Source organism: Thalassospira alkalitolerans, from assembly GCF_002115745.1.
GTDB classification, from domain to species: Bacteria; Pseudomonadota; Alphaproteobacteria; order Rhodospirillales; family Thalassospiraceae; genus Thalassospira; species Thalassospira alkalitolerans.
On the sequence record NZ_JFKB01000011.1, the window covers coordinates 57672 to 114403 of the forward strand.

The 56732-nt window shown below is 54.1% G+C and carries 59 protein-coding genes and 1 tRNA gene (2 of these 60 cut by a window edge); 32 read left to right on the forward strand and 28 right to left on the reverse strand.

The features are described from left to right. A protein-coding gene (locus TALK_RS15710) for a phasin family protein (protein WP_085620098.1) crosses the window boundary here: on the forward strand, positions 1-351 show its 3' portion. The gene continues 102 nt to the left of window position 1, outside the view; 351 of the gene's 453 nt are visible here — the last part of the coding sequence; its start codon lies off the left edge, out of view; the stop codon is at positions 349-351. 167 nt (positions 352-518) lie between these two features. After that, a complete protein-coding gene (locus tag TALK_RS15715) occupies positions 519-863 on the forward strand; it encodes a tRNA-binding protein (protein ID WP_085620099.1) in 345 nt (114 codons plus the stop codon). Positions 864-940: 77 nt separating this feature from the next. On the opposite strand, the gene TALK_RS15720 is transcribed toward TALK_RS15715, so the two are convergent. Both TALK_RS15720 and TALK_RS15725 read right to left on the reverse strand, forming a co-directional pair. Then, positions 941-2434 carry a methyl-accepting chemotaxis protein gene (locus TALK_RS15720; protein ID WP_085620100.1) on the reverse strand — a complete coding sequence of 498 codons (1494 nt, stop codon included), beginning with the start codon at positions 2432-2434 and terminating at the stop codon, positions 941-943. Positions 2435-2627: 193 nt separating this feature from the next. Next, complete coding sequence (locus tag TALK_RS15725; RefSeq protein ID WP_085620101.1) at positions 2628-3404, reverse strand: ferredoxin--NADP reductase; 777 nt, start codon at positions 3402-3404, stop codon at positions 2628-2630. Positions 3405-3713: 309 nt separating this feature from the next. Between TALK_RS15725 and TALK_RS15730 the strand changes: the two genes are divergently transcribed. Then, positions 3714-4412, forward strand: coding sequence for a GntR family transcriptional regulator (locus tag TALK_RS15730; protein ID WP_085620102.1), 699 nt, complete (start codon positions 3714-3716; stop codon positions 4410-4412). Between the two features lie 54 nt (positions 4413-4466). On the opposite strand, the gene TALK_RS22355 is transcribed toward TALK_RS15730, so the two are convergent. Beyond that, positions 4467-4595, reverse strand: a complete 129-nt coding sequence (locus TALK_RS22355) for a hypothetical protein (protein ID WP_281251303.1) — start codon at positions 4593-4595, stop codon at positions 4467-4469. Positions 4596-4690: 95 nt separating this feature from the next. Here TALK_RS22355 and TALK_RS15735 point away from each other — a divergent pair, with 95 nt between their 5' ends. Beyond that, a complete protein-coding gene (locus TALK_RS15735) occupies positions 4691-5386 on the forward strand; it encodes a nitroreductase family protein (protein WP_085620103.1) in 696 nt (231 codons plus the stop codon). 128 nt (positions 5387-5514) lie between these two features. Here the strand turns inward: TALK_RS15735 and TALK_RS15740 are convergent, their stop codons facing one another. The 3 genes from TALK_RS15740 to TALK_RS15750 form a co-directional block, all read right to left on the reverse strand. Further along, a complete protein-coding gene (locus TALK_RS15740) occupies positions 5515-6813 on the reverse strand; it encodes an ATP-binding protein (RefSeq protein ID WP_085620186.1) in 1299 nt (432 codons plus the stop codon). An 87-nt stretch (positions 6814-6900) separates the two neighbouring features. Then, the gene (locus tag TALK_RS15745) at positions 6901-7629 is read right to left on the reverse strand and encodes a response regulator (RefSeq protein ID WP_085620104.1); all 729 of its coding nucleotides are present in this window, start codon (positions 7627-7629) and stop codon (positions 6901-6903) included. A 180-nt stretch (positions 7630-7809) separates the two neighbouring features. Next, a complete protein-coding gene (locus tag TALK_RS15750) occupies positions 7810-8325 on the reverse strand; it encodes a MarR family winged helix-turn-helix transcriptional regulator (RefSeq protein WP_085620105.1) in 516 nt (171 codons plus the stop codon). 113 nt (positions 8326-8438) lie between these two features. Here TALK_RS15750 and TALK_RS15755 point away from each other — a divergent pair, with 113 nt between their 5' ends. Both TALK_RS15755 and TALK_RS15760 read left to right on the forward strand, forming a co-directional pair. Further along, a complete protein-coding gene (locus tag TALK_RS15755; RefSeq protein ID WP_085620106.1) occupies positions 8439-9335 on the forward strand; it encodes a branched-chain amino acid aminotransferase in 897 nt (298 codons plus the stop codon). 141 nt (positions 9336-9476) lie between these two features. Continuing rightward, positions 9477-10139: a glutathione S-transferase family protein gene (locus TALK_RS15760; RefSeq protein WP_169715052.1), complete on the forward strand. Its 663-nt coding sequence runs from the start codon at positions 9477-9479 to the stop codon at positions 10137-10139. An 80-nt stretch (positions 10140-10219) separates the two neighbouring features. Here TALK_RS15760 and hemF read toward each other — a convergent pair whose 3' ends face one another. Both hemF and TALK_RS15770 read right to left on the reverse strand, forming a co-directional pair. Then, positions 10220-11083 carry an oxygen-dependent coproporphyrinogen oxidase gene (gene hemF, locus TALK_RS15765; protein ID WP_085620108.1) on the reverse strand — a complete coding sequence of 288 codons (864 nt, stop codon included), beginning with the start codon at positions 11081-11083 and terminating at the stop codon, positions 10220-10222. Next, positions 11083-11553: a tRNA (cytidine(34)-2'-O)-methyltransferase gene (locus TALK_RS15770; protein WP_085620109.1), complete on the reverse strand. Its 471-nt coding sequence runs from the start codon at positions 11551-11553 to the stop codon at positions 11083-11085. The genes hemF and TALK_RS15770 overlap by 1 nt, the downstream gene beginning before the upstream one ends. A gap of 392 nt (positions 11554-11945) precedes the next feature. Here TALK_RS15770 and petA point away from each other — a divergent pair, with 392 nt between their 5' ends. The 6 genes from petA (at position 11946) to TALK_RS15800 (ending at position 18686) form a co-directional block, all read left to right on the forward strand. Next, the gene (gene petA / locus TALK_RS15775) at positions 11946-12497 is read left to right on the forward strand and encodes a ubiquinol-cytochrome c reductase iron-sulfur subunit (RefSeq protein ID WP_085620110.1); all 552 of its coding nucleotides are present in this window, start codon (positions 11946-11948) and stop codon (positions 12495-12497) included. A gap of 8 nt (positions 12498-12505) precedes the next feature. Next, on the forward strand, positions 12506-13777 hold the full coding sequence (locus TALK_RS15780) for a cytochrome b (protein WP_211274832.1): 1272 nt from the start codon (positions 12506-12508) through the stop codon (positions 13775-13777). Continuing rightward, positions 13770-14543: a cytochrome c1 gene (locus tag TALK_RS15785; protein WP_085620112.1), complete on the forward strand. Its 774-nt coding sequence runs from the start codon at positions 13770-13772 to the stop codon at positions 14541-14543. The genes TALK_RS15780 and TALK_RS15785 overlap by 8 nt, the downstream gene beginning before the upstream one ends. Positions 14544-14778: 235 nt before the next feature. Further along, positions 14779-15411: a LysE family translocator gene (locus TALK_RS15790; protein ID WP_085620113.1), complete on the forward strand. Its 633-nt coding sequence runs from the start codon at positions 14779-14781 to the stop codon at positions 15409-15411. 194 nt (positions 15412-15605) lie between these two features. Continuing rightward, positions 15606-16679 (forward strand): hypothetical protein, encoded by a 1074-nt coding sequence (locus TALK_RS15795; protein ID WP_085620114.1) that lies wholly within the window; start codon positions 15606-15608, stop codon positions 16677-16679. A gap of 48 nt (positions 16680-16727) precedes the next feature. Further along, entirely contained in the window at positions 16728-18686 is a 1959-nt protein-coding gene (locus TALK_RS15800) for a hypothetical protein (protein ID WP_085620115.1), read from the forward strand. Between the two features lie 48 nt (positions 18687-18734). Here TALK_RS15800 and TALK_RS15805 read toward each other — a convergent pair whose 3' ends face one another. Beyond that, on the reverse strand, positions 18735-19562 hold the full coding sequence (locus TALK_RS15805; RefSeq protein ID WP_245829958.1) for a methyltransferase domain-containing protein: 828 nt from the start codon (positions 19560-19562) through the stop codon (positions 18735-18737). Between the two features lie 155 nt (positions 19563-19717). Here TALK_RS15805 and gloB point away from each other — a divergent pair, with 155 nt between their 5' ends. Continuing rightward, a complete protein-coding gene (gloB, locus tag TALK_RS15810) occupies positions 19718-20488 on the forward strand; it encodes a hydroxyacylglutathione hydrolase (protein ID WP_085620116.1) in 771 nt (256 codons plus the stop codon). Positions 20489-20498: 10 nt separating this feature from the next. Here the strand turns inward: gloB and TALK_RS15815 are convergent, their stop codons facing one another. Continuing rightward, positions 20499-21746 (reverse strand): ROK family transcriptional regulator, encoded by a 1248-nt coding sequence (locus tag TALK_RS15815; protein WP_085620117.1) that lies wholly within the window; start codon positions 21744-21746, stop codon positions 20499-20501. A 221-nt stretch (positions 21747-21967) separates the two neighbouring features. On the opposite strand from TALK_RS15815, the gene TALK_RS15820 reads away from it, so the two are divergent. The 4 genes from TALK_RS15820 to TALK_RS15835 all read left to right on the forward strand — a co-directional run bounded on the left by TALK_RS15820 (position 21968) and on the right by TALK_RS15835 (position 25685). Beyond that, positions 21968-22996 (forward strand): sugar ABC transporter substrate-binding protein, encoded by a 1029-nt coding sequence (locus TALK_RS15820; RefSeq protein ID WP_085620118.1) that lies wholly within the window; start codon positions 21968-21970, stop codon positions 22994-22996. A gap of 184 nt (positions 22997-23180) precedes the next feature. Continuing rightward, a complete protein-coding gene (locus TALK_RS15825) occupies positions 23181-24263 on the forward strand; it encodes an ABC transporter permease (protein ID WP_085620119.1) in 1083 nt (360 codons plus the stop codon). Next, positions 24260-25051, forward strand: coding sequence for an ATP-binding cassette domain-containing protein (locus TALK_RS15830; protein WP_085620120.1), 792 nt, complete (start codon positions 24260-24262; stop codon positions 25049-25051). The genes TALK_RS15825 and TALK_RS15830 overlap by 4 nt, the downstream gene beginning before the upstream one ends. A 4-nt stretch (positions 25052-25055) precedes the next feature. Then, positions 25056-25685: a nucleoside triphosphate hydrolase gene (locus tag TALK_RS15835; protein ID WP_085620121.1), complete on the forward strand. Its 630-nt coding sequence runs from the start codon at positions 25056-25058 to the stop codon at positions 25683-25685. A gap of 13 nt (positions 25686-25698) precedes the next feature. On the opposite strand, the gene TALK_RS15840 is transcribed toward TALK_RS15835, so the two are convergent. Both TALK_RS15840 and TALK_RS15845 read right to left on the reverse strand, forming a co-directional pair. Continuing rightward, positions 25699-26514, reverse strand: coding sequence for a class I SAM-dependent methyltransferase (locus TALK_RS15840; protein ID WP_245829960.1), 816 nt, complete (start codon positions 26512-26514; stop codon positions 25699-25701). A gap of 52 nt (positions 26515-26566) precedes the next feature. Beyond that, the gene (locus TALK_RS15845; RefSeq protein ID WP_085620123.1) at positions 26567-27463 is read right to left on the reverse strand and encodes a LysR family transcriptional regulator; all 897 of its coding nucleotides are present in this window, start codon (positions 27461-27463) and stop codon (positions 26567-26569) included. Between the two features lie 127 nt (positions 27464-27590). On the opposite strand from TALK_RS15845, the gene TALK_RS15850 reads away from it, so the two are divergent. Further along, on the forward strand, positions 27591-28184 hold the full coding sequence (locus TALK_RS15850) for a cysteine hydrolase family protein (protein ID WP_085620124.1): 594 nt from the start codon (positions 27591-27593) through the stop codon (positions 28182-28184). Positions 28185-28265: 81 nt separating this feature from the next. Here the strand turns inward: TALK_RS15850 and phbB are convergent, their stop codons facing one another. The 3 genes from phbB to TALK_RS15865 form a co-directional block, all read right to left on the reverse strand. Continuing rightward, positions 28266-28988 (reverse strand): acetoacetyl-CoA reductase, encoded by a 723-nt coding sequence (gene phbB / locus TALK_RS15855; RefSeq protein WP_085620125.1) that lies wholly within the window; start codon positions 28986-28988, stop codon positions 28266-28268. 255 nt (positions 28989-29243) lie between these two features. Then, complete coding sequence (locus TALK_RS15860; protein WP_085620126.1) at positions 29244-30416, reverse strand: acetyl-CoA C-acetyltransferase; 1173 nt, start codon at positions 30414-30416, stop codon at positions 29244-29246. A gap of 223 nt (positions 30417-30639) precedes the next feature. Next, the gene (locus TALK_RS15865) at positions 30640-31101 is read right to left on the reverse strand and encodes an Lrp/AsnC family transcriptional regulator (protein WP_085620127.1); all 462 of its coding nucleotides are present in this window, start codon (positions 31099-31101) and stop codon (positions 30640-30642) included. Positions 31102-31265: 164 nt separating this feature from the next. Between TALK_RS15865 and TALK_RS15870 the strand changes: the two genes are divergently transcribed. After that, a complete protein-coding gene (locus TALK_RS15870; protein WP_085620128.1) occupies positions 31266-32234 on the forward strand; it encodes a hypothetical protein in 969 nt (322 codons plus the stop codon). A gap of 25 nt (positions 32235-32259) precedes the next feature. Here TALK_RS15870 and TALK_RS15875 read toward each other — a convergent pair whose 3' ends face one another. Both TALK_RS15875 and TALK_RS15880 read right to left on the reverse strand, forming a co-directional pair. Continuing rightward, positions 32260-33330, reverse strand: coding sequence for an alpha/beta fold hydrolase (locus TALK_RS15875; RefSeq protein WP_085620129.1), 1071 nt, complete (start codon positions 33328-33330; stop codon positions 32260-32262). After that, complete coding sequence (locus TALK_RS15880) at positions 33311-34192, reverse strand: hypothetical protein (protein WP_139833857.1); 882 nt, start codon at positions 34190-34192, stop codon at positions 33311-33313. Before TALK_RS15880 ends, TALK_RS15875 begins: the two co-directional genes overlap by 20 nt. A gap of 322 nt (positions 34193-34514) precedes the next feature. Between TALK_RS15880 and phaR the strand changes: the two genes are divergently transcribed. The 3 genes from phaR (at position 34515) to TALK_RS15900 (ending at position 37094) form a co-directional block, all read left to right on the forward strand. After that, complete coding sequence (phaR, locus tag TALK_RS15885; protein ID WP_085620131.1) at positions 34515-35147, forward strand: polyhydroxyalkanoate synthesis repressor PhaR; 633 nt, start codon at positions 34515-34517, stop codon at positions 35145-35147. A 769-nt stretch (positions 35148-35916) separates the two neighbouring features. Further along, positions 35917-36315, forward strand: coding sequence for a helix-turn-helix domain-containing protein (locus TALK_RS15895; protein ID WP_085620133.1), 399 nt, complete (start codon positions 35917-35919; stop codon positions 36313-36315). Between the two features lie 140 nt (positions 36316-36455). Beyond that, a complete protein-coding gene (locus TALK_RS15900) occupies positions 36456-37094 on the forward strand; it encodes a polymer-forming cytoskeletal protein (RefSeq protein WP_085620134.1) in 639 nt (212 codons plus the stop codon). Between the two features lie 67 nt (positions 37095-37161). Here TALK_RS15900 and proB read toward each other — a convergent pair whose 3' ends face one another. The 4 genes from proB to rplU form a co-directional block, all read right to left on the reverse strand. Next, positions 37162-38277: a glutamate 5-kinase gene (proB, locus tag TALK_RS15905; RefSeq protein WP_085620135.1), complete on the reverse strand. Its 1116-nt coding sequence runs from the start codon at positions 38275-38277 to the stop codon at positions 37162-37164. Continuing rightward, on the reverse strand, positions 38274-39311 hold the full coding sequence (obgE, locus tag TALK_RS15910; protein WP_085620136.1) for a GTPase ObgE: 1038 nt from the start codon (positions 39309-39311) through the stop codon (positions 38274-38276). Before obgE ends, proB begins: the two co-directional genes overlap by 4 nt. Before the next feature lie 178 nt (positions 39312-39489). Beyond that, positions 39490-39750 carry a 50S ribosomal protein L27 gene (rpmA, locus tag TALK_RS15915; protein ID WP_085620137.1) on the reverse strand — a complete coding sequence of 87 codons (261 nt, stop codon included), beginning with the start codon at positions 39748-39750 and terminating at the stop codon, positions 39490-39492. 30 nt (positions 39751-39780) lie between these two features. After that, complete coding sequence (gene rplU / locus TALK_RS15920; protein WP_085620138.1) at positions 39781-40092, reverse strand: 50S ribosomal protein L21; 312 nt, start codon at positions 40090-40092, stop codon at positions 39781-39783. A gap of 367 nt (positions 40093-40459) precedes the next feature. Between rplU and TALK_RS15925 the strand changes: the two genes are divergently transcribed. After that, a tRNA-Ser gene (locus TALK_RS15925) sits at positions 40460-40549 on the forward strand. A gap of 95 nt (positions 40550-40644) precedes the next feature. On the opposite strand, the gene mntR is transcribed toward TALK_RS15925, so the two are convergent. Beyond that, entirely contained in the window at positions 40645-41082 is a 438-nt protein-coding gene (mntR, locus tag TALK_RS15930) for a manganese-binding transcriptional regulator MntR (protein ID WP_085620139.1), read from the reverse strand. Positions 41083-41224: 142 nt separating this feature from the next. Here mntR and TALK_RS15935 point away from each other — a divergent pair, with 142 nt between their 5' ends. The 5 genes from TALK_RS15935 to TALK_RS15955 all read left to right on the forward strand — a co-directional run bounded on the left by TALK_RS15935 (position 41225) and on the right by TALK_RS15955 (position 46360). Further along, a complete protein-coding gene (locus tag TALK_RS15935; RefSeq protein ID WP_085620140.1) occupies positions 41225-42208 on the forward strand; it encodes a metal ABC transporter solute-binding protein, Zn/Mn family in 984 nt (327 codons plus the stop codon). A 23-nt stretch (positions 42209-42231) separates the two neighbouring features. After that, the gene (locus TALK_RS15940) at positions 42232-43032 is read left to right on the forward strand and encodes a metal ABC transporter ATP-binding protein (protein WP_085620141.1); all 801 of its coding nucleotides are present in this window, start codon (positions 42232-42234) and stop codon (positions 43030-43032) included. 36 nt (positions 43033-43068) lie between these two features. Further along, entirely contained in the window at positions 43069-44289 is a 1221-nt protein-coding gene (locus TALK_RS15945; RefSeq protein ID WP_085620142.1) for a metal ABC transporter permease, read from the forward strand. After that, positions 44289-45236 (forward strand): metal ABC transporter permease, encoded by a 948-nt coding sequence (locus TALK_RS15950; RefSeq protein WP_085620143.1) that lies wholly within the window; start codon positions 44289-44291, stop codon positions 45234-45236. Before TALK_RS15945 ends, TALK_RS15950 begins: the two co-directional genes overlap by 1 nt. Positions 45237-45460: 224 nt before the next feature. Further along, positions 45461-46360, forward strand: coding sequence for a hypothetical protein (locus TALK_RS15955; RefSeq protein WP_085620144.1), 900 nt, complete (start codon positions 45461-45463; stop codon positions 46358-46360). Positions 46361-46366: 6 nt separating this feature from the next. Here TALK_RS15955 and TALK_RS15960 read toward each other — a convergent pair whose 3' ends face one another. Then, positions 46367-47497: a siderophore-interacting protein gene (locus TALK_RS15960; RefSeq protein ID WP_245829962.1), complete on the reverse strand. Its 1131-nt coding sequence runs from the start codon at positions 47495-47497 to the stop codon at positions 46367-46369. A 154-nt stretch (positions 47498-47651) separates the two neighbouring features. Here TALK_RS15960 and TALK_RS15965 point away from each other — a divergent pair, with 154 nt between their 5' ends. The 4 genes from TALK_RS15965 to TALK_RS15980 all read left to right on the forward strand — a co-directional run bounded on the left by TALK_RS15965 (position 47652) and on the right by TALK_RS15980 (position 52145). Further along, positions 47652-48503, forward strand: coding sequence for a GNAT family N-acetyltransferase (locus TALK_RS15965; protein ID WP_085620145.1), 852 nt, complete (start codon positions 47652-47654; stop codon positions 48501-48503). A gap of 377 nt (positions 48504-48880) precedes the next feature. Then, positions 48881-49654 carry a motility protein A gene (locus tag TALK_RS15970; protein WP_085620146.1) on the forward strand — a complete coding sequence of 258 codons (774 nt, stop codon included), beginning with the start codon at positions 48881-48883 and terminating at the stop codon, positions 49652-49654. Between the two features lie 45 nt (positions 49655-49699). After that, on the forward strand, positions 49700-50653 hold the full coding sequence (locus TALK_RS15975; RefSeq protein WP_085620147.1) for an OmpA family protein: 954 nt from the start codon (positions 49700-49702) through the stop codon (positions 50651-50653). 55 nt (positions 50654-50708) lie between these two features. Beyond that, on the forward strand, positions 50709-52145 hold the full coding sequence (locus TALK_RS15980) for a pentapeptide repeat-containing protein (protein ID WP_169715053.1): 1437 nt from the start codon (positions 50709-50711) through the stop codon (positions 52143-52145). Between the two features lie 3 nt (positions 52146-52148). Here the strand turns inward: TALK_RS15980 and mutL are convergent, their stop codons facing one another. The 5 genes from mutL to TALK_RS16005 form a co-directional block, all read right to left on the reverse strand. After that, a complete protein-coding gene (gene mutL / locus TALK_RS15985; protein ID WP_085620149.1) occupies positions 52149-54083 on the reverse strand; it encodes a DNA mismatch repair endonuclease MutL in 1935 nt (644 codons plus the stop codon). Between the two features lie 135 nt (positions 54084-54218). Then, positions 54219-55061: a transporter substrate-binding domain-containing protein gene (locus TALK_RS15990; protein WP_211274833.1), complete on the reverse strand. Its 843-nt coding sequence runs from the start codon at positions 55059-55061 to the stop codon at positions 54219-54221. A 54-nt stretch (positions 55062-55115) separates the two neighbouring features. Further along, entirely contained in the window at positions 55116-55919 is an 804-nt protein-coding gene (locus tag TALK_RS15995) for an ABC transporter ATP-binding protein (RefSeq protein ID WP_211274834.1), read from the reverse strand. Further along, on the reverse strand, positions 55919-56641 hold the full coding sequence (locus tag TALK_RS16000) for an ABC transporter permease (RefSeq protein WP_339859705.1): 723 nt from the start codon (positions 56639-56641) through the stop codon (positions 55919-55921). The genes TALK_RS15995 and TALK_RS16000 overlap by 1 nt, the downstream gene beginning before the upstream one ends. Then, positions 56638-56732, reverse strand: the 3' end of a protein-coding gene (locus TALK_RS16005) for an ABC transporter permease (protein WP_085620150.1). 628 nt of this gene lie beyond the right edge of the window; 95 of the gene's 723 nt are visible here — the last part of the coding sequence; its start codon lies off the right edge, out of view — the gene reads right to left on this strand; its stop codon occupies positions 56638-56640. The genes TALK_RS16000 and TALK_RS16005 overlap by 4 nt, the downstream gene beginning before the upstream one ends.

A 56732-nucleotide genomic window follows, 5' to 3' on the forward strand; every position in this document is an offset into this window, starting at 1 on the left:
GCATTTCAGCGTAAAAACGTTGAAGCCCTGACCAAAGCTAACAAGGTTGCCTTTGACGGTTTCCAGGCTGTTGCTCAGCGTCAGAGCGAAATTTTCAAAACGCTGCTGGATAAAGTACAAACCCAGGGCAAAGATTTCGCTGCTACTCCTGCTGACAACCCGATGGCTGCTGCTGCAAAGCAGACCGAAGTGGCTAAAGCCGCTTACGAAGAAGCCCTCGCTACCGCCAAGGAACTGTCGGGTCTGGTAAGCAAGTCTCAGGAAGAAGCGATTGCTCTTCTGCAGACCCGCTTTACCGAATCGCTTGACGAACTTAAAGGGGCGATCGAAAAGACCGCCGCTGCGAAATAATCTAGCTGATAACTTCCCGTTATCGACTTTACGGCAGGACCTTCTGGTCCTGCCGTTTTTATTTGGGTTTTGCCCAAACTCCTGAATTGATTTACCGCACCGATTGCCCCCTTACCTGCCTGTCCTGATGGCGCTAATCTGCACTTAACATTGCAGGAGGCACTTTCATGAGCGAGATCAGTTTTGATGATTTTCTAAAAGTCGACATCCGGGTCGGCACGGTCATCGATGCACAGGAATTCCCCGAAGCCCGGCGTCCGGCCCTGAAAATCTGGGTCGATTTTGGCCCCGAGATCGGGACAAAGAAAACATCTGCCCAGATCACCAAATATTACACCCCCGAAAGCCTGATCGGACGTCAGGTGGCAGGCGTGGTTAATTTCCCCAAAAAGCAGGTCGGCCCGTTTATGTCCGAATTCCTCTGCCTTGGCTTCCCGGATGGCGAAGACGACAAAGGCATCGTTCTGATACGCCCGGAACGTGACGTTCCCAATGGCGAACGCCTGTTTTAAATCCACAAACAAAAAAGCCGATAAGAGCACACCACCAACGCGGCATGCCCTTATCGGCCGTAAGTCAGACTTATAAACTAGCGTGCCAGAACCGATGCGGCTTCGCGTGTGCGCATCACACTTGATGACACCAGCGCGGTCGAATTCTTAATCTCGGACAATGTGGCAGAAAAACTTTCCACCGCCGTCGCCATATTTTGCATATTGCCCGACACCTCGTTGGTCACAGCACTCTGTTCTTCCACCGCTGACGAAATCGTCGTCACATTATCAAGAACCAGCTCGACATCACTTCGTATCCCGCTAAGCACACCGGAAACCTCGGTTGAGATCGCTTGAATGCCGGTGATCTGACCCGAAATTTCCTCGGTCGCACGTGCCGCCTGATTTGCCAGATTTTTGACCTCGTTGGCGACAACGGCAAATCCTTTGCCTGCCTCGCCGGCACGGGCCGATTCAATCGTCGCATTCAGCGCCAACAGGTTAATCTGGCTCGCAATATTCTGGATCACCTCGACAATCCCGCCGACTGAAGCCACGACATCGGACATTTTTCCGGTCGTTACCCCGGCTTCCACCGTTCGATCAAACATCTGGGTTGTGGTTTGGCGTGCCGTATCCATGCTTCTGGAAATTTCACCAATCGACGCTGCCAACTCTTCAGCGCCTGCGGCAACCGCCTGAACCGAGGCCGATGTCTGTTCAGATGCCGTAACGGCAACAATCGAACGCCCGTCAAGATCATTCAAACTTGAATCAATCTCGGCAAAATTGGTGTCGATCATCGATTTAAGCTCAACCAGCAAATTGACCTGCTCGGTGATATCGGTGGCGAATTTCACAACCTTATAAGGCTTGCCATTGGCATCCATGATCGGGTTATAGGATGCTTCGATCCAGACGACCTTGCCCCCCTTGCCCAACCGCCTGAATTGCTGGGCAACGAACTGCCCTTCGGCCAGTTTTTTCCAAAAATCGGCATATTCGGCACTGTTTGCATAATCCCGGTCGACAAAAATGCGATGCTGCTTGCCTTTGATTTCGTCAAACGAATAGCCCATCACCGACAGGAAATTTTCGTTTGCTTCCGTGATTTCACCCGTAAGGGTAAATTCGATCACCGCCTGACTGCGCCCGATGGCATCAACCTTGCCCTCAAGATCCGCCATCTTTTCCTGGCGGGCCGTTATATCAGATGCAAACTTGACGATTTTGATCACCTTACCGGATTTATCAACAACCGGGTTATAGGTCGCTTCGATCCAGATCTGTTTGCCGCTTTTGGTCATCCGCGGAAACGCCGCACTTTTAAAATTCCCGGACCGCAGGTCTTTCCAAAAGACATCATAATCAGGTTTCTCGCGGATTTCTCTGGGAACAAGCATGCGATGATGCTGACCAACAAGCTCTTCCAAAGAATATTCCAAAGCGCCCAGAAAGTTCTTATTCGCATTTAGAATTGTGCCATCGGGCTTGAATTCAATAACAGCCAGAGAGCGATCAAGGGCTTCAAGTACCGCTTGGGCATAGACCCCATCACGCGCATTGGAAAACATACTAAGCAACTTCATGGTGTTATCCTCTGAATTGACACCTGTAATTTAAACCATTGCCAGAATATAACCTACGCGTTGGTATAGCTCTACCCCCAAATGGGGAGTATATGCAGCACTATACTTTTTGATAGATCGCGTCTTAAGTTCACAAACAAAAACGGCGCGCTTTTCCAAGCGCGCCGTTCAGATACCCTGCAAACCGCAAAGCCTATTTTTCGACAAAAGCCTTTTCGATAACGAAATGCCCCGGCTCGTTCATATTGCCTTCCTTGCCACCCCAATCGAGCAGCATCTGGCGGGTATCGGCAATCATTTCCGGATTGCCGCACAACATGAAGCGGTCATTTTCAAGCGTCGGCTTGTCCAGACCAAGATCATCATAAAGCTTGCCTGATGCCATCAGTTCGGTAAGCCGCCCCTGATTGCGGAATTCTTCGCGGGTGACGGTCGGGTAATACAGAAGTTTCTTCTGAACATCCTCGCCAAAGAACTCGTTATTTGGCAATTCGTTATGGATGAATTCCTGATAGGCCAGCTCGCGCACTTCGCGGCAGCCGTGAACAAGAATGACCTTCTCGTAACGCTCATAGGTTTCGTAGTCACGGATAACGCTCATGAACGGGGCCAGACCGGTTCCGGTCGACAATAGCCACAGGTTTTTGCCCGGCAACAGGTTGTCATGAATCAAAGTACCGGTCGGCTTGCGCCCAACCAGAATTTTATCCCCAACCTTGATATGTTGCAGACGCGATGTCAGCGGACCATTCGGCACTTTGATCGAAAAGAACTCAAGTTCTTCGTCATAATTCGCACTGACCATCGAATAGGCGCGCAAAAGCGGCTTGCCCTCGACCTCAAGTCCGATCATCGCAAACTGACCGTTGATAAACCGGAAACCCGGGTCACGGGTGGTTTTGAAAGTGAAGAGAGTGTCTGTCCAATGATGGACATAAGTGACGGTTTCTTCATTTAAGTTTTTGGCCATAACGCTGCATCAATCCGTTTCGTCTAAAGCTTTCTACGGGACCGTGGCGGGAACGACGGACACACTTTCCCAGCACCATATCCATGCCAAGTTGGCGCGATTTAACATCAATCAAACGTATATCGCAAGAAAACATTCACTCATTGTGTATTTTTATGCTGACCCGCAATTAAACATACAATTAATGTGTAGAATATTGTCTGACAATGACGCACAATAATCACATCGCATATATACTGCAACAAAGCAGTGCCCCTTGATAAACCACGATGGTTCGGGTGGCCATGATCCATCGCAAATCGGTGATAAATGACAGAAGCTAAAGCTTTGACAGTCGACACTCTGACCGTTCAACACGTTTCAGACGCGATCACCAACGCCGTACGTGAAGGGCGCCTTGTGCCAGGGCAACGTTTGACCGAAATCGATTTTGCCAAACGTCTTGGCGTCAGCCGCCCGTCTGTGCGCGAAGCGTTTCGCCAACTGACCGCCGACGGACTTTTGCAGGCCCAACCCTATCGCGGGGTTAGTGTCCGGCATATGAACCGGCGCGAAGTCGATGATCTGTTTGTGGTACGCACCACCCTCGAAGGTCTTGCCGTGCGCCTTGCAACCCCAGCACTTCAAAATGACACCACCGCCCTGCTTGCGATCCAGACCGATCTTGATGCCGCAGAGGCGCGAAATGATCTTGCCGCCATGTCGCGCCACAACCTTGCCTTCCATATGCTGTTTTCCGATATCAGCGGAAATGCGCTGCTGCGCGAACAACTGCGCCGCATATCAAACAATGTTTACTGGCTACAATTCCGGGTCATGGTCGCCGATGACAAGGTGCTTCGAACCAACACACAGCATCGCGACATCGTGAATGCGGTCTGTCGCGGCGATGTAAAAACGGCTGAGGCGATCATGATCGCCCATATCGACCAATCCCGTCAATTGGTGCAATCCCTGCCCGACAATCATTTTTCTGACGATATCACCGACAGCCCCGGCGACACTTGATCCCGCAGCAGCTCAGTTACCCCCGCGCAGGCAAAGCCACAATAACCACAAGACCTAAAAATTGCGCGCCTGCCGATGCCCCACCACGGCCCGGTTAAATGCGGCCCCCATGCCGAAAACCCCCAACACGCCTTCAGCCTCTGGCTCAGCCTCAGCCTCAGCCTCAGGCAGGCTCTCTGTCACCCACAACTTGCTGCCTGGATCATGAAACTTGCATCATGAATTCCAGCCAATTACGATTGTCTGACAATTTAAACAAACAAATATCAGAGAGCACCATGACATCCCGCCCCAATCTAACCACCGAATTCCTGCCCATCCCGCTACCCGATTATCAGGAACGCTCGGTTGATGACATGCGCCGTGGCGCGCAGTCCTTTTATGATGAAATCCGCACCCGCCACACGGTGCGGGAATTTTCCGACCGCCCGGTGCCGCGCGACATTATTGAAACCTGCATCCGTGCTGCCGGAACCGCACCAAATGGGGCAAACCATCAGCCATGGCATTTTTCGGCGATTGGCGACCCCGCCATGAAAAAGAAAATCCGCGCCGCCGCCGAAGAAGAAGAACGCGCCTTTTACGCCGGACGCGCCAGCGACGAATGGATCGAAGCCCTGCGTCCGCTTGGCACCGATGACAGCAAACCGTTTTTGGAAACCGCCCCCTGGTTGATCTGTATTTTTGGCGAGCGCAAAAGCGCATCTGCCGATGGCAAATTTCGTAAAAACTATTACGTCCCGGAATCGGTATCGATTGCGACGGGTTTCCTGATCGCGGGCCTGCATCGGGCGGGTCTTGCAACGCTGACACATACGCCAAGCCCAATGAACTTCCTGACAGAAATCTGTGGTCGGCCGGATCACAACAAGCCCTATATCCTTTTGGTCACCGGATACCCGGCCCCGGATGCGACAATCCCGAAACACGCCACCGAGAAAAAGGATCTTTCGGAAATTGCGACATTCTTCTAGGGCTGCGGGCTGCAGGCTGCGGGTTAAGAGGCTCTAAAGCTGCCGCTCGCCCGCTCTCTCACCCCGTTGCCCCCAAACAAAAAGCCCCGCATTTTCGGCGGGGCTTTTCAAATGACGGCTTATCCTGATCAATGTCCGATCGGCAACACCAGACGCACCCGTAAACCACCGCCCGGCGCGTCTTCAAGGAACACATCGCCGCCATGGCCACGTGCAGAATCCCGTGCGATGGTCATGCCAAGCCCGACACCGCCGGTGGCCTGATTGCGCGATTCTTCCAGACGGAAAAACGGCTTGAAGACTTCTTCGCGTTTATCAGCCGGGATGCCCGGGCCATCATCATCAAAGACGATTTCATAATCCTGCCCGCGCCGACCGGCACGGATTGACAGGTTATTGGCATAACGCCCGGCATTGGACATGATATTGGATATACAGCGACGCACCGATTGCGGCCGCAAATCCATTTCAAGACTATCGACAATATGAAGATCAATATGTTGCCCGTCGCGCAATGCCTCGCCGACCTGGTCGGTAATCAGCTTGCCCATATCGGTCGGCACGGCCTTTTCGCCTTCTTCACCGCGCGCAAAGGCAAGATAGGCATCGACCATGCGCTCCATATCCAAAACATCCTGTTTCAGTGCCTCAACACCGGGTGACATCCCCTGCATCGCCAGTTCCAATTTCATCCGCGTCAGGGGCGTTCGCAAATCATGCGATACACCGGCAAGCAATGCCGTGCGCTGCGCCAGATGGCGGGCAATACGGTCGCGCATGGAAATGAACGATGTTGCGGCAAGGCGGACCTCGGCGGCCCCTTCGGGTTTGAATGTTTCAACATCAACCCCGCGGCCAAACTGATCGGCGGCCTTGGCAAGACGGCGGATCGGGCGCACCTGATTGCGCATGAACATCACCGCAACCCCGTACAGGATCAATGCCGACCCGGCGATCCACATAAAGAAGATATAGGTGGTTGAAGAATAAAGACGCTTGCGTGGTGCGACGACCGACAGAACGCCATCCTTTAACTGCACACGGATTTCAAGTTTGCGGTCATCGACATCAAGATCAAAATAAAACGGACGTTGCAGGCGTTCAGCCAGCGCATTAAACAATTCTTCGGATACAAGGCCAAGCGGCGGCTCGGTGATTTGCTGTTCAAGGATTTCGCCAGGCTCAAACACGATATCAAGTTGCAAACGCCCACGTGCCGAATGCTGCAGCCATTCCATATGTTCGGCATCGGGGTATTGCCCCAGATAATCGATGGCAAAAACCACATCACCGGCAAGACCTCGGCTTAGCTGGCGTGCGATCGAATCCCAGTGTCGTTCGAAAAAGATCAGCGCCGTGACGATTTGCAACAACAGCATCGGTGTCATCAAGATCAATAGCGACCGCCCCAAAAGACCGGTCGGCATCAGCGATTTGATCCACCCTGTTTTTCCGCTGCCCAATACCCTCATCCTTATCCGTGTTTCCCTAACCGGCGGTTCGGTCGTTTATTTTCAGTCCGCATACAGCACATAGCCCCGTCCGCGCACTGTCTGCAAGTATCTTGGTTGTTTCGGGTCTTCTTCGAATTTGCGCCGTAATCGGGTCACTTGCACATCGATGCTGCGCGATGCCCCGGGATCGACCGCATTGCCGCCCATCATGCCATGCAATTCCTCGCGCGTGGTGGTTTCCCCGCGACGTTTAACAAGGGCGGCCAAAAGCGCCTGTTCCGACGACGTCAAATAGATATGTTCATCGCCGCGTTGCAGGGTCATTTTGCTGGCATCAAACATAAACTCACCAAACCGTGCGGCACTTTCAACGACATCACGCCTTGTTTCTGCGACGGGCTTTGGTGCCTCGGTGTAACGGCGCAGAATGGCTTCGATCCGAAGAACCAGTTCGCGCGGCTCGAACGGTTTGGCAAGATAATCATCCGCCCCGGCCTCAAGCCCGGAAATGCGGTCTTCTGTCTCGGTCAGGGCGGTTAACAAAAGGATCGGCAGTTTTGATCCGCCTTCGCGCAGGCTGCGTGCCAGATCAACACCCTTTTCACCGGGCATCAGGACATCAAGCACCACAAGATCAAACTGCAAACCGGCCAAACTTGACCGCGCTTCGGCGGCATCGCGTGCGGCGGAAACCATAAAACCGTTTTCAGCCAGATAACGGGTCAGCAAATCACGCAGACGGTCATCATCATCGACCACAAGAATGTGCGGCTGATCCTGGCCTGTCATAATTCCCCGCTCCTGAAACCCGAATGTTTGAAACGCTTTATCTTATGTAAGTTAGGCAAAAAAGTGTTTCAAAACCGTATCTGCGCAAAATGTAACGGACTGGTATGAAAACCGGGCATCATCCCGATCCATCTTGACGGTTTTCATATAAGACCAACGCCCTAGCCCTAGGGTCAGAACCTAGCTGACGTGACGGCGCACACCGGGGGGACTGTCATCGGTAAAACGCGCCCGGTCAGGTTCTTCAAGCATGCCCAGCATGACTTTGCGGAATCCTTCGACCGCTTCGGCACCGGCTTCGCGATAGGCACCGGCAATCAGGCTGCGCTGGTTTTCGGTCAGTTCCCGTTCAAGCGCCTCGCCCTTGTCTGTCAGGGTCAAAAGCCGTTGGCGGCGATCCTGCACACCGGTTTTCTGATCGATGAAGCCTTCGCGCACCAATTGTCCCAGCACACGTGATAGCGATTGCTTGGTGATCTTGAGAATCGACAACAGATCACTGACCGTAATGCCGGGATTGCGGCTTACGAAATAAATCACCCGGTGATGAGCGCGCCCGAAATTATATTGCGCAAGAATCTGATCGGCCACAGCCGTGAAATCACGATAGGCATAAAACAGCAATTCAATACCTTGCCTAAGCTCTTCTTCCCGCAGAAAAAGCGGGTTTACCTTGCGTGTTGAGATATCAGCCATGCTTTTCCGTTACGTCAGTTTCGTTGACATATTAATCGATGAATGTTACCCCGGCCAGACAAATCAGGACATAAAGTTACGTCCAAATGCCCATTTAAATTGGAATCTGGCAAATGATAGCTCCGACCTTCGACAACCGTGATGGTTTTATCTGGTATAACGGCGAACTTAAGCCGTGGCGTGAAAGTACTCTACATGTGCTGAGCCATGCGGTCCATTATGGCAGTGCGGTCTTTGAAGGTGAACGGGCTTATAACGGCAAAGTGTTCAAACTTGCCGAACATGGCGAACGCCTGATCAATTCCGGCAAGATCCTTGATATGACAATTCCCTATAGTTCTGCTGAACTTAATGACGCGGTGATCGAAACCCTGGCGGCGAACAGCATTACAAATGGCTATATCCGTCGTATTGCATGGCGCGGCAGCGAAATGATGGGTGTTTCGGCCCAAACCACGCGCATCAATGTCGCCATCGCCACCTGGGAATGGCCCAGCTATTTCAAGCCGGAGGAACGCCTGAAAGGCATCCGTCTTGACCTGTCGAAATGGGCCCGTCCGGCGCCGAATACAGCACCGACGAATGCCAAGGCAGCCGGTCTTTATATGATCTGCACCCTGTCCAAACACGAAGCCGAGCGCAAGGGTTTTGCTGATGCGCTGATGCTTGATTATCGCGGTCAAATTGCCGAGGCGACCGGGGCGAATGTGTTCTTTGTCAAGGATGGCAAAATCCATACCCCAACACCCGATTGCTTCCTGGATGGCATTACGCGCCGCACCGTCATCGAATTGGCCAAAGCGCGCGGATTTGAAGTAATTGTGCGCCCGATCATGCCCGAAGAAATGGCCGAATTCGAAGAATGCTTCCTGACCGGCACCGCCGCCGAGGTCACCCCGGTAGCCTCGATTGCCGACTACAGCTTTACCCCGGGGCATATCTGCAAGACCCTGATGGAAGATTACATGGGGCTGGTGCGCGGTGAAAAAGAAGCGGTTGCCGCTCAATAGTAAAAATCAATAATCAGACTGATTATTCACTTTTGTTTCGTAATAGCCCGGTCCGCATGGATCGGGCTTTTTCGTTGCGCCATCGCCGATAACCATGTCTTGATCGCCAAATCGCACCGCCCGGCAAAAATGGTGATTTTCATGCCTCAAAAGTCTGATGATATAAAATCCGATCATATTCTGCTGTATCAAACCCATTCACCGTTCGCCCGCAAGGCATTGGTGTTTGCCCTTGAATGCGGGCTTTCGGACCGGATCGACGTCATCCATCAGGAAACCAGCCCGACGCACCGCAATGATCGCGTTTTTAGCGCCAATCCACTGGGCAAGGTGCCGGTTTTGATCCTGCCCGATGGCATGACATTATTTGATTCGATGGTGATCTGCGACTATCTGGATCGGCTGCATCGGGGCCGCAAACTGATCCCGACAAAGGGGCGAAAACGTTGGCATACCTTGCGTTTGCATGCCTTGGCACAGGGCATGTGCGATGCCGGCGTGCTGTATCGCTGGGAAACAAACCGCCGCCCCGTAGGGCTTCGCTACCCCGTATTGGCCGAGGGACAAAAAACCAAACTGATTGAAACATTCGATTATCTGGAAACCGAACTTGATCCCAAAACCCCGGTCACAATCGGCCATATCGCGCTTGCCACCGGGCTTGATTGGATCGCGTTTCGCGATTTGGTCGATTTCCGCACCGGCCGACCGGCCCTTGCCAAATGGTATGAGGATTTCTGCGCCCGCCCATCCATGGCGCAAACCCAATTCAGCGGCCAGACTCACGACCACCCGACCCCCTGACGCCCCACCCAAGATCGCCCCAAAACCACCAAAGGCCGCCCGGATATCAGGCGGCCTTTGTATTTGTCATACAAATAGATTTACGGCCAATTTGCCTCTGGCGGGAGGGACATCAGGATCGCCTCGGTATTTCCGCCGGTCATCAGGCCAAAACGGGTGCCGCGATCATGGAGCAGATTAAACTCGACATAGCGTCCGCGCTTGATCAATTGGGCGCGGCGTTCATCATCGGTCCAGGGTTTGTTGTAATGGCGCGCGACCAGTTGGGGATAGATATCGCGGAACGCGCGTCCGACATCCTGGGTAAAGGCAAAATCGGCATCCCAGTTGGCATCAAGATAATCATAGAAGATGCCGCCAACGCCGCGCGGTTCGTTGCGGTGCGGCAGGAAGAAATATTCGTCGCACCATTTTTTGAACCGGTCATAATAATCATCGCCATGCGCATCACAGGCGGTTTTCAACGCACCGTGGAAATCGGCGGTGTCGGCGTCTTGCGGGAAGACCGGGGTCAAATCAGCCCCACCACCAAACCATGCCTTGCTGGTCACGATATGGCGCGTATTCATATGCACCGCCGGGACATGGGGCGAACAGGGATGGGCGACCAGTGAAATGCCCGCCGCCCAGAAATTTGGATTTTTATCTGCACCGGGAATTTCAGCGCGGAATTTTTCGGAAAATTCGCCGTGCACCGTCGAGATATTAACCCCGACCTTTTCAAACACCCGCCCCTTCATGACCGACATTTCACCGCCGCCCTGACCCGCGCCACGTTCCCAAGCGGTCCGTTCAAACCGCCCGGCCGGGCGATCTGACAACGGCCCGGTATAACTGTCTTCAAGCGCTTCATAGCTGGCACAGATTTCGTCACGCAACTGACGGAACCAGTTTTGCGCCGTTTCCTTGTGCTGCGTGATCAGATCATCATCCATGCCCGTCATCAGGTATTCTCCGGAAAACTGTTGGTCTGTCTGAGCGCTTCGCCCAATGTCATGGCGGTTGCCATGGCAACGTTGAGCGAGCGCATCCCGGCTTTTAACGGAATAACCACGCGCGCATCAACATAGTCATGCACCTGATCGGGGACGCCGCTGCTTTCAGACCCCAGCATCAAAATATCATCATCGCGGAACTCAAAATCACAATAGGGCACAGCCCCCTTGGTCGTCAGCAAAACCAGACGCCCCGGAACCGTCCCATCGTTACGCGCCTGCACAAAACCGCGCCAATCAGCATGGCGGGTATAATCCGCCGCCCCCAGATAATCCATCCCGGCACGTTTGAGTGCCGCCGAGGTCAACAAAAAGCCGCAGGGTTCAATAATATCGACCGGCACGCCAAGACAGGCGGCCATGCGCAATATCGTGCCGGTATTTTGCGGAATGTCGGGTTCGAACAGACAGATTCTCATAAGATCCTACAGACTCGTGATATTTTGGGCCTGCAATTCAGGCGCAAAAGATTATAAAATTACGCTCCGACAATGCCATAGACTTATTTTGAATAAGACAAGACATCGATATAACCGGTTGGTTGTAAATGCGCCAGCCCGTTGAAAAACGCTACGTTTGACGCCATTGTGCAGTGCAAAACCAAATAGGCAAATCGAATGCGAACAATTTGCAACTCCAAGTTCCCCTTAACAAACCCCTTTTTTGTTAGTATACGGACCCCGTTTCAGGCTTGAAGGCTTTGGGGTAAAAGCATTGTTTGATTTTCGTCAATGGAAATTAAATGCGTTTGCCCTAAGGTAAATTCAGGCGTTCTGAATGCCTGTTTTGGGGGCAGAGAGAGGAATACATTATGTCGCAAACGGTGCAATCATCCGGGGATCATGCTCCGGACGAGAACCGCAGGGATTTCCTGATCCTGGCGACCACAGCGGTCGGTGTCGTTGGCACCGGTATGGCGCTGTGGCCGTTCGTGGACAGTATGAACGCATCGAAAGACGTTCTGGCGCTGGCCTCGGTTGAAGTGAGCCTGTCAAATATTCCAGTCGGTCAGGCCATCAAGGTCATGTGGCGCGGCAAACCCGTGTTTATCCGCCACCGTACCGAACGAGAAATCAAAGAAGCCGACGATGTTGCGCTTAACGAGTTGGTCGATCCACAGACCGACGATGCACGCGTTGAGAAGAAGGAATGGCTGATACTTGTGGGGGTTTGTACCCATCTTGGTTGTATCCCGATGGGCACCGCCACTGGCGAGACCCGCGGTGATTACGACGGATGGTACTGCCCGTGCCACGGGTCGCACTATGATACATCGGGTCGCATCCGCAAGGGTCCGGCACCGCTTAATCTTGAAGTGCCGACCTACAGCTTCCTCACCGACACATCGGTTAAAATCGGCTAAGGAGCAGGATGATGAGTGCACCCGTCTGGAACAATAAAGTGGTGAAATGGGTCGACGACCGCCTGCCGGTTTTCTCGATGCTGCATCACTCCGCCTATGAATATCCGACCCCGAAAAACCTGTCCTATATGTGGAACTTCGGTTCCCTGGCAGGCTTTGTTCTGGTGACGATGATCCTTACCGGGATTTTCCTGGTAATGAATTACACCCCGCATACCGACATGGCCTTTGATTCCGTCGAACGCATCATGCGCGACGTGAATTATGGCTGGTTGATCCGCTATATGCATGTGAACGGGGCGTCGATGTTCTTCATCTGCGTCTATATTCACATTTTCCGCGGTCTTTATTACGGGTCTTACAAGGCCCCGCGTGAAATGCTGTGGTGGATCGGTATCCTGATCCTGCTGGCGATGATGGCAACAGCCTTTATGGGCTATGTCCTGCCATGGGGTCAGATGTCCTTCTGGGGCGCGACCGTGATCACCAACCTGTTCTCGGCCTTCCCGATTGTGGGTGAACCGCTTGTTCACTGGCTTTGGGGCGGTTTCTCGATTGGTAATCCAACCCTGAACCGGTTCTTCTCGCTGCATTATCTGTTGCCGTTCGTCATTCTGGGCCTTGTTGTCCTGCATGTCTGGGCGCTGCATACCGTGCGCTCGAACAACCCGACAGGCGTTGAAGCAAAAACACCGCAAGACAGCATTCCGTTCCATCCTTACTATACGATCAAGGATTTGTTCGGGATGGGGATCTTCCTGATCTTCTTCCTGTTCTTCGTGTTCTTTGCCCCCGACTTCTTTGGCGAGCCGGATAACTATATCCCGGCAAACCCGCTGGTGACCCCGCCGCATATCGTTCCGGAATGGTACTTCTTGCCGTTCTACGCGATCCTGCGGTCGATTGACTTCTCGATCTTTGGTGTTCCGGCCAAACTGCTTGGCGTTCTGGCGATGTTTGCATCTATCGTCGTTCTGTTCGTCATTCCCTGGCTTGATACGTCCAAGGTTCGCAGCTCGAAATATCGCCCGGTTTACAAATGGTTCTTCCTGATCCTGTTCATTGACTGCTTTATCCTTGGATATTGCGGCAAGAAGGCCCCGGATGACTATTTCATGGGCATTGAAGGGCTGCATGTGATCGTTATGGGCCAGCTGGCAACGCTTTACTACTTCGCGCATTTCCTTGTGGTCATGCCGATTGTCGGCAAACTGGAACGGCCAAAACCGCTTCCGGCCAGTATCAGTGAATCCGTACTTAAGGGAGGCGCAAATGCGTAAATTTGCACTGACCGCCATTGCTGCGGCATTCGCACTGACCGCCTTTACCGGCACCTCGCAGGCATCGGGTGACGCCCCGGTTCCCAAGGCGCAGGATTGGAGTTGGCAGGGGCTTTTCGGCACCTATGATCGTGCCCAGCTTCAGCGTGGTTTCCAGGTCTACAAGGGCATCTGCGCTGGTTGTCACAGCCTTCGTTTCATTGCATTCCGTAATCTGGAAGGCATTGGATTTAACGAAGATCAGATCAAGGCAATTGCGGCGGAATACGATATTGAAGACGGTCCGAACGACGATGGTGACATGTTCACCCGTCCGGGCAAGCCGTCGGATTATTTCCCGTCGCCATTCCCCAATGACAAGGCCGCCGCGGCATCAAATGGTGGATCCATTCCGCCGGATCTGTCGTTGATGGCCAAGGCCCGCATGCATGGGCCAGATTATGTTGTTGCCTTGCTGACCGGATACGAGGAAGAGGCCCCCGAGGGCTTTGACCTTGCCGAAGGCAAGCATTACAACCACTACTTCCCGGGTCACCAGATTTCGATGGCACCGCCGCTTTATGATGAAGCAGTGGAGTACACCGATGGCACACCGATGACCTTGGAACAGCACGCACATGATGTTGTCGCGTTCCTGAACTGGACGGCACAGCCCGAACTTGAAGCCCGCAAGGCTTTGGGGTTGAAGGTTCTGTTGTTCCTGATCGTTCTGACCGCCATGCTTTACGCTGTTAAGCGCAAAATCTGGCGCGATATCGAACACTAGGATCTGCGATATCATTGATATCTGAAAGACCGCCGGTTTTCCGGCGGTCTTTTTCTATGGCCGGTTATATCGCGCCATGGACGGCGACAATCGGGACAATGCAGTGCTTGACGATGGCGCGCAGTTCACCAATGAATGGATGCACTCCATACGGTCCACTCTTATCCCACCCTGATCCACCCTGATCCACCCTGATCCACCTTGTCCCAGCCGCCCCAACACATGAGCCCCACCGATGATCAGTGAACAATTCGGCCTTTATTTTCTGGCAGTTATCATTGCCGTCTTTACCCCCGGCCCGGCTGTGATGCTGGGCATCACCAACAGCATCCGCCACGGCATGGCTGCGGCCATCATTGGTGCGTTGGGCTGTGTGACTGGCACCGGGTTGATGGGCGGTCTGTCGGCGATGGGGCTGGGGGCGTTGATCATGACATCGGGGCTTTTGTTCACCATCGTGCATTATGTCGGGGCGGGATATCTGATCTGGCTGGGCATCCGGATGTGGCGTAACAGCCGCAAGGCCGATCTTCCGACGGCGGAACCAAGCGGCACCGGCAAGGAAGCCTTTCGACCCCTGCGCCTTTATGTGCGCGGTTTTCTGGTCTCGGCCAGCAATCCAAAAGCAATTGCGTTTTTCACCGCCTTATTTCCGCTTTTCATCGATCAGAACGCCCCGCTTGCCGGGCAGTTTATTGTGCTGGACGGCACCTTTGTCGTGATGTCGTTTAGTTCCATCGTGATTTATGCACTGCTGGCGGCGCGGAGCCGTGCCTTCCTGATCGGGACGGGGCGCAAATGGTTTGACCGGATTTCGGGCGGAATTTTTGTCAGTTTCGGCATCGCATTGGGGGCCAGCGGCCGATAACGCATGCTACCTTAAAGCGACATTCACGGCTGGCTTGTTCAAATTCCTGAACGGCTCATGAATGCCATTTGGCATCAGATCAACTTATGATAGCAGTGCTCGCTTATTCAAGATTGATCTTAAGTGGATTTTTAGATTCGTTTAATTCAATCTAGAGTGTTAACCTGCCTCAGCACGCTTGAGGTGGGAATGTAATGTCGTTTTTTAATTCAGTCGGCAAATTCTTTCGGGATGCAGGCACCTCCATAGGTCGCATCGTCACAGATTCCGCCATAGACATTGCGAATGTCGCAACCGGTTTCCAATTCAGCAAGGATATGGAAACCGCGAAGAAGGCGATGACAGATGTCGGCTTTAAATCAGCAAGCGATGCCATCAAGGACAATCATTACGGGCACTTGAAAGAACTTGGAAAAACGGCAAAGAAAAAAAACGACGAGATCGAGAAAAGAACCAATGACTTTAAGGCCCTGGATACCAGGTTCACATCCAGGCTGGATACCTATGGTGTGCTGCTTTCCGATCTGAACCGGTTGATCAATCTTGGTGAAACGGTTCGGGCGGCCTTGAAAGCAGAAAGTCAGCTGTCATCAATTCCCTATGAAATGCCGCCGGAATTCCCATCCCCAAAACAATTCCAGATGACGAAAAGTGTCGCCATCGAAGCAATCGAGATTGCACAATTGAGCAGCGACGGATTATCCGCAGCAGCACTCGCGACATGGAGCGGTACAAAACTGGGCACCAAGCTGGCAAAATCCGCAGCATCGGTTGGCCGATCCGCCCGCATTGCCAGTACGGCCAGCAAGGCCAGTGCCGCCCTTTTGGTCGTCAGTGTCGGGCTGGATATCGGCATGAGCATCGCGATATTGGAACAGCAGTCAAAGGAACTGCCGAAATTCATCTCAGCACGCGATGAAGATTTGCGCCTTTTGGAAACGGAAAGAACGTCGCTTCAGACGAAGTTCGACGCCGTTGAAGCCGGTATCAAGAGCATGCTTGCCATTACGGATCCGGCGCTCAGCGAAGAAAGTTGGTCTGATTGGCTTGACGAGCGGAAACGCCAATTGCGCGATATCCTGTATCAATCTGTCTCGGAAAAAACCTTTTATGAAGGTGCAGAAAATATCGCCCGCCAAAACAGCGGCAAATCCGAACGTGTCCGGATTAAAGAAATTCATGCCACCTATCCCGCCCTCAATCGAAAAACCATCAAGGCCATCATTACCCTTATCGATGCCAAAGCAGAGAACACTGCCGCCGCCTGAGGGGAAAGACGCTTCAAAACAGGATCAAACATTCCAAGGAGACTTGATATGTCTGTCGCTTCCTTATTTAAAATCGGTATGGGCTTTAAATTTATTCTGTTGGCGGATACGGGTCTTACCATCACGGAGATTGCCTATGATATTGACCACAAAATCAATGGTGACAAAGACCCGGACATCACAAAACTAACCGAAGAATACACCAAAAGAGGCGGAGAACTGGATCATCTGAACCAGATTACGACCCAGGCTCAGGTTGATGTTGGAAATTTGAACAATGCCTCAAATGCCCTGATATCCTTGGGACAGAGTTTTACCGAGCGTGCCAGCTTGGTCTATGAACAGGTTCAGGCGCTTATGACGCTGCGGGAATTCCTGCGCGCGCAATTAATACAACCGGATTTTGCCTGGTACCACAGTTCTGCCCTACCGAATGTAAGCCAATATTCGCCTGAGAACCAAAAAGAACTTACGGAAAAGATATTCAAATCTCTGAGTAACCAACGCACGCCCGGGGCAGATATCACGGTTTATGCCTTACAAACACTCAGCATCGCTACCACGCCCTTTCTATTTACGCTGATAAGCCGGAAATTTCCGCGCCATGGTCCAGCCCCGCGCCCACGCGTTAGGCACGGCACCATCCGTTTGAATGCGGCGGATACTGCTGCGTTACGCAGTGCCATCCGCATCCAAAACCGGTGGTACAACCGAACCGGCCGCTACTTGAAAAAGGCGGCAACATCCAAGTGGATGGCCGGTGGCATTGTCGTGCTCAGCTTTGGTTTTAGCCTTTATAACTTCATCAATAATCGCATCACCGAGAGAAGCACAAAGAACGATATTATGAAGAATCTGAGGGAAGCGATTGACGACATCGAAAAGAACAAAACAGTGCTTTCCTATATGTATTACGGTGCAAACACATCCAATGGTGAAGGCGAGCAGATTGAGGCCGACCAAGCCAAACTGAATTTCCTGGTCAAAAATCTCGATGCCATCAAACAGGAAGACATTACCAAGGAAACCAAGCCGGACGACGAAAATGTGGCCCGTACGTCGCTGGTTAACGGTTTTAAATTTACGGTTCAACAAAACAATCAAGTGATCCGCGAAAGCACTAAAAAGCTTGAAGACGCTTATAAAGAGCTCATTGAACTGATCGATGTTTACCTGCCCGACACAGATGATCCTTGTGCTGTTGTCTGCCCGGACATGGATCACTGTGGAATAGCAACAGAGATCAATGATGCGGAGCAGGTGAGAAAAGCCTTCAAAAATTTCATCGAGGACAAAAAACATCTGGACGATCCCGAAAAGCCTTCGGCAGATCGTATGCGCCGTTGTGATAACGTCGCCGACACCTTCCGAGCGGCGGTATTATCCCGCCTTGCGCGGATTAACGACCGCCTTGAAATCAGTATCAATGACATTCAAATCATCAACCGATTGACCACACGGATCATCGCCGCGCTTGATCGGGGTGAGACATTGGAAAGTGACCGGGAAATCTCGCGGATGGCACGAGGCTTTATGCGCGACATCAAGGACATCAACTGTGCCAAACGCACCATATTCAAAACACAGGATGATGCCGAATCATTGATCCGCAAGATTGCGGTAAATACATTGGCCACCCGCGCCTTGCGCGCGGCTGTCGGTAAAGATTTCAATGCCGACAGTAATCCAAGTGACCAGGAACTTGCGGAAAAAGCCACGCACTATCTTGAAACAGTTCTTATCAACTATCCCACCAGAACCATTTTGCTCGATATCGACGCAGTGGTGGAAACAATTGATGTCATGCTGATTGACCTCAAAGCCTTTGACCGTTTGAAAAAACGAACCCTTCACGATTTCGAAGGCAAGCCCGATCCTACGGAAGACGAAATAGAAGAAAAGGCAATCCTGTATTTGGAAACCCTGTTTGAAGATCTTGAGGATCGTTCCATCCTGAAAGACGAAAATGACATCTTCAATGCCATAGAAGACATCCTGTTTGGCTAAAGCATATTCCGGTTGAGGCTTGCCAAATCACTGTGGCAGCCAAAATGGTTAATCAGCCGGAATATGGTCTTTTCCGGCGACTGCTGGCGGGGGCGCCTCGTTACCGTCATTACAAGACAACAGCCTGTCTTGGTGGCTGTGATTGCCCTCGGCCGAGTGCAAGGGCGGCACGGTTACCGGGATATGCACCAGTTTGCGTTTGCGTTCCGGGGTGCCGGTGCTGGCGTAAAGCTGTTTTCCGGCTTCGACGATAGAGACACCGGCAAAGGCCTTGAACAACCGCGATCCGACATTTTCGAAAACCTGTGACCAGCGCAGCAGGAACCGTCGCTGGGTGGGGGGTAGAAACAACGCACGACTGTGTTGGACCGGCAGGAACATGTTTTCGCGCATCAGGTTTTGCAACTGGCTGACACTATAGGGATGGCCAAAGCCAAACGGGGTGTTTTCTGACCAGCTCCAAAGCGAGCTGCGGTTTGGCGCCACGACGACAATCCGGCCATTTGGGGTTAAAACCCGCCAGCATTCGCGCATCAGACGGCGCATCGCATCTGAATGTTCGACCAGATGCACCAGCAGGATACGATCAACCGAACTATCGGGCAGCGGCAGCATGGTTTCTTCGGTCAGGGCAACGTGATTGGGTTCGCCAGCAGGCCAATGCACGCAGCCTTGCCGGCCGGGCATAAAGGCAAGGACACGTTCGGCCTCGCCCATAAAGGGGCGCAGATACGGCGTGGCATAGCCAAACCCCAAAACCCGCATCCCCCGGACATCGGACCACATAACGCGCAACCGCCGACGGATCAGACGGCGTGCGGCCTGACCGAGGCTTCCGGCATAAAAACGGTGAAGATCAACAACATCCTGACGCATGTCGATAGCCTAGCATCGTGTGGACCGGGCGGAAACTGAATTGCACCCGAACCGTTCCATAGAAGACCAAAAACTTTCTGCGATGCGTGATTGTTTCAAGACAACACGACCTGATAGTCTGACACCATATCACATCAACATGTTTGAGGTCCGCCATGCTTGCCGGCGATGTCTTTGTTATCCCGTGTCTTTCGGACAATTATACCTATCTGGTGCGCTGCCACGAAACCGGCACCACCGCGATTATTGATCCGGGCGAAGCCGCCCCGGTGATCAAAGCACTGGAAGATCGCGGTTGGTCGCTTGATCTGGTGATCAATACCCATCACCACCACGATCATATCGGCGGCAATGCTGAATTGATCGCCAAATACGGGGCAAAACTATATGGTCCGCGCGCAGAAAAGGCACGCATTTCAGGCATGGACCAGACCTTTGCCGAAGGCGATGACATCACCATCGGGGCGTTAAAGGGACAGGTATTCGATGTCCCGGGCCATACCAGCGGGCATGTGGCGTTTTACTTTCCGGCGATTCATGCCCTGTTTTCGGGCGACAGCCTGTTTGCGCTGGGTTGCGGGCGGCTGTTTGAAGGCACGCCCGCACAGATGTGGCAATCGCTGTGCAAGTTTCGTGATCTTCCGGGCGATACCATGGTGTATTGCGGCCATGAATATACCCAATCCAATGCCCGGTTTGCCGCCACGATTGAAACCAGCAATGCGGCCCTGAAAGCACGATGTGCGGAAATCGATGATTTGCGATCGCGCGATATTGCCACCGTCCCGTCGCGACTGGATGTGGAACTGGCGACCAATCCGTTTTTGCGCGCCGATGCACCGTCTGTTGCCGGTGATCTGGGCATGACCGGGGCAAACCCGACCGCCATATTCACCGAAATTCGCGGCCGCAAGGATCGGTTTTAAGGGTAACCGATCAATTCATCTGTTTAAACAGGATGTTTTGATCGAGCAAATATCGCGAGAATAATGGCAGGCTGGCCGCGCCAATGGCGCGTGCCGCACTGCCGACCGCGCCTTGTTCAATATGGGGCGGTTCGATGCCCTGAAGATCAAGTTTCAGAGTGGCCTTGCGGGTGGCGTCAACAATGCGCGCACAGACGTCGCGCGGAAAACCGCCATCGACAATCACGGCTTCGAAATCGATCACCGAACAGACCGATGTAATGGCAATTGCAAGGCTGCGCGCGGTGTGATCAATCCAGATGTCCAGCGTGCTGCCAAGCTGTTGCCAATAATCCGGATCACGCCATAACAGGGTCGGATCGCGGCCTTCGCGCACCAGCATTTCTTCGAGCACGAAAATCGATGCCTGATCGATCAACTGGCTGGAATGGCCGGACCGCGAGGAAACCGGCATGGACCCGAACGCCCCGGCATTGCCGGTTCGCCCGGTGTAAAGCGCCTGGTTTAAAACAATCCCGCCGCCAATGAAGGATCCGATAAAGAAATAGGCAAAATCGGAATAATTCGGCCCCAGTCCAAAAACAAGTTCGGCCCCGCAGGCCGCTGTTGCATCGTTTTGCTGAAACACCGGAAAGGGCACAATTTCGCCGATGGTGGCAATTAAATCCACGTCGCGCCAGGCGCTCATATCTTCGGCCGGGGCACCAACTTCATCGACCCAATTCCACAATTCAAACGGGGCGGCAATGCCAATACCGGCAATGCGTTGCTGGTGGGCCGGTGATAAACCGCCGGAAAGTTTTTCAACGGATTGACGCACAAACGTTCGGATACTGTCTGGTGTCGGATATTTATATGCTTCTTTCAGGCTGGCGCGGACCTTGCCGATGAAATCCATCAGGATCAGTTCCGCACTGCGGCGCCCGATTTTAAGGCCAAAGGAAAAAACCCCATTCGGATCAAGCGCCATCGGAATGGATGGTTTGCCAACCTTGCCGCGTACCGGATCACCGCGCATCAGCAGCCCGTCTTTTTCAAGGGCCCGCATAATTACCGAAACGGTTTGCGCCGATAGCCCCGAAAGACGGGCAATATCGGCCTTGGACAGGCCCTTGTTCCGGCGCACCAGCGACAGCACAAGCCGTTCATTATAAGCACGCACACGCAATTGATTTGCGCCCCCGCCCGGATGAAGTGGCCGTGCGCCCTGCCCGTCATCTGCGGTGCTTTCTGGATTTGTATACAGCAGCGCTGCCATTTGGTTCCTCCCGATCGGGTCTTTTATTGCCCGACTGCGGTTGAGAGTGACAGCATTAATTAATAAATCAATCGGATTTATTAATTGACAGCCAAGGCCGTTTGGTGTGTCGTAAGAAACAGACAGGTTGAAAATTGCGCATTCCGACGCAGTGAAACCTGTTCAAGAATGAACAAAACCGGCCCTAACGGCCGCAATCAGGTTTTCCTGGGAGGAAACAGATGAAAAAGACTCTTCTTGGCGCCACCCTTGGTGCGCTTGCGCTTAGCCTTGCCATCGCACCGCATGCGGCAAAAGCCGATGAAATCGGTGCCTGCCTTATTACCAAAACCGATATCAACCCGTTCTTTGTTAAAATGAAAGAAGGGGCAATTGCGGCCTCGGTTGCACAGGGCATTGACCTTTCGACATTTGCCGGCAAAGTCGATGGCGACCATGAAACGCAGGTGCAGGCGATTGAATCTTGCATCGCATCGGGCGCCAAAGGCATTCTGATCACCGCATCCGATACCAAAGCCATTGTGCAGGCTGTGAAAAAAGCCCGCGATGCCGGTTTGATCGTCATTGCCCTTGATACACCGCTTGAACCGATTGATGCCGCCGATGCGACCTTTGCCACCGATAATTTCAAGGCCGGTGAACTGATCGGCAAATGGGCGGCGGCAAAATTGGGTGACAAGGCCGCAGATGCCAAGATCGCCCTGCTTGACCTGACGCCAAGTGCCCCATCGGTTGATGTTCTGCGCGATCAGGGTTTCCTCAAAGGCTTTGGCATCGACATCAAGGACCCGAACAAAATCGGCGATGAAGAAGATGATCGTATCGTTGGTCATGACGTGACCAACGGCAACGAAGAAGGTGGCCGCAAGGCAATGGAAAACCTGTTGCAACAGGATTCCGGGATCAACGTTGTTTACACCATCAACGAACCCGCCGCCGCCGGTGCCTATGAAGCGCTTAAAGCTTTCGACATGCAGGAAGGCGTTTTGATCGTTTCGGTTGATGGCGGTTGCCCCGGCGTTTTGAACGTCCGTGATGGCGTGATTGGTGCGACCTCGCAGCAATATCCGCTGGATATGGCGTATAAAGGCATCGAAGCCATCAAGGCATGGGCCGAAAGTGGTGCAAAACCAACCAATACCGCAGGCCTGAACTTTTATGACACCGGTGTTAACCTTGTGACGGGTGCGCCGGTCGATGGGGTGCCGTCAATTGATGTCGAAGAAGGCATGAATCGCTGCTGGGGCTGATCCCGCTTCACTTCGAATTGATTTCGAGGAGGGCGGAGATTATCCGCCCTCTGATCCCACTTACAGATTACACTTGGTCAAACATCCACAACCGCGCCGGTCGCAAGAACCCGCCGGGATGTAGGTTGAACCATTCGATCTGCCTTGCATCGGATATTGTTCACGACCAAGCCGGGAGGATACGATGGGCGAAACCGCTCGTACGTCTGGCAAAAAACAGGAATTCGAACAGACGCTTGACGCCAGCGACAAAAGCGTCGCGCAGTTCGACCATAAAAACCGAAACTTTATTGATGCCACCCAGCATCTTCTTCATGGCAATCCAACCATGGTGCCCGTGATTGTGCTGCTGATTTCGATCACTGTTTTCGGGATACTGGCGGGTTCCAAGTTCTTTTCGCCGTTCAACCTGTCGCTTATTGTGCAGCAGGTTTCGATTATCGGCATCCTTGCCGCGGCACAAAGCCTTGTCATTTTGACCGCCGGGATTGACCTTTCGGTCGGTGCAATCATGGTTCTGATGTCGGTCATCATGGGCCAGCTTGCCGTGACACTGGGTGTCCCGGCGCCACTGGCCATTCTGGTGGGTTTTGTTGGTGGCATTGCCGCCGGGATGCTGAACGGGTTTTTGGTGACACGGATCAAACTGCCGCCATTTATCGTCACGCTTGGCACGTGGAATATCTTCTTTGCGCTGAACCTTTGGCTTTCGGGTGCGCAATCCATCCGCAGCCAGACGCTTGACGAAGTCGCGCCACTTTTGAAGTTTTTTGGCGAAAGCATTGCCATTGGCGGGGCCCGGATCACCTATGGTTCGGTCCTGATGGTCGCGATTTTTGGCGTGCTTTGGTACATCCTGAACCACACCAGTTGGGGGCGCCATGTTTATGCCATTGGCGATGACAAGGAAGCCGCTGAACTTTCGGGCATTCGCACCAATCGCACGCTGATTATGGTTTATGGCTTGGCCGGACTGGTTTGTGCCATCGGGGCATGGACATCTATCGGCCGGGTTGGATCGGTTTCACCGCAAAGTTTTCAGGAAGCCAACCTGCAATCGATCACCGCCGTTGTCATTGGTGGCATATCATTGTTTGGCGGGCGCGGATCGATTATTGGCCCGCTGATCGGGGCGTTGATCGTCGGGGTGTTTAACTCTGGCCTGCGCCTTGTCGGTGTTGATGTTCTTTGGCAGGTTTTTGCCATTGGCTGGCTGACCATTATCGCCGTTGCCATTGACCAGTGGATCAGAAAGGTGTCGGCATGAGCACAGATAAAAAACCAGTTCTGACCGCACGCGGTATCGTTAAACGTTATGGCCGCGTGACAGCCCTTGATCAGGCTGATTTCGATCTTTACCCCGGCGAGGTTTTGGCCGTCATTGGTGATAACGGGGCTGGGAAATCATCCCTGATCAAGGCGCTTTCCGGCGCAATCACCATTGATGACGGCGTGATCGAACTTGATGGCAAGCCGATCCGGTTTTCATCGCCGATGGAAGCCCGCGAGGCCGGTATTGAAACGGTGTATCAGAACCTTGCCCTTTCGCCCGCCCTTTCAATTGCCGACAATATGTTCATGGGGCGCGAATTGCGCAAACCCGGTTTTATGGGCAAATATTTCGGCGCCCTTGATCATCGCGAAATGCAACGACTGGCGCGCGAAAAGCTGACCGATCTTGGCCTGATGACCATTCAAAACATCAATCAGGCGATTGAAACCCTTTCAGGCGGGCAGCGCCAAGGGGTGGCGGTGGCACGTGCGGCCGCATTCGGATCACGCGTGGTGATCATGGATGAACCAACGGCCGCCCTTGGGGTCAAGGAAAGCCGCCGGGTTCTTGAACTGATCGAGGATGTTAAATCACGCGGCATGCCGATTGTGCTGATTTCGCACAATATGCCGCATGTGTTCGAGGTTGCCGACCGCATCCATGTGCATCGGCTTGGCAAACGGCTTTGCACGATTAATCCCAATGATTACAGCATGTCGGATGCGGTTGCCTTTATGACCGGGGCCATGGAACCGCCCGAAACTTCTGAGGCGGCGCAGTGACCCCATGACCCCCGATATCGATACCCTGACGCAGATGATCAGGGATAAACAGTTTGGCGATCGTCGCATCCTTGTCGCGATCGTCGGCGCACCGGCCTCGGGCAAATCAACCTTGTCCGAACGGCTTCATCACCATCTGGGGGGTGATGAAGCCGGGGCTGTTGTCGTGCCGATGGATGGTTTTCATTTCGATGATGCCATCCTTGCCAAACGAGACCTTTTGGCGCGCAAAGGGGCCCCGGAAACCTTTGACGTTGGCGGTTTCAAACGCATTCTTGATGCCATTCGTGCCGATAATGATGATGTTTATGTACCGGTGTTTGATCGCAATCTGGAACTGTCGCGCGGATCGGCACGCGGCGTCTTGCAAAATCATCGCATCGTGCTTGTCGAAGGCAATTATCTTTTGCTGGGCCAATCGCCGTGGGATCAGTTGGCCGGTCTGTTTGACCTGAGCTTTTTTGTCGATGTGCCTGTCGAGACATTGGAAAGGCGGCTGGTCGAACGGTGGTTAAGCCACGGATATGATCGGGATGCCGCCTGCAGAAAAGCAGGGGGGAATGATATTCCCAATGCCAAGTTTGTTATTGAAAACAGCCTGACAACCCAAGCCATTACGATCAATAACGGCTAGGGGCAGGCATCAATCACGAGGCTTTACACAGCACCAGCGTATAACACATCGGAATCCGGGCTTTGCGGTCTTCATAAATATCAAATTCAACTTCGCGATTTGAATGCGGATACTCGTCCAGACGTTGTACCTGCAGACCGGATTCTATAGCTGAAGATACGATTTCGCCCATCGTATGAGAAAACCACCAGGACGTAGGCCCCTTGCCCCTATCCGATCCATCATAGGTGATGGTTTGTTCGCTGGCATGAGGGCCGCGGTCGAAATAAGATTGTGACGGTAAGAACGGATTGTCGGAAGACGGATCAAACATTTCAAGAAACGGATGTGTTTCATAAATCACGAGAACGCCGTCTGATGCCAGTAGGCCTGCGACAATATCAAAGAACCGACGCAGATCCGGCATCCAGTTAAGAACACCAATGGTAATCAAACCAAGTTCAAAATTGCTCGGTATCTCTTCTGGCAACTCATAAATATCAGCGCACAGGAAATCGCATTTCCGCCCTGATACATCGGCCAGTTTCCGACCCTGTTCAAGAAATGCTTCGGATTGATCAATCCCCAGCACGCTTTTTGCGCCCATCGCCGACAATGACAAAACTTCGCGACCATTGTTGCAGCAAATCTGCACGGCGCGTTTTCCGGTGACACCGACGTGATCGAGTGTTTGACGCAGAGTTTGATCGAATGCAGAGAAGTCGTCTTTAACGACTTCGGTTAATAGTTTTTGCCAAGTCGCACCAGCTTCATGCAATGGAGCGGCGGCATCCCACGCAGCACGATTGTCAGATGTGTATTTCCTGTGTTCGCTCATGACCAGCCACAACTTAAAACTCGAGGTTGCATTTACACAACAATCACAGCCTCAAACAGGACTGTCAACTCGACGATGCACAGGTGATCGATGACGCAACCTTAATCACAGACCTGTCGACAAGAATGCCAGACAACCAATCGGCAACAACGCGCACGCGCGGTACATGGCGCATGTCCTGATGGGTTAGCAACCATAGCTCGCGATTGGTGGGGACGTAATCTGGGCAATGCACCAGTCCGGTGAAAGTATCCCCGACACAGCGTGGCAACAGTGCACAGGCCTTGGCCGATACCGCCATGGCGGCCATAATCGCCCCGCGATTGGCACGGCCGACAGCATTACGATTTGGAAAATTCGCACCAAGCCAAAGTTGTTCGGGTTTATCGGCAAAAACGTCGTCAAGGTCGATCCAGGGGGCCACCGCCGGATCGGCTATACCGTCGGCGCAATACACCCCGTATTCTAACATCCCGAGTTTGCGAATGTGAAAGGCACCGGTTTGGGGACGCGCCAGACGCAGCGCGATATCGCTTTCACGCTGAGGTAAACTAAGATTGCGATTGCCGCCGATCAATTCGATGCAAAGTGCCGGATGCTTGCCGGTTAAATCGCCCAAACGCGGCGCGATACAGTTTTCCAGTACGGCATCAACGCCCGTCACCCGGACAACGCCGGAAATGTCGGGCGCAGCACGGTTTGGTGCCATCGCATCATCATTGCCAATCAAATCACCGATCTGTAACGCCATCGCATCGGCGGTGCTGCGCAGTTTTTCCGCGCGCAACGTTGGCTGCAAAACGCCACCATCACGCCGCAAAACCGGAAAGCCGGTGGTTTGTTCGATCCGGGCGATACGACGCGCGATTGTGGTCTGATTAACGCCAAGCTCACGCGCGGCGGCACTCATGGTGCCGGAACGGCACACAATCGCAAATGTCTTTAAGCCTTCCCAATCCATGGCGTAGCACCTATGGGGTTTCCAATCTGCATATACGCAGATCATACCTGCAAATCATCGGATTTAAATTGCAAATTTGCAGATGCATGATCGAGCCATCAAATCCACACCGCAAAGGACCCCCACCATGACGGCCCAAACCATGTTCGAAATCGCCGGTGCCAGGCTGCCGACCGGATCGCCCGCCACTGCCACGTTGATTGTGATTGATGCGCAGGAAGAATATCTCAGCGGACGGCTGAAACTTTCTGGTTTGGCACCGGCACTTGATAATATCGTCCGCCTGATCGCCCATTGGCGCGATCAAAACGGGACCGTGATCCATGTGCAGCATCACGGAAAGGGTCTGTTTGATCCCAAAGGCCCCTATGCCGCCATCATGACAGAGGTCGCACCACAGGGGGACGAACCGGTCCTGACCAAAGCCGTACCAAACGCGTTTTCCGGAACCAATTTGCGCGAATTGATTGATACGGCGGGATTGGATCACATAGTCTTGGCCGGTTTCATGACCCATGTTTGCATATCAACCACCGCACGGGCGGCGCGCGAACAGGGATTGAACGTCAGCATTTCCGATGATGCCACCGCCACACGCGACTTACCGGCAACAGCAGACCGCGCAACAATCCCGGCAACCGAATTACATCGTGCCGAACTTGCCATGCTTGCCGATGCCTTTGCCAAGGTTGTCGCCACCAAGGACGTTATCGCGGCCTAAGCAAACCCCAAAAATGCGAAACGCCCCGCAGCAATGTTGCGGGGCGTTTTATTCACATCACACGAAGGATCGGTGAACAGATCAGAACATATGTTGTCCACCATTCATCGACAGGCAAGACCCGGTGATAAAGCCGGAATTCGGACCACACAGGAACAAGACAGCCTGGGCAATTTCCTCGGCCTCGCCAAGGCGGCCGACCGGAATTTTGGCGATAATGCCTTCAAGGACTTTTTCCGGAACGGCGGCAACCATATCGGTGTTGATATAGCCCGGCGCAATGGTATTGACCGTAACACCCTTGCGCGCCACTTCCTGGGCCAGCGCCTTGGTAAAGCCATGCACACCGGCCTTGGCCGCGGAATAGTTGGTCTGACCAAACTGCCCGGCCTGACCATTGATCGAGGAAATATTGACCACCCGGCCAAAGCCGCGTTCGCGCATGCCGTCAAGCACCGGCTTGGTCATGTAAAACAGCGAACTCAGATCGGTTTCGATCACGGCCTGCCATTGTTCAACGGCCATTTTATGCATGAAACCATCACGCGTAATGCCGGCATTATTGACCAGAATATCAATCGGCCCGACTTCGGATTCGACCTGCCGGATGCCATCGGCACAGGCATCGGCATCCGCGACACTCCATTTATAGGTCGCAATACCGGTTTCCCCGGTGAAGGCGTTCGCGGCTTCATCATTGCCGGCATAGTTTGCGACAACCGTATAACCCGCTTCCTTAAGTCCCAAGCTGATTGCCTTGCCAATTCCGCGCGTTCCGCCGGTTACCAAAGCTATTTTTGTCATGGTCGCCTCCCTAAACTTCAGTCATCCAATTCATGTATCGGTTTTCCGTCGCTTGCCCTTCTACGACATGCGAAATTTTAGTCCATAAAACAAACTATATACGTAACTTTATTTCTTTCCCATCATCTATGTCACCCAAATTACGTGTACTTTGGTCGAATTCTGTCTGACATGCTGATCATAAACAAACAGGGCAGCCCCCAAGGGGGGCCACCCTGCACGTTTCAACCCATCAAACGGTTAAGTTCGAAGCGATTAGCGTTCGACGCACAGCGCGACCCCCATGCCACCGCCGATACACAGCGTGGCAAGGCCTTTTTTCGCGTCGCGTTTCTGCATTTCGTGAAGCAGAGTCGTAATAACACGCGCGCCAGATGCGCCAATCGGATGGCCAAGCGCAATTGCGCCGCCATTCACGTTAACCTTGTCGGTATCCCAGCCCATATCGCGGTTAACCGCAATGGCCTGGGCGGCAAAAGCTTCGTTGGCTTCGATCAGGTCCAGATCACCAACCGACCAACCGGCCTTTTCAAGGGCCTTGCGCGATGCCGGGATCGGGCCGGAACCCATAACAGCCGGATCAACACCCGCCGTTGCCCAGCTTTTGATCGTGGCAAGCGGGGTCAGTCCGCGTTTGGCGGCTTCATCTGCTGACATCACAATCAGGGCAGCCGCCCCGTCATTGATGCCCGATGCATTCCCCGCGGTAACCGTGCCTTCCTTGTCAAAGGCCGGGCGCAGCTTTGCCATGCCTTCAAGGGTTGCACCGTGGCGCGGATATTCATCAGTATCGAAAACGATATCGCCCTTGCGCGAAGAAATCGTAACCGGTGCAATTTCATCTTTGAAGCGACCGGATTTCTGTGCGGCTTCGGCTTTGTTCTGTGATGCGGCGGCAAAGGCATCCTGTTCTTCGCGGCTGATCTGCCATTTATTGGCGACGTTTTCCGCCGTGTTGCCCATGTGATAGCCGTTAAAGGCACACCACAGACCATCCTTGATCATGCTGTCGATGAATTTGACATCGCCCATCTTGTGACCGGCACGCAGATTGGCAACATGCGGCGACATCGACATGTTTTCCTGACCACCGGCAATAACGATTTTGGCATCCCCGGTCATGATCTGTTGGGCGGCCAGCGCAACCGTGCGCAGGCCCGATCCGCAAACCTGATTGATGACAAAGGCGGTTGCACTATCGGGAATACCGGCACCGATGGCGGCCTGACGGGCCGGGTTTTGGCCGCTGCCGCCGGTCAAAACCTGACCAAAGATGACTTCGTCAATGGCGCCAGCCTCGACACCGGAACGTTCCAGAGCCGCCTTGATGGCAATAGTGCCAAGCTCGTTTGCAGGCGTATTTGCCAATGTGCCGCTAAAAGCACCGATTGGTGTACGTGCTGCAGCTACAATTACGACGTCGGTCATGAAACCCTCCGATTAAATCTTGAATACGTTTTCCCCGGACCCGTGGCGACCCTGTTAGATCTGCCTTGCAATCCGTCTACGATCTTATCGCGACGCAGCAAAAAGCCAAGCATTGATGCGCACCACTTTCGGACAGTTTTGTTTCCGCGATACCCCGAGCCAGACAACAACTATTGCGTGCAACTCGATGCGACCCCGGTTCTTTATAATTCGCCTGAAATCCCTATAACGCAACCCCGATTTCATCCTTGATGATTTCCGTCGCGATATAAGTCCGATACCAGACGATATTATCATCCGCATCAAACAGGGTTTCGCAAAGGGCGGTGTATTCCGCCATGTCGCGCATGGATAAAACCAGCACCCCGGTCACTTCACCGGTGACAATATAACCTTGCCGGACGGCAGCAAGTTCGCGGACCTTTTTAATAAAACCCTGCCGATAGCGATTGCCGTGGCGATGAAATTCCAGATTGATCACCGCGGTTAACGGCCGCCCGACAACCGCCGGATCGAGAACGGCAATTGTTTTACGAATGGCCCCAAGCGCGCGCAGCTTTGCCACCCGGCGCAAACAGGCCGACGGCGAAAGACCGACACGGTCGGCCAATGTCGCATTCGCAATATCGGCATTTTCCTGCAAGATGCGCAGGATATTGGTATCGATCCGGTCAAGTTCGCCCATCACACAAGCAACTCCACAGCGCAAGACAATCAAACAACGCCGTATTATTGCACAAACACAGTCATATTTGCCGCCAAATCACACTTGCGCCGTGCGAGGATGCGCGTCCTAAACCGAACCGCCCCACGCACCATCCCTGTTCACCGCCCCGGAACCTTGTGCCCATGCCCCGTTATTTTTTTGATTTGTTTAACCGCAGCCAGCGGCTTTTCATCACCCTGATCAAGGTCATGTTGCCAGTGATGATCGTTGTTCGGATTGCCGATGAATTTGGTGCGGTTGCGCTGGCATCTGATCTTTTATCCCCGGTTATGGGGTTGATTGGCCTGCCGCCCGAAGCAGGCTTGATCTGGGCGACCTGTGCGCTGGTCAGCATGTATGGTGCCGTCGGTGCCTTTATCGGACTTTCGGCCCATCTTGATATGAATGCGGCACAACTCAGCGCACTTTGCGCGATGATGTTATTTGCCCATGGGCTTCCGGTGGAACAGGCGATTGTCAAACGCGCCGGGGCCAGCCTGATCGCGACGACTGTGCTTCGACTGGGGGCGGCTGTTTCCTATGCCGCGCTGATCACATGGATCAGCAACACCACCGGGTGGCTTTCCGAACCGGTTGATTTTTCATGGATGGCAGGCGGTGAAACCGTGGTGGCGGCAACCGGTCTTGCGGGCTGGATCGACTGGTCGATGCAAACTGTGAAATCACTTGTCGTCAGCTTTGCGGTGATTGTCGGGCTGCTGATCATTCTTGATGTGCTCGACAAAACCGGCATCACCAACCGCATCACAAATGGCATGATGCCGATCCTGCGGGTTTCGGGCCTGTCACGCGAAGTGGCCCCGGTGACGACCATTGGTGTGTTGCTGGGCCTGACCTATGGCGGGGCCTTGATCATTGACGAGGCCCGCAAAAAGAATTTTCCGCCGCGCACCCTGTTTCTATCGTTATCATGGTTGTCGCTGTCGCATTCATTGATCGAGGATACGGCGATCATGCTGGCACTGGGCGCGGATATCTGGGTGGTTCTGGTCGGGCGGGTGATCCTGACGCTTTTGATCATTGCCGCACTGGCGCGGTTAACACTTCGCTGGCAAACCGCACCGGTCCCGGCGACAGAAACCGGGAATTGATCAATCCAGGTGATCCGGGTTCAACCTAGCCTGTCATCCAATCAAGCACCGGCTGCCATGTTGATTTTTCGGCCCGCGACCCGACCATCATCCCGATATGGCCCGAAGACGGATGTAATTCCGTTCGCAAATCTTTGGGCAGGTTTTCAAACAACGCCTGCGCGCTTTCGGGCGGGACAATCCGGTCATTTTCCGGGATCACCGCCAATGTCGGGCAACTGATATCGGCCGGATTGATGTTAATACCATCAATTTGCCATTCGCCCTTGGCCGGTTTGTTTTCAACATACCAGCCAATCAGGCAATCAATCGCTACACGGCGGGTTAATGGCACGCCGTCATTGAGCCAGTCTTCAAGCGCGACAAAATCATCGACCTTGGGCGAGTTTTCCGGCAAGGCACCAAACCGGCGAAACTTTTCGCCAATCATGAACGGATCAAGGCTGGCAAACAGGCTTTGCAGGACATCGACCGGCAGGCTATCATGGATCGACAGCATATGGGGAAGCGACGGGGCAAAGGCCGCGGCAATGCGCCCCTGTGTCGGCCCGGCGGCCATGAAATCCCACGGGGTGGCAAGTAATACCAATCGCGACACCTGTGCCGGATCAATCAGGGTTGCGGCCAAGGCCAATAGCCCGCCCATGCAATAGCCGACCAAGGGCACGGGCCCACCATTCATATCGGCAACGTCCTGAAGGACGGTAACAAGCCGCCCGGCAATGTAATCATCCAACCCGTAATTGGTTTCTTCGTCGCCGGGATATCCCCAATCAACCAAAAGCGGCCGATAGCCAACACTTGCCAGAAAACGGGCAAAGCTGCGCTTTTTGTTCAGATCAAGGATATAGCCCCGGTTGACCAGTGAGGGCACAAGCACCACAATGCCAAGCGGATTTTGGGCCTTGGCCCCGGCAACCGCACCGTAATCATGGATACGGGTGGCACCTTCGGCCCAAACGACCGGGGCATCATCCACACCGCGTTTATAGCCGTGCTTTTGATAGGCCCGAACCCCGTCATGAAAGGCCGACTGACTGGCAAAGGCAACCCGATCAAGTGCCTGAGTGATATCATCAGGATGATGTTTTGCCATCTCGCTTAGCAGGGCCTTCGCCCGGTCCTGCAGTTCCGGTTTCCAGGGCAGAAATTGTTTCCTGAAGATCGGCAATGCGGCGCGCGAGCTTAACCAGCTCGTCATCTCGACCGCCAGATGCATCGCCAGCGGCCTTGGCCCGGCGCGACGGCTGTTTGTTCTTTTGGGTGGATTTGTCTGATCCCGGTTTTGCGCGCTCATTTTTACCCTGCCCCGTCTTTGTCTTAACTGCCGTCTTTGCCGTCACCGACGGCTTTGCCTTGCCCTTGCCGGTTTTACCGACAGTTTCCGACCCTGCATCCGCAGCTTTGGAAACGGCTTTCGTATTTTTTGCCGGTGCCGGTTTCTGGGCAGCAGATGTGTCAGGTGATCCTGCCATGCTGCCAACACCGGCCATCGCCGCCATATTGGGCGGAAATGGTGCCCCCGGTGAAAAACCCGGCATCATTCCGGGCGGGGCCATTTTCGACATCTGGTCAATCATTGCGGCCATCGGATTGGTCGCCGGGTCCATCGACATGCCGGGGATCGCCCCCGGTGTCATTCCCGGGATCATTCCGGGCATCATCGCGGCAACAGCCCCGGGCATACTACCCGCAACCGCCGGGTTTTGCCCCGGACTTTGGCCGGTTGCCATTTGCCCGATCAGCTTTCCCCATGCCTCGAACCCTTCGCCGATCCGCGATGTATCGGCACCAAGGGACGCATAAAGCCGCCCGATCGCGCTTGTGGCGTCGGCACCATCGGCTGTTGCCGCGACCTGTTCACGCCAAAGCGCCATGAACTGGCGCGCCAAATCATCAAGATGGTCATCCAAAATATCATCTGGATCCGTATTCTTATTCGTCCCTTTATCAGGCACGGTTGTTTCCCCCGCATTGCATCCGGCGCCCCGCCGAAAATCGGTTTTGTTTCTGCTGACTACTATAGGGGGTTCGTGCGGCCGCGAAAACCAAATCCATTGCTGCGCGGCAGCAGCGCCGATCAGAGGTTGTTTTTCGCAGCGCACATCACGTTGAACACTGGACACAGTGCAATTTAAACGGCACTCTTACGAATGCTTGAGCAAGCGCAAAATTCAAAATGCTGCGCAACATTAAGTTTTGTGCAAACGCAAACAAGGTATTTTATACCACGCAGCCCAAGTTAAACGTCCGGGAAACAGGGAAGCAGGGAACAACGTCATGACTTCAAAAAAATCCGATGATCAGGATCGCGTTGTCATCAAGAAATACGCCAACCGCCGTCTTTATAACACCGCGACCAGTTCGTATGTAACGCTTGATCATCTTTCACAGATGGTCAAGGACAAGACCGATTTCGTCGTTTACGACGCCAAGACCGGCGACGACATTACCCGTCCGGTCCTGACCCAGATCATTGTCGAGGAAGAAAACAAGGGCGGGCAGAATCTGCTGCCAATCAGCTTCTTGCGCCAGTTGATCGGGTTTTATGGCGACAGCCTGCAAGGCTTGCTACCAGGGTATCTTGAACAGGCGATGGGGTCCTTTGCGCATAATCAGGAACAGATGCGCGAATATATGCAAGGCACGATGCATGGCATCTTTCCGTTCAGCCAGTTCGAGGAAATGAACAAACAGAACATGGCGCTGTTTGAACAGACCATGAAAATGTTCTCGCCCTTCCTGCAAGAAGGAGCCGAAAACCCGAATGGGCCGGTGATGCCCGGTGCGGCCCCCGGGATGGGAACGACAGCCCGACCGGCAAAAGACCCGTCGCTTGACGACCTGAAAAGCCAGCTTGAGGCCATGCAGGCCCAGTTAAACACTTTGGTCAGCACCAAAACCGAAAAATAGGCTGTGATAGCCAGCCGCTAAATATCCAAGCGAAACATCAAAGCCCCGGCGGATTTCCCCCCGGGGCTTTTTTATGGCTGGCGCAAGACAGACTTGCGGCACCAATCCTGCATCAATTTTTGATTAACCCTTTTTCACCGTCCGGCCCCCGCCGCAGGCGGCAATTTTTGCCGGGTTCATAAACCATTGAAATGGAGTCCATTGCCCCAGGTCAGTTAAACGCCACAAAACCATAAAATGACATGACAGCGATTACACCGATCCCCTTGCCCCCGGCCCGCAGGCCCGACACTGCAAGCAGCGGAACAGACGGCCCTGCCGGGATCGGGATGGATATCACTGCGCTGGTTTCTCCTATGCGGGAAATTGCGCAGAACGCTGGTGTATGGCTGGAACCCCACAATCCCGGGGGCAGTGCAGCATTCTGGGCTCAGCTTTTAGGTCAACTTCTGCCACAGGAAAACCTTTTGCAACCTGCGGTCATTCAGGAAATGCATGCCAGCTATGCGAGCCCGACCACACCCTACGGCTCAGAAAGCCACGACATTTTTTCGCCTAATGCACTAGACAAGGACAGACGAATTGACCTATATAGCTAGCTTCTGGTGGATCGCTGAGACCAATATCTGACCAAAGTTCAGATAACTGCCGTAATTATGAGGCTCTGAAACTGGTGCCAAATGTTTGCGGCAGATAGGCAAAATTAACAAGCCTGACAGCATCCCGGGTGGGAATAAATAACTGGCAGTTGATAACGGAAAAACATGCAATGACTGAAATTGCCTCAAAAGAAGAAGAGCCGAAACGCGCAAATCGTGCAACAGATACCGACCGTTATGTCGGTCAGCGCATTCGCGAACGTCGCATCATGCTGGGCCTGTCCCAGCAACAGATGGCCGATCTGATCGGTGTTACCTACCAGCAGGCTCATAAATACGAGCGCGGCATCAACCGCATTTCTGCTGGTCGTCTTTACGAAATCTCCCAGGTCCTGGGTGTTCCTGTCAGCTACTTCTATGAAGGGCTTGATGGCAGCCGGGCAAGCGAACTTAATGCGCGTCAGCGCATGTGCCTTGAACTGGCCCGTAACTTTGCCAGCATCAAGCACGAAAAACATCAGGAAGCGCTGAGCCAGATGGCACGCGCATTGGCCGACAAGGCTGCTTAAGCCAAATCGTCCCACGCTTTCAGCATCGCTGTAAAAAATAAGGCTGCCTATTGAGGCGGCCTTTTTTTTGCGCCTGACGTCCCGCTTGGTTTTCGTGCTAGCGTGCATTGTACAACCCAAAACGGCGGGGCCATGCCAGAATGTCAGGGAATATCGCACCATCTGATCTGATCGATGCCCTTGACCGGCAGCGCCGCAAGCTTGGCTTTTTGTCGATCCCGGCCCTGATCGCCCTTACCGAGCGCGACAACGTTATCCTTGATCCGTTTTCGACCCTGATCAGCATCCATGCCGACATCGGCAGCGGCAATGTGTTTTATCCCGCCACACGGCTTGAAGCCCCGCAGCCCGGCATGCTTGCCATCAGCGATGAAAACACATTTTACACCAACACCACCCTTATCGCGGCAGATGGCCCGATCACCATCGCACACCACAATCAGTTCGGCGACGGCACGGTAACGATCGCAGCAAACAGGCCCGGTGCAGACATCCGGATCGGTTCTGATGGCCGGTTTCGCGGGACAATAGACCTTCAGGGGAAATGTACATTGGGCGATGGCTGCCAGATCCTTGGCAACATCACGGCACGCGACATCACCCTTGGCAAAGGCGGATCCTATCGTCATCCGATTGCCGATGAACGTGGGGCGGTTTTAAAAGGCCATGGGCAGGCGATGGGGATCAGACTTGAGACTGGTCAGGTCATTGCCGGTGAAGGCCGCTTTGACCCTGCAAACCGCCGCATGCAATCATTTTATCATCCGGATGCAAAATAGGGGCGCCCGATACGCGCCCCCTTTTCGAAATACCGCCATAAATCACAGACTTTGCGTCTTTGGGTTTTCAGACGTCGTCAATAACCAGATCATCACAATGAATAACCGCATTGCCCCGACTATACCCCAGTGTGGTTTCGATTTCCTGCGACGATTGCCCCATGATCTGGCGGGTTTCCTCGGCCGAATAAGATGCGATCCCGCGGGCAATTTCGGTGCCGTCGGCATCCATCACCCGAACAGCATCGCCATGCTTGAAACTGCCCTCGACCTTGGCAATACCGGCTGCCAAAAGGTTCTTGCCCGACCGAAGCGCCTTGGCCGCCCCGGCATCAACAAAAATCTTGCCCCGGGCCGATAATGACGTTGCGATCCAGTGGCGACGTGCTGCCAGCGGGCTTTCGCTTGGCAGGAACAAGGTGTGCGGCCCGCCGTCAAGCTGTGCCTTCAGCGGGTGATAGATCGTACCGCGCGCAATTATCATGCGACAACCGGCCTTCATGGCGATTTCAGCCGCCAGCAATTTGGTTATCATCCCGCCCGAGCTATACATGGTGGGCGCCGCCCCCGCCATGCTCATGATTTCAGGGGTTAGTTCACGCACGGTCGGGATCAGGGTCGCATCCGGGTTCTTGCGCGGATCGGCACTATAAAGACCGTCAATATCGGACAGCAGCACCAAGGTATCGGCCGAAATCATATGCGCGACCTTGGCCCCCAAGCGATCATTATCGCCAAAGCGGATTTCCTCGGTCGCGACGGTATCGTTTTCATTGATCAGCGGCACCGCACCGCGCGCCAGCAAAGCATTTAACGTTCCGCGCGCATTCAGATAACGACGGCGGCTTTCCATGTCTTCCAGCGTCACCAGAACCTGTGCCATGATCATGCCATTACGCCCCAGGGCTTCTTGCCAGACCTGTGACAGGCTGATTTGGCCGGTGGCGGCAGCGGCCTGCTTATCGGCCAGACTGATGGTGCGGTGATCCAGGCCCAGCAACCGCCGCCCCAGCGCAATCGCACCGCTTGAGACGACAATGACCTCGACCCCGCGTTCGCGCAGCAGGGCAATATCATCGGCCAAAGCTTCTAGCCAGGCACGGCGCAGCTTGCCGGTATTTTCATCGACCAGCAGGGCCGAACCGACTTTGATAATCAGGCGTTTTGCATCCGCAAGACTCACGGTTGGTAACCCTCGTCCTCGCGGCCTTCCATCGCACGGCGTTCGCGCTCTCCGACAATATGGCGGCGCAGTTCGCGGTGAACGTCTTTGACACCTTGCTGGGTGGCCCCCGACACAATAAAGACTTTCTTGCCGATGCCTTTTTCAAGGATCTCACGCTGTTCCTCGACCATTTCGGGCAAAAGCTGATCTGCTTTGGACAGGGCGACGACCTCTGGCTTGTCGATCAGGATATCGGCATAGTTTTCAAGCTCTTCACGCACCGTGCGATATGTCCCGACCGGGTCCTCGTCAGCACAATCGATCAGATGCAACAGAACCTCGCACCGTTCAAGATGACCCAGGAACCGGGTACCAATGCCCTTGCCCTCGGATGCACCCTCGATCAGGCCGGGGATATCGGCCAGAACGAATTCGTTGTCGTCAATCTCAACCACGCCAAGCTGCGGATGCAGGGTGGTGAACGGGTAATCAGCAATTTTCGGACGTGCGCTTGAGGATGCGGCAAGGAAAGTCGACTTGCCGGCATTGGGCAAGCCGACCAGACCGGCATCGGCAATCAGCTTCAGACGCAGCCAGACCGACATTTCCTCGTTCGGCCAGCCTTCTTCAGCGCGGCGCGGGGCCTGATTGGTTGAGGATTTAAAATGGGAATTCCCCCGGCCGCCGTCGCCGCCACGACACAAAAGATGAGTCTGGCCAGCTTTCTTCATATCAACAATCAGAGTCTCGCGGTCTTCGGCCAATATCTGGGTGCCGACCGGAACCTTCATGATAATTGATTTGCCAGAATGGCCGGTGCGGTTACGCCCCATGCCATGCATGCCGATCTCGGCCTTAAAATGCTGCTGATAGCGGAAATCGATCAGGGTGTTGAGGTTTTCGACCGCCTCGACGATCACATCGCCGCCCCGCCCGCCATCACCACCATCGGGACCGCCATATTCGATGAATTTTTCGCGCCGGAAGCTTACGGCACCGGCGCCACCCCGGCCACTGCGCACATGAACTTTTGCTTCGTCGAGAAACTTCATAACCGGTCCTTTGGGCGATGCCCGTCAATCATTATGCCCGGCCGGATCGCGTTTTCGAAACAGATCGTCTCGCATCGACGGCACGGGGAATTTTCATATAACACATAAAACAAGGGAGGAATGATTGCTCATTCCTCCCTCGAAATCTTTGCTACGTATGGCGTAGCCGACGGGAGGCTTACGCCTCGGCCGGAACGACGCACACATAGGTACGACCCTTGAAGCCCGACTTGAACTGGACGCTGCCGCCCGAAGTCGCAAACAGGGTGTGGTCTTTGGCGAGACCAACATTGTCGCCCGCATGGAACTTGGTGCCACGCTGACGAACAAGAATGTTGCCTGCAACAACAGCCTGACCACCGAATTTTTTCACGCCGAGACGGCGACCTTCGGAGTCACGACCGTTACGCGAACTACCACCAGCTTTCTTATGAGCCATGAAACTCTCCTAAAACTGCATCTTGGCCGATTAGGCCTTGATGTCCGTGATGCGCAGAACAGTCAGGTTCTGGCGATGACCATTTTTACGACGGTAATTGTGCCGGCGTCTTTTTTTGAAAACGATCACCTTGTCGCCCTTGGTCTGTTCGAGAACTTCTGCGGTAACAGAGGCTCCTGCGACCAACGGAGCACCAACCTTCGGCGCACCGTCGCCAGCAACCATGAGAACTTCTTCAAGTTTCACGGTATCACCGGCCTGGGCAGCGATCTTTTCGACTTTGATAACGTCGTTGGCAGCAACTTTATACTGTTTGCCACCAGTTTTGATGATTGCATACATCTATAATAGATCCTGAAAAAAAACATTCTGGAATCGCACACGCGCGCTTCGGTGTCGCTGCTAACTGAAACCGAACCGCTGCGAGAGACGGGTGAAATACCTTTTTTGACCGCCAGAGTCAACCGCAAAGCATGTCTTTACCACCCCTCTTGCGAGGCCAATACGCATGGCTGCCGCCCGTTACCCCATCTAATACAACCTCGACCGGGCTTTCCCAGAACGACACCTCTGCCGACAACACCCCCTTGCTACCCGAAAGCTTACGCCCGGCCCGAAGACAAAAGACTTCACCCAAAATGCGTTTTCCCTCTTGCATTCTGGCTCAGGGATCGTTAAACACCGCCTCGAACGCCAAGACCACACATGCGGAGAGGTGCCGGAGTGGTCGAACGGGGCGGTCTCGAAAACCGTTGTACTAGCAATAGTACCGTGGGTTCGAATCCCACCCTCTCCGCCATACCTTCTTACAGAATTTCACGACAAAAAATCAAACTCGCGACATTTGCGCGGGCTTTTGTCGTTGCATATTCCATTGCCCCGGGGCAAAAAAGTCTACCCTCTTTTGCCCCCCGCAAAACCCGCAAACATCCTCAACGTCTCCTCACTCACATGATGCTCAATTCCCTCAGCATCAAATTCGGCAGTTGTTGGATCAACACCTAGCGCCACCAGGAAATTATAGACAATCTCGTGGCGCTTGCGGCATTTCGCGGCGAGCTCTCGACCCTCATCCGTCAGAAAAACAGACCGATACGGACGTGACGTGACAAAGCCATCGCGTTCAAGGCGTTTGATGGTGTTGTTGACCGTTGCAGCCGTCACGCCAAAGCGTTCGGCCAGTGCGACGGAGCGTGCCTCGCCCTCTTCCTCGATCAAATCAGCGATCATTTCGACGTAGTCTTCCGTCACCTCACGCGCATGCGCCTCGCGCAACCGGGCGAAAACCTCGGCCTTGTTGGGTCGCGCATGCGGTACTGAGCGATCGCCCATTCAATTCTCCTGTCAAATCCCCAGACATTCTTACCAACATAGCTTACAAAAATCAATTTAGCCTTGACTAACTTTAAAAGCCCGCACATAAACAAGGGGCATTGGCAGAGTGATTGTAATTTGCACCAAAGGATCGTCTGATATGTCGCTACCTCGCCGCGTCCGGATTTTGGGCCTTTCATTGATTGCTGCTGGCAGCATACTTGCCGTTACGATCAGCAACATCGGCACCGCCGAGGCCAAACCGATTGATGTTGTGGCGACGACATCAATGATTGCCGATGCCGCACGTCAAGTTGCAGGCGACCGGGCAAAGGTCACGGCCCTGATGGGGCCGGGTGTTGATCCGCATTCCTATCGCCAGACCAGAAGCGACATCGTCGCCATGACGCGTGCGGATCTGGTATTGCGCCATGGTCTTTATCTTGAGGCCCAGCTTGAAGACTTCTTCCTAGATCTTGAAAAACGCAAAAACGTGGTTGCCGTTGGCGAGGCCATCGACCCAAGCCTGCTTTTGAACTTTGCCGGTCACGAAGGTCGCCACGACCCGCATGTCTGGATGGACCCGCAACTTTGGGAAACCGTCGTTCTGGCCGTGCGTGATGCCCTGATTAACACCGACCCCGAAGGGGAAGCCACCTATCGCGCCAATGCTCAAACACATATTGCTGATATCAAAAAACTGATCACTTATATGAAGTCGGTAACCAAAACCGTCCCGGAACATAGCCGTGTGCTTTTGACAGCCCATGACGCGTTTAGTTATTTTGGTCGTGGCTTTGATTTCACCGTTATGGGCATTCAAGGCATTTCAACCGAGTCCGAAGCCGGTTTGCGCCGGGTCGAAGAACTGGTAAATACCATTGTCGACCGCAATATTTCGGCTGTCTTTGTCGAAAGCTCTGTCCCGGAACGCAATGTGCGCGCCCTGATTGAGGGTGCCGGAGCACGTGGGCAAAAGGTTGAAATCGGTGGCACCCTGTTTTCCGATGCCATGGGCGATCCAGGCACCTATGAAGGGACCTATATCGGTATGATCGACCATAACAGCACCTTGATCACCCGTGCACTGGGCGGCGATGCCCCGGCCACCGGCATGCAGGGCAAACTTGCCGCGGGCTCGTAACCGCCAAGCCCAAAGGAACCCAGATGAGTAACGCAGAACTGATTGCCGAAGCCGGAAAGATCGTTGATGTCGCGGGCAAGGATGCCCCGCTGACAGTGCGCGGCCTGACGGTTTCCTATGGCAATAAACCGGCGGTGTTTTCGATTGATGCCTCAATCCCGGCCGGATCGATGACCGCAATCATCGGCCCGAACGGGGCCGGGAAATCGACCTTTTTAAAAGGCACGCTTGGCGTGGTGCCACGCCTGTCGGGGGAGGTCCGTATTTTTGGCAAACCCTTTGCCGAGGCACGTGACCGGGTTGCCTATGTCCCGCAGCGCGCCAGTGTTGATTGGGATTTCCCTGCCCGCGTGATTGATGTGGTCCTGATGGGGCTTTACAAATCCGTCGGGCTGTTTCGGTTCTGGCGGTCGCGCCACCGCGAACAGGCGATGGAATGTCTGGAACGTGTCGGCATGGCCGATTTTTCTACCCGTCAGATCGGCCAGCTTTCGGGCGGGCAGCAACAGCGTGTTTTTCTGGCCCGTGCCTTGGCGCAAAATGCCGAGTTTTATTTGCTGGACGAACCGTTTGCCGGGGTGGACGCCGCAACGGAACGCGCGATTGTCGCCGTGCTGAAAGATTTGAAAGCCGAAGGTCGCACCGTGGTCTGCGTGCATCACGATTTATCGACGGTGGCCGAATATTTTGATCGGGTTTTGCTGATTAATGTGCGCCGCATTGCCGAAGGCCCGGTCGATACCACCTTTACGGCTGCCAATCTGCAGGAAACCTATGGCGGGCGTCTGGCAACCACGCATATCGATGAATTGCGTCTTGCCTGATCATCCCGACCAAACAAAACCATCGGAATACAGCAGATGAGTTTCCTTGATTACTTCATAGATGCCCTGTTTTTGCAGGCCGGATATAACAGCGCCCTGGTCGCCATTGGCGCCGGGTTGCTTGGCCTTGCCGGGGGTGGTGCCGGGGCGTTTATATTCCTGCGCAAACGCGCCTTGGTATCTGACGCCATCAGTCACGCGACCCTGCCCGGTGTTGGCATTGCCTTTATCCTTATGGTCGCCTTTGGCGGTGACGGGCGCTGGTTGCCCGGCCTGATCATTGGATCGGCGGTATCATCGGCCATCGGCCTTTTGCTGGTCGAATGGATCACCCGCCAGACCCGCCTGACCGAAGATGCCGCCATCGGGGCGGTCCTGTCGGTGTTCTTCGGGCTTGGCATTGTGTTGCTGACGATCATTCAAACCATGTCATCGGGTCGTCAGGCCGGGCTTGAAAGCTTCTTGCTGGGGTCCACCGCGGGGATGCTGATCAGCGAAGCCACCACCATTGCCTGTGCCGGGGCGCTTGCCGCGGGTTTTGTCTTTATATTACGCCGTCCGATGACCTTGGTGGCGTTTGACCCGGAATATGCCGCAACAACGGGTATCAATGTTCGTTATGTCGATCTGGCGATGATGGGGCTGGCCCTGATCGTGACCGTCATCGGACTTAAGATCGTCGGGTTGATTCTGATTGTCGCACTTTTAATCATTCCATCGGTAACCGCACGTTTCTGGACCAACCAGGTTGGTCTGATGATCGGTATTGCCGCCGTAATCGGCGGGCTTTCAGGATATGTCGGCGCGGCTCTTTCGGCGGCGGCCGCATCGCTTCCGACCGGGCCGATCATTGTTTTGGTCGCCTTTGGATTTTTCGTGATTTCGGCCCTGTTTTCCCCGTTACGCGGCGGGCTTGCATCGGCGATGCGCCATTGGCGGTTTCAACGCCGCGTCCATCGCCGACAGGGATTGCTGGCCTTGGCCCGTCGCGAACCGATCTATGACGGGCTGACGCTTCGAATTTTGCGCCATTCGGGCATGATCCGGCGCGACGGTGTTGCAACATTGCGCGGCCGCATTGCATCACAAAAGGCCGCACGTGACGAAGCGCGCTGGGCGATGGCACGGCGCATTCTTTCCGATGATTCCGCGGTTGAACGCTATGACGGACTGACCCCGATTGAAGACATGATGACGCCTGACCAGATTGACGAAATTGATCGTGTGATCCTTGACCAAAACGGAGCGCCCGCATAATGGATGATCTGATCACAGCCCTTGGGGCGGAGTTTGTTCAGCTTAGCCTGACACCGATCGTTATTGGCATTCTGGCCGCCGTTGCCTGCGCGCTTCCGGGGAACTTCCTGTTACTGCGCCGTCAGGCCCTGATTGGTGACGCCATCAGCCATGTCGTCCTGCCCGGCATTGTCGGCGCTTTTCTTGTGACCGGTGCCATTGACGCCTTTCCGATGATGATCGGTGCGGGATGTGCCGCCATTGTTGCCGTCATCCTGATTGAAATCATCAAACGGCTGGGCCGGGTTGAACCGGGAGCCGCCATGGGATTGGTCTTTACCACCCTGTTTGCGGTCGGCGTCCTGTTCCTTGAAATCACCGATACCAGTTCGGTTCATATCGATGTTCAGCATGCACTTTTGGGCAATCTTGAAAGCCTGATCTGGTTTGATGCCGATGGCTGGCAATCCTTGCTCGACCCGGCGGCACTGGCAACCCTGCCACCGCAATTGCCGCGTCTTGCACTGGTTCTTTTGGGGATTGTGCTATTCATCGCCCTGTTCTGGAAAGAACTTAAAATATCGACTTTTGATGCTGCCTTTGCCGATGCCATTGGCATCCATACCCGGCTTCTTGGTTTTGCACTTGTGGTCGCGACCGCCATTGCCGCCGTTGCCGCCTTTGACGCGGTTGGATCAATCATTGTCATTGCAATGTTTGTCTGCCCACCTGCCGCCGCACGGTTGATGACCAATCAGTTAAGCCGACAAATCAGTTGGAGCGTCGCCTTCGCGGTGATTTCAGCCATATTGGGATATGTCTTTGCCGGATATGGTCCGGGCTGGTTCGGGTCGCCCTATGCGGTCAGTGCGGCGGGTATGATTGCCACCATTTCCGGTTTGATCCTGTTGCTGACCTGCATGTTTGGCCCGCAACGCAAACGCATTGGCCAAGGTGCCGAGGCATAAAAGCCAAAGCATAAGAAAGATTTCCCATACGAACGACCATTGCCGAAGCAAAAGCCAAACCGACGGGCTCATCGCTTGACCTTCGTCGCGCAGCACGTCGCCTTGGCTAGATACGCCGGACGATTGCCGCAGCCCGGAAATCCACCGCGACTTGACCAAAAATTCAGATTGGCCTCGCACGATGGCCTGCGACCCTTCATATTATGGGCATGGGAAAATATTTCATGCGCCGTTATGTGCTGGCTTTATGTTTCTGTCTGGGCCTTTTGGCGATATCGGACGGCACAATCGCCCATGCGCAGGATTTCAGTACCCTTGCCGGAACTGAACGTGCCCTGAACCAGTTTGAAAAGGTAAAACTGCACAGCTTTGCCGATCGCGATGCCTTTCTGGCCATCATCGACCGTACCCTTGGCCTTAAGAATATCAAGGGATCAGACACGCTGTTTGCCAAACTGCCCCGATCGCCCTTTACCATTACCGGACGCCGTGGCAACAATCAGGCTGTCCCCTGCCAGATTTTCATTCCGGCCAAGATCACGCCGGGCAGTGGGACCGAGATTTTTGCCGACCTGATGCGCGGCTGGTTTGGCAACCGGCTGAACTATGCCAGCACTGCCGAAGTGACCTTTGGCTGGTTGATGCGTCACGAAGTCCGCCATTGTGACCCGACCCATTTCGGCGACAAAGGCGACAAGGAACGCGACGATGAAATCGAAGCCGACCTGTTTGCGCTAAACGCCGTCACCGATCCGCAAATGCACGATCAACTTGCCCAGGATGCCTTGGCATTTCGGATGATCACCGCCAGCCTGTTCGCCAGCAAAAGCCATATGACCGGTTTATCGCTTAAGCGGGCATTGGCGGGGGCCACCCCGGCCGCCTATCCCCCGGCAAAGGACGAGATCGCGGCATTTTTGACTGTTCGAAAACAAGTCTTTGATCACGCCAAAGCCATCAGTGTTGCGGCACGCCCCAGCAATCAGGATGTCATCCGTGCCGTGATTGAGCTTTCGCAGACGTCACAGGACAATCCGCTGGCAACCGAAATCCTTGGCGATCTTGATCAAGCCATTGCCCATTTCGCCCCTAAACTGCACAGCAAGAATCAATCCGTACAATAATCAGGATCAGGCTGTCTTGCGCCAGAATGTCATGGCAAGGCACTGATCGCGGTCAAGCCCCGTTTCCTTGCGCCACATCTGATGGATGGGTTTATAGATCGCCTGTTCAACCCCGGCCCAGCAATAAACCCGGGCTGTTCGATGCGGAATTTCAATACGGCTGATCGCATCACGGATCGGGTCCAAATCCGATGCGGCCCCGTCATCGCGGCACACCCATTTGATCGCAACCCGGCTTTTTGTCGCAAGCGCGATGATATCATCGCGTGATCCGACCTCGATCACCGCATGGCCGCAAGCATGTTCAGGCAGTTCTTCCAGATAACGACCGATTGCCGGCAAGGCCGTTTCATCACCTGTAAACAAGAACCAATCAGCATTGGGCAATTCCCCGCCCAATGGTCCGGTCATGCCAACACGGTCGCCCACAATTGCATGCCGGGCAAAGGTCGATCCCGGGCCATTATCCCCATGCATGACAAAATCAATGTCAATCCACCCGGCATCGACATCGATCCGGCGAATGGTATAAACCCGTGGGGCGACCGCATCTTCGCCCTCGGGCCAGATGGGCATGCCGTTCGCCGCCAATGTCGGCCATTTGGGCGCTGAGACGCCGCGCGGCGGAATAAGAAGACGCACATGGATACCATCACTGCCATAAGCCGCAAGGTCGGTTCCCGCCAACCGCAAACGCCGCATATGCGGCGAAAGGTCGGTCACGCCAATGACGCTGAGTTCACGAAAATTCGGAAGTTTGCCATTGCTTTGCCCTGCACCATGCCAGCGGCAATCAAGATCGGCTTCCGGTATCACGCTTTGCAAAACAGCAATCACCGCGGATTTGACCTGCACCACACCGGCCTCGGACTTGGCACCGACCTCCAGAACAAGATGCTTTCCATCAACCCGCATATAAATATGCCAGCCGGTCACGGTGATCAGCGTCCCGTCCGTGCCGCCATCTGTACCCCCAGCGACGCCCACAGTTACATCGCAATCATGTCCCGCGTAATAGGCGGCAACACCATTCATGGCATCGGCACAGGCACCAAGCAGGATGCGGGTTTTGGCAATCAGTGGATGTTTGGGATTTGATGGCATGATGCGACTTTCGATAACAGGAACCTGCGGCATTTTGCCACTCACCCTTGATAATAAAACTGAGATGCATTCTCAATAAAATTATTGTCATTGCATTCATCGGCCCATGTTGCATCATGGATTGAACCCGCCGTTGCCCCAGGATAAACGGCCGAAAACCCATGATCGACAAAGACGAAAAAACACCATGACCGATAAAATCCGCCGCCTAAAATCTTATGAATTCCCGATTGCCGTCGAATGGGCCGCCAAGGAAGGCTGGAACCCCGGACGTTCTGATGCGGATACCTTTTTTAATACCGATCCGCTTGGTTTCTGGGGCGCGTTTGACAAACAGGGTCTGGCGGCGGTGATTTCTGCTGTGCAGTACAGTTCCGATTACGGCTTTGTCGGATTTTATATCTGCCGTCCGGATCGCCGGGGCAGCGGACTTGGGCTTCGTCTTTGGCAAACAGCACTTGATGAAACCGCTGCCAAGACCATTGGTCTGGATGGCGTCACCGATCAACAGGACAACTATCGCAAATCAGGGTTCGAACTGGCGCATCGCAATATACGCTTTGGCGGGCTGGTCAATGCGCAAGCCGTCAAAGCCGATGACCTGTTTGACTTGGTGATTGATGATATTGCGGTCATCGATGCTTTCGAACAAACCTGCAACCTGTTTCCGGATAACCGAATCGAATTCCTGCGCCATTGGATTACAGCGCCGAACCACATCGCTTTGGCGCTTCGTGGTCCGATGGGGTTGCGGGGCTATGGTGTTATTCGCCCCTGCCAGACCGGCCATAAAATCGGCCCGCTTTTTGCCGCGAACCCCACAGATGCCAGCACCCTGTTTCAGGCCCTTCTGGCCCGCCGCAAAGATCAAAGCAGCCCGGTTTACATTGACATTGCAGACCCCAATGCCGCGGCACGCGCGCTTGTTGAAGAACAGGGAATGGTGCCCGAATTTGAAACAGCACGCATGTATCGCGGCAAGTTTCCCGAAGTGAACCTTGATATGACATATGCAATCACAACGTTTGAATTGGGCTGAGGGTTATCTTGCAAATGATTGAAGCTGCGACAAAAGTATGGCATCAAACGTATATAACATACTATACGATTGATATAGATATACGATCTGGGCGATTGAGATAATCCAGCCTGACAGGCTGCTTCGGACAATTTATGGCCGATTTTGCCGTTTGCTATGGAAAAACCATCTTGGTCGCCCCAATTTGAAAAGAAGAAACAGAAAAGATTGCCACCAGAACTTTGACCAACACCATGACAGGTATCAGGGGACCGCGTTTTGATGTTTGCCGCTGCAAAACACTTGCTCGTTAACCCGCAAAACAGGCTTCTTTTCCTGATCCCGAACCGGCTTTCGCCGCGCCACAATGTCATAACGCCGGAAAACGAATAAGAATTATGGATATTGCAACACTTATCGGGATCATTGCCGGTACGGGCGTTATCGTTGGCGCCATCCTTATAGGTGGTAACCTCGGCGCTTTTGTCGATGTGCCATCGGTCATGGTTGTTTTTGGCGGGACGGCTGCGGCAACCCTGATCAAATTTCCGATGCGCGATGTGGTCAAGTCGCTCAAAATCGGGGTCAGTATTGCATTCAAGAACCCAAAGGAAGACCCGCTTTCGATCTATGAAAAAGCGATCGAGCTGTCGACGATCGTGCGCAAGGATGGCTTGCTGGGTCTTGAAACAGCCGAAATCGAAAACAGCATCATGGCACGCGGCATTCGCATGTGTGTTGATGGTCATAACGGTGAAGTGATCCGAAGCTCAATATCAAGCGAGGTCGAAAAATCGATCCAGAATGATGAATTGGGTGAACTGATGTTTCGGGGGATTGGCGACACTGCGCCGGCATTCGGGATGATCGGAACACTGGTCGGTCTGGTACAGATGCTGGCCAACCTGTCTGATCCGGATGCAATTGGCCCGGCCATGGCCATTGCCATGCTGACCACGTTCTATGGGGCGGTTCTGGCCAACCTGTTTGCCCTGCCTATCGCCGACAAACTGGCGCTCAAGGTCGAACAGCTTAAAAACACCAAAGAGCTGATTGTCGAGTCTGTTGTCCAAATTCAGTCAAGTCAGAGCCCGATGGTCATGAAGGAAATCCTTGGACCATATCTTCCGGGTGGCATTCCGGTAGACGCGGAAGGCGAAGGCGGCGAATAACCTTTCCGCTTTGGGCAAAGACACAAAAGGCAACAGGCAAAATAAATGGCAAAAAAACCGGCAGCAGGGGCACCAGCATGGATGGCGACATTCGCCGATCTCATGTCGTTACTGCTTGTGCTTTTTGTGCTGTTGCTGACCTTTGCCGAAATGGATGTCGTCAAATACAAACAGATCGCAGGTTCGGTCAAAACCGCATTTGGTTTTAGCAAAGAAGATCAACTTGCCGGTGTTGTTGAACTTGACGGTTCGATCCTTGGCAAAGCCCTAAAACAGCCAAGCCCCGACACCCCGCGGGTGGTTTCCAGTATTCCGCCGGTCGAAACCCCTGATGTTGAAATCAAGGAAGGCGACAGCAAAGCCGAAAAAGCCGAGGCCCTTGAAGAAACCCTTGGCACGGTGCTGAAAAAAATGGGCATGGACGATCAAATCGGGGTCGAGCGCAAGGAAGGCGACGTTATTGTCCGCTTCCCCAACGAAATCGCCTTTCCATCGGGATCATCGGGCATGACCCCGGAATTTGCCGCAATCCTTAATCGCGTTGTCCCCGTCATCAATCAGACGGACGGTCAGGTGGTGGTTGCCGGCCATACAGACAACATCCCCGTGTCGTCCAATTCACCCTATATCTCGAACTGGGATTTGTCTGCTGCGCGGGCGACATCGGTATTGCATCATATGATTGATCAAAACGGTACCGATCCACGCCGCATGGTCGTGCAGGGTTACGGTGACAGCCGCCCGATTACGGAAAATTCAACCGCCGAAGGTCGCGCGCAAAACCGCCGCGTTGAAATCATCATTGAGATGATGGAAGACACAGGTCAAAATGACAGTCCCCTAAATGACAATCCGGGCAACAGTTTACCGACCAGTAATTTGCCCGGCCACGTAATGAAAACGGACGATCCGGCCGACACAGAAACAGAAGGCAGCAGCATCGAACCGGATAAGGCCCCGGCACGACGGCGCAGCTTCTCAATCCCCGGTCACAATTAGAAACAATCCTTAACCGGGCATGCCCGCCCTAACAACCCAAGGCAAATCTGGCCAAATGACGCGGTCCCCCAGAAAACTGTCTGTTCTGTATGCCGATTACAGCGAACGTAACATAGCTGCGGTCAAGGCCGCGCTTGAGCCGCTTGAACTGGCTGCCTTTCACAGCAGTGACAACCGCAATTCCGTGGTCGAAATGACCTGCGAATACCGCCCTGATGTAATTCTGATCGGTCTCAATCTGGATGGTCTGCGCGGAATTTCCACCATTCGGGAATTGCGCAACAGTGCGTCGGATGATGATCCGTTCTGCAATCAGGTTCCGGTATTACTGGGCGCCCCGAAACTGGATCGCCGCGCCATGCGTGAAGCGGTCGAAGCCGGTATCGAAGGCGTGTTTCGCCAGCCGATTGACAGCAACCGACTGCGCAAAATTGTTCAAACTGTCATCAAGACACCGCGCCGCTTTGTCTTTGAAGGCGACTATTTCGGCCCGGCGCGCGATGGCGATAAAAATTCGGAGCCATCGCGCAAAATCCGCCCAAAAGCCAACGCCCCAAAACAAAATATCCCGCCCGCAGAACCTGATAAACCATCCGATGGGCTTATGGCTGACACCCCGGAAACATCGCCTGATGACAAGGATAGCACAGTGGTGCGCGCGCCACGTCCGTCGCGATCCGTCACCATGAGGACAACAATCGCCGGAAAATCAAACGCCGCCGCATCCTTGCCACGCATGCCCACAAGAAAACCGATTGCCAAAAAAGAACCGTCGAATTTCGACCCTGAAGACCTGTTACCTGAACCGTCCAAAGCGGTAGAGGACAAATCGGCACTTGAAACCAAATCGGTTCTTGAAACCAATATTGATGCGGCTGTTTCCGCACGCGAAGCATTGGAAACCGAACCCGAACCCGCAACCGTCGAACCCCCATCCCCGGACGAGGTTCCCAATCCAACAGATACCAGCGTCGATGAAGAACTGGTCGAGATTGATCTGATGGAAGCGCTTCTGGCCCATCGCCTTTGGGTCGATAGCGGCGGCAAGGAGGGGGCCAAGATGGCAATCGAGCATGCGGATTTGCGCGATGCCGACCTCGAAGGGATCGATTTGACCCGGTGCAGCTTGCCCCATGTTTCGTTCCGAAATGCCAATTGCAAAAACGCGGTTCTGCGCCGCTGTAACATGACGGCTGCTGACTTTATTGGCAGCAACCTTGACCACGCCAATCTTGCCGTCAGTCGCCTTGCCGGGGCCCGGTTTACCGATGCCATCCTGCGCGGCACGGTATTTTTGGGATCGGATTTATCCGGCGCATCGTTCCAAGGCATGACGCTTTTGAATTGCGATCTTAGCGGATCAAATCTGACAAAAACCGATTTCCGTGATGCTGATTTATCGGGTGTGCGCGGCCTGTTTGCCGAACAAATCCAACGCGCCCGGGTCAATGCCAATACCCGCCTGCCCCGCGATATGAAGCTTAAGGGCTAACGCCTAGCGCCGCCCGAACATCTTTTCAATATCATGAAGCTTAAGCTCGACATAGGTCGGGCGGCCGTGATTGCACTGCCCCGAATGCGGGGTGGCTTCCATCTGACGCAACAGGGCATTCATTTCATCGGCATTAAGCTTGCGCCCTGACCGGACGGAGCCATGGCACGCCATGGTCGCGCAGACGTACATCAACCGGTCCTTAAGGGCCATGCCCTGCCCCATTTCAACAATTTCATCGGCAAGATCACGCACCAGACCGGCAACATCGACCTTGCCCAGCATGGCGGGGACTTCGCGCACGACCAATGCGCCGGGGCCAAATGGTTCAATCACAAGGCCAAGCTCGCCAAATTCTTCGGCGCGGTCCGCAACCCGTTCGGCAGATGCTTCGTCCATTTCAACGACTTCGGGCAACAGCAATCCCTGTCGCTTAACCCCGTTTTCGGCCAGATCAGCCTTCATCCGTTCATAGACAATGCGTTCATGGGCCGCGTGTTGATCAACAATCACCAGCCCGTCACGGGTCTGGGCAATGATGTAATTGGCATGGACCTGCCCGCGTGCCGCCCCCAGTGGATGATCGACAAACTTTGTTTCATCGGTCATATCGATGCGCGCGGATGGTGCGGCACTCGCATATCCACCGGCAAGCGCATGGGCCGCAGCGGCGGCAAAACCACCATTGCTGTCGACCACCCCACCGGCGAAATCCCGCCCGCGATCAAACAATCCGCCACCTGACGTTGGGGCCTGTGCGGCGTAATCGCGTTGAACATCGCCCGCACTGGGATGATTGGGCTGATAGGATCCGAAATTATAACCCGATGCCCCGCCCGATCCCGAACGCGACCCGCCATAAGGCAGTGACGGACCTTCGCCTTCGCGCCGGGCCGCCCCCAGCGCCATATCGGCCACGGTGGTTGATGCCCGGTGCCCGGCCGCAGCCAGCGCATGTTTAAGCGCGCCCACGATCAAACCACGCACCATACCCGGATCACGGAACCGGACCTCGGTCTTGCCGGGATGGACGTTGACGTCCACATCACGCGGTGACAATTCAAAAAACAGCGCCAGCAACGGATGGCGATCCCGTGCCAGGAAATCCTGATAGGCACCGCGCACCGCCCCTTGCAACAACCGATCCTTGACCGGGCGACCATTGACGAACAGGAACTGCATCTGGGCATTGCCGCGGTTTAAGGTCGGCACCCCGGCATAGCCAGTCAGGCGGATGCCTTCGCGCTCGGCCTCGATCTGCAATGCGTTATCCTGAAATTCACGCCCCATCACAGCGCCCAGCCGTTTCAGGCGCGCATCAAACAAATCCCCTTCGCAGGCGGGGTAATTCAAGATCGCTTTATTGTTATCCCCGCTAAGCGTGAAACCAACATCGGGACGCGCCATCGCCAGGCGATCCATGATTTCACGGGCATACATCTGTTCGGTCCGCGCGGTTTTCAGGAATTTCAGCCGGGCGGGTGTCGCATAAAAAAGATCGCGCACTTCAACGCGCGTGCCAAACGGATGAGCAGCGGGCTCAACCTCCCCTTTGGTCCCGCCTTCAATCAAAAGCGCCCAGGCATTTTCCGCCCCGCGCACCCGGCTGGTTAACCGCATGCGTGATACCGACCCGATCGATGGCAAGGCTTCACCGCGGAACCCCATGAAGGCAATGTTGAACAAATCGTCATCAGGCAGTTTTGATGTCGCATGGCGTTCAACCGCCAGGCTGAGTTCATCGGGCGTCATGCCTTTGCCGTCATCGGTGATCGACAACAATGTCCGCCCGCCATCGCGCAGATTAACATCGACGCGCGTCGCCCCGGCATCCAACGCATTTTCCACCAGTTCCTTCAACGCCGCAGCCGGGCGTTCGACCACCTCACCGGCGGCAATCTGATTGATCAGGTTCTGAGACAGGACGCGCAGGGTCATAAACGGGGATGCTCGTTTTTAAAAGTTATGTTTTGTGGTTGGCATGAACCTATCAAAGCACAAAGCGCGGCGAAATCCCTTTCACCGCGCTTTGGTATCTTTATCTGCACCAAAATTGAATTTGGTGCGTTTGCCTTACTTCGGCGTCACGTCAAAACCGAACCATTTATCTGACAGGCGTTTGATCGTGCCATCGGCTTTGGCTTCGCTAATCGCCTTGTCAAACATGTCACGCAAGTCGGTATCTTCCTTGCGGATACCAACCGAACTTCCGCGGCCGAGGAACCCGCGCTGGAAACGCGGACCCGATACAACCATGTCGCTGTTGCCTTCTTTGGCGGCTGCTGTCGACAGATAACCCATCGATGCCATGATCACATCAACACGCCCTGCCAGCAGATCAAGGTCATGCTGTTCAGTCGATTTGTATTCACGGATCGTTGCGGTATCGGCAAGGTATTTATCCAGGAAGATCGATGCAATCGACGCTGTCTGAACGCCGATAACTTTGCCCTTCAAAAGATCCTTGATATCAGCAACGGCTTTTTCGGCCCCCGGCAATTCGGTCTCAAGCGAGAAGACCTCGCCGGAATGGGGCATGTCTTCAAGCTCGCCACCGCGCAAAACAGCAAAGGTCTGGCCCGTGGTGCCATAGGACTGGCTGAAACTGATGACTTTTTCGCGCTTTTCGGTGGCCGACATACCGGCAATGATCGCATCGAATTTGCCCGCCAGAAGCCCGGGAATGATCCCCTCCCAACTGTGCGAGATCATCGTGCATTCGGCGTTCATCCGCGCACAAAGATCCTTGTACAGATCAATTTCATAGCCCGTGAGCGAGCCGTCTGGCAGGGTCGAATTCCACGGGGGAAACGCGCCCTCGGTGGCGATGGTGATATGTTTCCATTCTTTGGCTTCTGCCTGCCCGAAAAGGGCAAGGCCCATACAAAGTGTCGCTGCGAATTTTAAAATTTTCATCTTTGCCTCCATGATACGAAAATCGGATGTTTCACCCATTATTTTTCACCGCGTTTATCCCGCGATGAATTTTCTAAATCGTTCTGATTTGGATGCCCCGAAAACGTCTTCGGGACTTCCGTCTTCTTCGATCGTGCCCTTTTCAAGGAAAATGACCCGGTTCGAGACTTCGCGGGCAAATCCCATCTCGTGGGTCACCACCAACATGGTCCGGCCTTCATCGGCCAGTGCGCGCATCACCTTGAGCACTTCACCGACCAGTTCGGGATCAAGTGCCGATGTCGGTTCGTCAAACAGCATCACCGCCGGATGCATCGCCAGCACACGGGCAATAGCCGCACGTTGTTGCTGCCCGCCCGAAAGATGTGCCGGATAGGCATCGCATTTGTCATAAATGCCAACCTTGGCAAGAAATTCGCCCGCTTCTTCGCGGCATTCAGCCTCGGGGCGGCCCTGAACAAAAACCGGGCCTTCCATCACGTTTTCCAGAACGGTTTTGTGCGACCACAGATTAAAGTTCTGAAACACCATGCCGACGCTGGTTCGCAAACGGTTCAACTGGCCGATATCCGCCGGGACAAGATCACCGGTTTTACCGACCTTGGTGCGCACCGTTTCACCGCCGATGGTGATCGTGCCGCTGCTTGGTGCCTCAAGAAAATTGATGCAGCGAAGCAAGGTTGATTTTCCCGATCCCGACGATCCAAGGATCGAGACGACTTGTCCCTCGACCACGTCAAAGGTCAGCCCCTTAAGGACCTCAAGCCCGCCAAAATTCTTGTGCAGATCACCAATTTGCACCGCCGGTGCGGATGTCTCGGCGATATCCATGGGTATTGCTGAAACAGATGCAGACATCAGGCGGCTCTCCTTTGAACGGAACGGGTTGAACTATCAGTTCGGGTATGGCGCATCAGCCGCCGTTCAAGCATCGCCACCCCGCGTGACAGTACAAAATTGATCAGCAGGTAAAGCCCCCCGGCAACAAGGAAGACTTCGACAACACGATAGGTTTCGGCAATCATCTTTGCCGCGACGCCGGTGATTTCCATCATCGTGATGATCGATGCCAGCGAGGTCGCCTTGGTCAGCAGGATGATTTCATTGCCATAAGCCGGAAGGGCCTGACGAATGGCGAGTGGCAGGATGATGCGGCGATAGATCATCACGGTCGGCATGCCACAGCTTCGGGCAGCTTCGATCTGTCCTTTGGGAACCGATAACAGGCCCCCCCGCACGATCTGACTGCCATAGGCACCGGTATTGAACATCAACGCAAAAATCGCACACCAATACGGTTCCCGCAGCAAGGCCCACAAGAATGAGTGGCGGATAAAGTCAAATTGACCCATGCCGTAATAGATCAGGAAGATCTGCACCAAAAGCGGCGTACCGCGAATGACAAAGACATAGGCATCGGCAATCGCCCGCAAAACACGACTGTCGGAAAGCTGCATCAAGGCCGCCGTAACAGCAAAGATCACACCAAAGGCCGAGGCAATCAGGCTAAGCTGCAAGGTCAGCGGCACCCCACCGACAAGACGGATGAGGGCCTCATACATGAAAGCAAAATCGATCATCGCGTTCCCCTAACCCCGCGCGAAAAATACGCCTCGGAAAACCGGAAAACGCGGTTCGATACAAAAGTGATCACAAGGAACAGGATCGCGG

Bases quoted from the DNA above. Each gene is read 5' to 3' on its own strand.
- TALK_RS15715 (WP_085620099.1), top strand. From the start codon at position 519: ATGAGCGAGATCAGTTTTGATGATTTTCTAAAAGTCGACATCCGGGTC.
- TALK_RS15720 (WP_085620100.1), bottom strand. From the start codon at position 2,434: ATGAAGTTGCTTAGTATGTTTTCCAATGCGCGTGATGGGGTCTATGCC.
- TALK_RS15725 (WP_085620101.1), bottom strand. From the start codon at position 3,404: ATGGCCAAAAACTTAAATGAAGAAACCGTCACTTATGTCCATCATTGG.
- TALK_RS15730 (WP_085620102.1), top strand. From the start codon at position 3,714: ATGACAGAAGCTAAAGCTTTGACAGTCGACACTCTGACCGTTCAACAC.
- TALK_RS15735 (WP_085620103.1), top strand. From the start codon at position 4,691: ATGACATCCCGCCCCAATCTAACCACCGAATTCCTGCCCATCCCGCTA.
- TALK_RS15740 (WP_085620186.1), bottom strand. From the start codon at position 6,813: ATGCCGACCGGTCTTTTGGGGCGGTCGCTATTGATCTTGATGACACCG.
- TALK_RS15745 (WP_085620104.1), bottom strand. From the start codon at position 7,629: ATGACAGGCCAGGATCAGCCGCACATTCTTGTGGTCGATGATGATGAC.
- TALK_RS15750 (WP_085620105.1), bottom strand. From the start codon at position 8,325: ATGGCTGATATCTCAACACGCAAGGTAAACCCGCTTTTTCTGCGGGAA.
- TALK_RS15755 (WP_085620106.1), top strand. From the start codon at position 8,439: ATGATAGCTCCGACCTTCGACAACCGTGATGGTTTTATCTGGTATAAC.
- TALK_RS15760 (WP_169715052.1), top strand. From the start codon at position 9,477: ATGCCTCAAAAGTCTGATGATATAAAATCCGATCATATTCTGCTGTAT.
- hemF (WP_085620108.1), bottom strand. From the start codon at position 11,083: ATGACGGGCATGGATGATGATCTGATCACGCAGCACAAGGAAACGGCG.
- TALK_RS15770 (WP_085620109.1), bottom strand. From the start codon at position 11,553: ATGAGAATCTGTCTGTTCGAACCCGACATTCCGCAAAATACCGGCACG.
- petA (WP_085620110.1), top strand. From the start codon at position 11,946: ATGTCGCAAACGGTGCAATCATCCGGGGATCATGCTCCGGACGAGAAC.
- TALK_RS15780 (WP_211274832.1), top strand. From the start codon at position 12,506: ATGATGAGTGCACCCGTCTGGAACAATAAAGTGGTGAAATGGGTCGAC.
- TALK_RS15785 (WP_085620112.1), top strand. From the start codon at position 13,770: ATGCGTAAATTTGCACTGACCGCCATTGCTGCGGCATTCGCACTGACC.
- TALK_RS15790 (WP_085620113.1), top strand. From the start codon at position 14,779: ATGATCAGTGAACAATTCGGCCTTTATTTTCTGGCAGTTATCATTGCC.
- TALK_RS15795 (WP_085620114.1), top strand. From the start codon at position 15,606: ATGTCGTTTTTTAATTCAGTCGGCAAATTCTTTCGGGATGCAGGCACC.
- TALK_RS15800 (WP_085620115.1), top strand. From the start codon at position 16,728: ATGTCTGTCGCTTCCTTATTTAAAATCGGTATGGGCTTTAAATTTATT.
- TALK_RS15805 (WP_245829958.1), bottom strand. From the start codon at position 19,562: ATGCGTCAGGATGTTGTTGATCTTCACCGTTTTTATGCCGGAAGCCTC.
- gloB (WP_085620116.1), top strand. From the start codon at position 19,718: ATGCTTGCCGGCGATGTCTTTGTTATCCCGTGTCTTTCGGACAATTAT.
- TALK_RS15815 (WP_085620117.1), bottom strand. From the start codon at position 21,746: ATGGCAGCGCTGCTGTATACAAATCCAGAAAGCACCGCAGATGACGGG.
- TALK_RS15820 (WP_085620118.1), top strand. From the start codon at position 21,968: ATGAAAAAGACTCTTCTTGGCGCCACCCTTGGTGCGCTTGCGCTTAGC.
- TALK_RS15825 (WP_085620119.1), top strand. From the start codon at position 23,181: ATGGGCGAAACCGCTCGTACGTCTGGCAAAAAACAGGAATTCGAACAG.
- TALK_RS15830 (WP_085620120.1), top strand. From the start codon at position 24,260: ATGAGCACAGATAAAAAACCAGTTCTGACCGCACGCGGTATCGTTAAA.
- TALK_RS15835 (WP_085620121.1), top strand. From the start codon at position 25,056: ATGACCCCCGATATCGATACCCTGACGCAGATGATCAGGGATAAACAG.
- TALK_RS15845 (WP_085620123.1), bottom strand. From the start codon at position 27,463: ATGGATTGGGAAGGCTTAAAGACATTTGCGATTGTGTGCCGTTCCGGC.
- TALK_RS15850 (WP_085620124.1), top strand. From the start codon at position 27,591: ATGACGGCCCAAACCATGTTCGAAATCGCCGGTGCCAGGCTGCCGACC.
- phbB (WP_085620125.1), bottom strand. From the start codon at position 28,988: ATGACAAAAATAGCTTTGGTAACCGGCGGAACGCGCGGAATTGGCAAG.
- TALK_RS15860 (WP_085620126.1), bottom strand. From the start codon at position 30,416: ATGACCGACGTCGTAATTGTAGCTGCAGCACGTACACCAATCGGTGCT.
- TALK_RS15865 (WP_085620127.1), bottom strand. From the start codon at position 31,101: ATGGGCGAACTTGACCGGATCGATACCAATATCCTGCGCATCTTGCAG.
- TALK_RS15870 (WP_085620128.1), top strand. From the start codon at position 31,266: ATGCCCCGTTATTTTTTTGATTTGTTTAACCGCAGCCAGCGGCTTTTC.
- TALK_RS15875 (WP_085620129.1), bottom strand. From the start codon at position 33,330: ATGGCAAAACATCATCCTGATGATATCACTCAGGCACTTGATCGGGTT.
- phaR (WP_085620131.1), top strand. From the start codon at position 34,515: ATGACTTCAAAAAAATCCGATGATCAGGATCGCGTTGTCATCAAGAAA.
- TALK_RS15895 (WP_085620133.1), top strand. From the start codon at position 35,917: ATGACTGAAATTGCCTCAAAAGAAGAAGAGCCGAAACGCGCAAATCGT.
- TALK_RS15900 (WP_085620134.1), top strand. From the start codon at position 36,456: ATGTCAGGGAATATCGCACCATCTGATCTGATCGATGCCCTTGACCGG.
- obgE (WP_085620136.1), bottom strand. From the start codon at position 39,311: ATGAAGTTTCTCGACGAAGCAAAAGTTCATGTGCGCAGTGGCCGGGGT.
- rpmA (WP_085620137.1), bottom strand. From the start codon at position 39,750: ATGGCTCATAAGAAAGCTGGTGGTAGTTCGCGTAACGGTCGTGACTCC.
- rplU (WP_085620138.1), bottom strand. From the start codon at position 40,092: ATGTATGCAATCATCAAAACTGGTGGCAAACAGTATAAAGTTGCTGCC.
- mntR (WP_085620139.1), bottom strand. From the start codon at position 41,082: ATGGGCGATCGCTCAGTACCGCATGCGCGACCCAACAAGGCCGAGGTT.
- TALK_RS15935 (WP_085620140.1), top strand. From the start codon at position 41,225: ATGTCGCTACCTCGCCGCGTCCGGATTTTGGGCCTTTCATTGATTGCT.
- TALK_RS15940 (WP_085620141.1), top strand. From the start codon at position 42,232: ATGAGTAACGCAGAACTGATTGCCGAAGCCGGAAAGATCGTTGATGTC.
- TALK_RS15945 (WP_085620142.1), top strand. From the start codon at position 43,069: ATGAGTTTCCTTGATTACTTCATAGATGCCCTGTTTTTGCAGGCCGGA.
- TALK_RS15950 (WP_085620143.1), top strand. From the start codon at position 44,289: ATGGATGATCTGATCACAGCCCTTGGGGCGGAGTTTGTTCAGCTTAGC.
- TALK_RS15955 (WP_085620144.1), top strand. From the start codon at position 45,461: ATGCGCCGTTATGTGCTGGCTTTATGTTTCTGTCTGGGCCTTTTGGCG.
- TALK_RS15960 (WP_245829962.1), bottom strand. From the start codon at position 47,497: ATGCCGCAGGTTCCTGTTATCGAAAGTCGCATCATGCCATCAAATCCC.
- TALK_RS15965 (WP_085620145.1), top strand. From the start codon at position 47,652: ATGACCGATAAAATCCGCCGCCTAAAATCTTATGAATTCCCGATTGCC.
- TALK_RS15970 (WP_085620146.1), top strand. From the start codon at position 48,881: ATGGATATTGCAACACTTATCGGGATCATTGCCGGTACGGGCGTTATC.
- TALK_RS15975 (WP_085620147.1), top strand. From the start codon at position 49,700: ATGGCAAAAAAACCGGCAGCAGGGGCACCAGCATGGATGGCGACATTC.
- TALK_RS15980 (WP_169715053.1), top strand. From the start codon at position 50,709: ATGACGCGGTCCCCCAGAAAACTGTCTGTTCTGTATGCCGATTACAGC.
- mutL (WP_085620149.1), bottom strand. From the start codon at position 54,083: ATGACCCTGCGCGTCCTGTCTCAGAACCTGATCAATCAGATTGCCGCC.
- TALK_RS15990 (WP_211274833.1), bottom strand. From the start codon at position 55,061: ATGAAAATTTTAAAATTCGCAGCGACACTTTGTATGGGCCTTGCCCTT.
- TALK_RS15995 (WP_211274834.1), bottom strand. From the start codon at position 55,919: ATGTCTGCATCTGTTTCAGCAATACCCATGGATATCGCCGAGACATCC.
- TALK_RS16000 (WP_339859705.1), bottom strand. From the start codon at position 56,641: ATGATCGATTTTGCTTTCATGTATGAGGCCCTCATCCGTCTTGTCGGT.